General features: G+C 70.0%; 51 protein-coding genes and 3 pseudogenes. 25 read left to right on the forward strand and 29 right to left on the reverse strand.

Going from position 1 to position 56,723, the window contains the following annotated elements:
• A partial coding sequence (locus KZ829_RS35355) for a glycoside hydrolase family 26 protein (protein WP_504739926.1) occupies positions 1-500 on the forward strand: 500 nt, incomplete at its 5' end.
• A gap of 41 nt (positions 501-541) precedes the next feature.
• On the opposite strand, the gene KZ829_RS35360 is transcribed toward KZ829_RS35355, so the two are convergent.
• On the reverse strand, positions 542-1,519 hold the full coding sequence (locus KZ829_RS35360) for a hypothetical protein (RefSeq protein ID WP_220148189.1): 978 nt from the start codon (positions 1,517-1,519) through the stop codon (positions 542-544).
• 171 nt (positions 1,520-1,690) lie between these two features.
• Here KZ829_RS35360 and KZ829_RS35365 point away from each other — a divergent pair, with 171 nt between their 5' ends.
• The 4 genes and pseudogenes from KZ829_RS35365 (at position 1,691) to KZ829_RS35375 (ending at position 6,957) form a co-directional block, all read left to right on the forward strand.
• Entirely contained in the window at positions 1,691-4,336 is a 2,646-nt protein-coding gene (locus KZ829_RS35365; protein WP_220148190.1) for a PEP/pyruvate-binding domain-containing protein, read from the forward strand.
• Positions 4,337-4,551: 215 nt separating this feature from the next.
• Positions 4,552-5,256: pseudogene (locus KZ829_RS45045) on the forward strand (PA domain-containing protein); the annotation flags it as partial.
• 27 nt (positions 5,257-5,283) lie between these two features.
• Positions 5,284-5,979 (forward strand): annotated as a pseudogene (locus tag KZ829_RS45050) (M28 family metallopeptidase); the annotation flags it as partial.
• 210 nt (positions 5,980-6,189) lie between these two features.
• Positions 6,190-6,957, forward strand: a complete 768-nt coding sequence (locus KZ829_RS35375; protein WP_220148192.1) for a DUF5984 family protein — start codon at positions 6,190-6,192, stop codon at positions 6,955-6,957.
• Between the two features lie 26 nt (positions 6,958-6,983).
• Here the strand turns inward: KZ829_RS35375 and KZ829_RS35380 are convergent, their stop codons facing one another.
• From KZ829_RS35380 to KZ829_RS35390, 3 genes are all read right to left on the reverse strand, one after another.
• Positions 6,984-7,175 carry a hypothetical protein gene (locus tag KZ829_RS35380; RefSeq protein WP_246636820.1) on the reverse strand — a complete coding sequence of 64 codons (192 nt, stop codon included), beginning with the start codon at positions 7,173-7,175 and terminating at the stop codon, positions 6,984-6,986.
• Positions 7,176-7,607: 432 nt separating this feature from the next.
• Positions 7,608-8,279 carry a molybdopterin-dependent oxidoreductase gene (locus KZ829_RS35385; protein WP_220148193.1) on the reverse strand — a complete coding sequence of 224 codons (672 nt, stop codon included), beginning with the start codon at positions 8,277-8,279 and terminating at the stop codon, positions 7,608-7,610.
• Positions 8,280-8,391: 112 nt separating this feature from the next.
• Positions 8,392-8,775, reverse strand: coding sequence for a hypothetical protein (locus KZ829_RS35390; RefSeq protein WP_220148194.1), 384 nt, complete (start codon positions 8,773-8,775; stop codon positions 8,392-8,394).
• Between the two features lie 259 nt (positions 8,776-9,034).
• Here KZ829_RS35390 and KZ829_RS35395 point away from each other — a divergent pair, with 259 nt between their 5' ends.
• Positions 9,035-9,628, forward strand: a complete 594-nt coding sequence (locus KZ829_RS35395) for a DUF4291 domain-containing protein (protein WP_246636821.1) — start codon at positions 9,035-9,037, stop codon at positions 9,626-9,628.
• Positions 9,629-9,772: 144 nt separating this feature from the next.
• On the opposite strand, the gene KZ829_RS35400 is transcribed toward KZ829_RS35395, so the two are convergent.
• The 3 genes from KZ829_RS35400 to KZ829_RS35410 form a co-directional block, all read right to left on the reverse strand.
• Positions 9,773-10,171, reverse strand: a complete 399-nt coding sequence (locus KZ829_RS35400; protein ID WP_372453969.1) for an SMI1/KNR4 family protein — start codon at positions 10,169-10,171, stop codon at positions 9,773-9,775.
• Positions 10,172-10,327: 156 nt separating this feature from the next.
• On the reverse strand, positions 10,328-10,714 hold the full coding sequence (locus KZ829_RS35405; RefSeq protein WP_220148196.1) for a hypothetical protein: 387 nt from the start codon (positions 10,712-10,714) through the stop codon (positions 10,328-10,330).
• 541 nt (positions 10,715-11,255) lie between these two features.
• Positions 11,256-11,720 carry a DIP1984 family protein gene (locus KZ829_RS35410; RefSeq protein ID WP_220148197.1) on the reverse strand — a complete coding sequence of 155 codons (465 nt, stop codon included), beginning with the start codon at positions 11,718-11,720 and terminating at the stop codon, positions 11,256-11,258.
• A gap of 317 nt (positions 11,721-12,037) precedes the next feature.
• On the opposite strand from KZ829_RS35410, the gene KZ829_RS35415 reads away from it, so the two are divergent.
• Complete coding sequence (locus tag KZ829_RS35415) at positions 12,038-12,493, forward strand: Rv0361 family membrane protein (RefSeq protein ID WP_220148198.1); 456 nt, start codon at positions 12,038-12,040, stop codon at positions 12,491-12,493.
• A gap of 11 nt (positions 12,494-12,504) precedes the next feature.
• Here KZ829_RS35415 and KZ829_RS35420 read toward each other — a convergent pair whose 3' ends face one another.
• A complete protein-coding gene (locus KZ829_RS35420; protein ID WP_220148199.1) occupies positions 12,505-14,538 on the reverse strand; it encodes an AAA family ATPase in 2,034 nt (677 codons plus the stop codon).
• A gap of 116 nt (positions 14,539-14,654) precedes the next feature.
• On the opposite strand from KZ829_RS35420, the gene KZ829_RS35425 reads away from it, so the two are divergent.
• The 4 genes from KZ829_RS35425 (at position 14,655) to KZ829_RS35440 (ending at position 19,552) form a co-directional block, all read left to right on the forward strand.
• Entirely contained in the window at positions 14,655-16,067 is a 1,413-nt protein-coding gene (locus KZ829_RS35425) for an FAD-dependent oxidoreductase (RefSeq protein ID WP_220148200.1), read from the forward strand.
• A 118-nt stretch (positions 16,068-16,185) separates the two neighbouring features.
• Entirely contained in the window at positions 16,186-18,054 is a 1,869-nt protein-coding gene (locus KZ829_RS35430; protein WP_220148201.1) for a hypothetical protein, read from the forward strand.
• Between the two features lie 118 nt (positions 18,055-18,172).
• Positions 18,173-19,063 (forward strand): SPFH domain-containing protein, encoded by an 891-nt coding sequence (locus tag KZ829_RS35435; protein ID WP_220148202.1) that lies wholly within the window; start codon positions 18,173-18,175, stop codon positions 19,061-19,063.
• 219 nt (positions 19,064-19,282) lie between these two features.
• Entirely contained in the window at positions 19,283-19,552 is a 270-nt protein-coding gene (locus KZ829_RS35440) for a hypothetical protein (protein WP_220148203.1), read from the forward strand.
• A 16-nt stretch (positions 19,553-19,568) separates the two neighbouring features.
• On the opposite strand, the gene KZ829_RS35445 is transcribed toward KZ829_RS35440, so the two are convergent.
• On the reverse strand, positions 19,569-19,712 hold the full coding sequence (locus tag KZ829_RS35445; protein WP_220148204.1) for a hypothetical protein: 144 nt from the start codon (positions 19,710-19,712) through the stop codon (positions 19,569-19,571).
• A 158-nt stretch (positions 19,713-19,870) separates the two neighbouring features.
• Here KZ829_RS35445 and KZ829_RS35450 point away from each other — a divergent pair, with 158 nt between their 5' ends.
• Complete coding sequence (locus KZ829_RS35450; protein ID WP_220148205.1) at positions 19,871-23,455, forward strand: glycoside hydrolase family 3 C-terminal domain-containing protein; 3,585 nt, start codon at positions 19,871-19,873, stop codon at positions 23,453-23,455.
• 119 nt (positions 23,456-23,574) lie between these two features.
• On the opposite strand, the gene KZ829_RS35455 is transcribed toward KZ829_RS35450, so the two are convergent.
• Positions 23,575-24,798, reverse strand: a complete 1,224-nt coding sequence (locus KZ829_RS35455; protein ID WP_308285795.1) for an ROK family transcriptional regulator — start codon at positions 24,796-24,798, stop codon at positions 23,575-23,577.
• A gap of 8 nt (positions 24,799-24,806) precedes the next feature.
• On the reverse strand, positions 24,807-25,646 hold the full coding sequence (locus KZ829_RS44695) for a DUF6807 domain-containing protein (RefSeq protein ID WP_220148207.1): 840 nt from the start codon (positions 25,644-25,646) through the stop codon (positions 24,807-24,809).
• A 364-nt stretch (positions 25,647-26,010) separates the two neighbouring features.
• Here KZ829_RS44695 and KZ829_RS35465 point away from each other — a divergent pair, with 364 nt between their 5' ends.
• Positions 26,011-26,307 (forward strand): helix-turn-helix domain-containing protein, encoded by a 297-nt coding sequence (locus KZ829_RS35465; RefSeq protein ID WP_246636841.1) that lies wholly within the window; start codon positions 26,011-26,013, stop codon positions 26,305-26,307.
• Here the strand turns inward: KZ829_RS35465 and KZ829_RS35470 are convergent.
• Both KZ829_RS35470 and KZ829_RS35475 read right to left on the reverse strand, forming a co-directional pair.
• The gene (locus KZ829_RS35470; protein ID WP_246636822.1) at positions 26,244-26,894 is read right to left on the reverse strand and encodes a nucleotidyl transferase AbiEii/AbiGii toxin family protein; all 651 of its coding nucleotides are present in this window, start codon (positions 26,892-26,894) and stop codon (positions 26,244-26,246) included. The genes KZ829_RS35465 and KZ829_RS35470 overlap by 64 nt on opposite strands.
• On the reverse strand, positions 26,891-27,241 hold the full coding sequence (locus KZ829_RS35475; RefSeq protein WP_220148208.1) for a hypothetical protein: 351 nt from the start codon (positions 27,239-27,241) through the stop codon (positions 26,891-26,893). The genes KZ829_RS35470 and KZ829_RS35475 overlap by 4 nt, the downstream gene beginning before the upstream one ends.
• A 379-nt stretch (positions 27,242-27,620) precedes the next feature.
• Here KZ829_RS35475 and KZ829_RS35480 point away from each other — a divergent pair, with 379 nt between their 5' ends.
• Positions 27,621-28,634 carry a glycoside hydrolase family 26 protein gene (locus tag KZ829_RS35480; RefSeq protein ID WP_372453970.1) on the forward strand — a complete coding sequence of 338 codons (1,014 nt, stop codon included), beginning with the start codon at positions 27,621-27,623 and terminating at the stop codon, positions 28,632-28,634.
• Positions 28,635-28,696: 62 nt separating this feature from the next.
• Here KZ829_RS35480 and KZ829_RS35485 read toward each other — a convergent pair whose 3' ends face one another.
• Both KZ829_RS35485 and KZ829_RS35490 read right to left on the reverse strand, forming a co-directional pair.
• Positions 28,697-30,457 (reverse strand): sensor histidine kinase, encoded by a 1,761-nt coding sequence (locus tag KZ829_RS35485; protein ID WP_220148210.1) that lies wholly within the window; start codon positions 30,455-30,457, stop codon positions 28,697-28,699.
• Positions 30,454-31,149: a response regulator transcription factor gene (locus tag KZ829_RS35490; RefSeq protein WP_220148211.1), complete on the reverse strand. Its 696-nt coding sequence runs from the start codon at positions 31,147-31,149 to the stop codon at positions 30,454-30,456. The genes KZ829_RS35485 and KZ829_RS35490 overlap by 4 nt, the downstream gene beginning before the upstream one ends.
• 90 nt (positions 31,150-31,239) lie before the next feature.
• Between KZ829_RS35490 and KZ829_RS35495 the strand changes: the two genes are divergently transcribed.
• From KZ829_RS35495 to KZ829_RS35505, 3 genes are read left to right on the forward strand one after another with little or no spacing between them, the layout of a single operon-like run.
• Positions 31,240-32,292, forward strand: coding sequence for a peptidoglycan-binding domain-containing protein (locus KZ829_RS35495; RefSeq protein ID WP_220148212.1), 1,053 nt, complete (start codon positions 31,240-31,242; stop codon positions 32,290-32,292).
• Positions 32,289-32,954 (forward strand): ABC transporter ATP-binding protein, encoded by a 666-nt coding sequence (locus tag KZ829_RS35500; RefSeq protein ID WP_308285796.1) that lies wholly within the window; start codon positions 32,289-32,291, stop codon positions 32,952-32,954. The genes KZ829_RS35495 and KZ829_RS35500 overlap by 4 nt, the downstream gene beginning before the upstream one ends.
• Positions 32,951-34,123 (forward strand): ABC transporter permease, encoded by a 1,173-nt coding sequence (locus KZ829_RS35505; RefSeq protein WP_220148213.1) that lies wholly within the window; start codon positions 32,951-32,953, stop codon positions 34,121-34,123. Before KZ829_RS35500 ends, KZ829_RS35505 begins: the two co-directional genes overlap by 4 nt.
• Positions 34,124-34,169: 46 nt before the next feature.
• Here KZ829_RS35505 and KZ829_RS35510 read toward each other — a convergent pair whose 3' ends face one another.
• The 3 genes from KZ829_RS35510 to KZ829_RS35520 all read right to left on the reverse strand — a co-directional run bounded on the left by KZ829_RS35510 (position 34,170) and on the right by KZ829_RS35520 (position 36,332).
• A complete protein-coding gene (locus KZ829_RS35510) occupies positions 34,170-34,742 on the reverse strand; it encodes a hypothetical protein (protein WP_220148214.1) in 573 nt (190 codons plus the stop codon).
• 102 nt (positions 34,743-34,844) lie between these two features.
• On the reverse strand, positions 34,845-35,582 hold the full coding sequence (locus tag KZ829_RS35515) for a response regulator transcription factor (protein WP_220148215.1): 738 nt from the start codon (positions 35,580-35,582) through the stop codon (positions 34,845-34,847).
• Between the two features lie 243 nt (positions 35,583-35,825).
• On the reverse strand, positions 35,826-36,332 hold the full coding sequence (locus KZ829_RS35520; protein ID WP_220148216.1) for a hypothetical protein: 507 nt from the start codon (positions 36,330-36,332) through the stop codon (positions 35,826-35,828).
• A 124-nt stretch (positions 36,333-36,456) separates the two neighbouring features.
• Between KZ829_RS35520 and KZ829_RS35525 the strand changes: the two genes are divergently transcribed.
• Entirely contained in the window at positions 36,457-36,669 is a 213-nt protein-coding gene (locus KZ829_RS35525) for a helix-turn-helix transcriptional regulator (RefSeq protein WP_220148217.1), read from the forward strand.
• 13 nt (positions 36,670-36,682) lie between these two features.
• On the opposite strand, the gene KZ829_RS35530 is transcribed toward KZ829_RS35525, so the two are convergent.
• Positions 36,683-37,579 (reverse strand): alpha/beta fold hydrolase, encoded by an 897-nt coding sequence (locus KZ829_RS35530; RefSeq protein ID WP_220148218.1) that lies wholly within the window; start codon positions 37,577-37,579, stop codon positions 36,683-36,685.
• 316 nt (positions 37,580-37,895) lie between these two features.
• Between KZ829_RS35530 and KZ829_RS35535 the strand changes: the two genes are divergently transcribed.
• Both KZ829_RS35535 and KZ829_RS35540 read left to right on the forward strand, forming a co-directional pair.
• Complete coding sequence (locus tag KZ829_RS35535; protein WP_220148219.1) at positions 37,896-38,507, forward strand: hypothetical protein; 612 nt, start codon at positions 37,896-37,898, stop codon at positions 38,505-38,507.
• Between the two features lie 139 nt (positions 38,508-38,646).
• Positions 38,647-39,258, forward strand: coding sequence for an SMI1/KNR4 family protein (locus tag KZ829_RS35540; protein ID WP_220148220.1), 612 nt, complete (start codon positions 38,647-38,649; stop codon positions 39,256-39,258).
• Here the strand turns inward: KZ829_RS35540 and KZ829_RS44935 are convergent.
• From KZ829_RS44935 to KZ829_RS35570, 7 genes and pseudogenes are all read right to left on the reverse strand, one after another.
• Positions 39,168-39,449: pseudogene (locus KZ829_RS44935) on the reverse strand (hypothetical protein); the annotation flags it as partial. The gene KZ829_RS35540 and the pseudogene KZ829_RS44935 overlap by 91 nt on opposite strands.
• Positions 39,450-39,744: 295 nt before the next feature.
• Positions 39,745-40,332 carry an HDIG domain-containing metalloprotein gene (locus tag KZ829_RS35545; protein ID WP_220148221.1) on the reverse strand — a complete coding sequence of 196 codons (588 nt, stop codon included), beginning with the start codon at positions 40,330-40,332 and terminating at the stop codon, positions 39,745-39,747.
• 816 nt (positions 40,333-41,148) lie between these two features.
• Positions 41,149-41,940, reverse strand: coding sequence for an ABC transporter permease (locus tag KZ829_RS35550; RefSeq protein WP_220148222.1), 792 nt, complete (start codon positions 41,938-41,940; stop codon positions 41,149-41,151).
• Positions 41,937-42,902 (reverse strand): ATP-binding cassette domain-containing protein, encoded by a 966-nt coding sequence (locus KZ829_RS35555; protein WP_220148223.1) that lies wholly within the window; start codon positions 42,900-42,902, stop codon positions 41,937-41,939. Before KZ829_RS35555 ends, KZ829_RS35550 begins: the two co-directional genes overlap by 4 nt.
• 42 nt (positions 42,903-42,944) lie before the next feature.
• Positions 42,945-43,472, reverse strand: a complete 528-nt coding sequence (locus KZ829_RS35560) for a hypothetical protein (RefSeq protein ID WP_220148224.1) — start codon at positions 43,470-43,472, stop codon at positions 42,945-42,947.
• Positions 43,473-43,621: 149 nt separating this feature from the next.
• Complete coding sequence (locus KZ829_RS35565) at positions 43,622-45,910, reverse strand: ATP-binding protein (protein WP_220148225.1); 2,289 nt, start codon at positions 45,908-45,910, stop codon at positions 43,622-43,624.
• Between the two features lie 37 nt (positions 45,911-45,947).
• A complete protein-coding gene (locus KZ829_RS35570; protein WP_220148226.1) occupies positions 45,948-46,976 on the reverse strand; it encodes a LacI family DNA-binding transcriptional regulator in 1,029 nt (342 codons plus the stop codon).
• A 197-nt stretch (positions 46,977-47,173) separates the two neighbouring features.
• Here KZ829_RS35570 and KZ829_RS35575 point away from each other — a divergent pair, with 197 nt between their 5' ends.
• From KZ829_RS35575 to KZ829_RS35590, 4 genes are read left to right on the forward strand one after another with little or no spacing between them, the layout of a single operon-like run.
• Positions 47,174-48,073, forward strand: coding sequence for a carbohydrate ABC transporter permease (locus KZ829_RS35575; protein ID WP_220148227.1), 900 nt, complete (start codon positions 47,174-47,176; stop codon positions 48,071-48,073).
• Positions 48,070-48,891 (forward strand): carbohydrate ABC transporter permease, encoded by an 822-nt coding sequence (locus tag KZ829_RS35580; protein ID WP_220148228.1) that lies wholly within the window; start codon positions 48,070-48,072, stop codon positions 48,889-48,891. The genes KZ829_RS35575 and KZ829_RS35580 overlap by 4 nt, the downstream gene beginning before the upstream one ends.
• A 25-nt stretch (positions 48,892-48,916) precedes the next feature.
• Complete coding sequence (locus KZ829_RS35585) at positions 48,917-50,164, forward strand: ABC transporter substrate-binding protein (RefSeq protein WP_220148229.1); 1,248 nt, start codon at positions 48,917-48,919, stop codon at positions 50,162-50,164.
• Positions 50,161-53,244, forward strand: a complete 3,084-nt coding sequence (locus KZ829_RS35590) for an alpha-L-rhamnosidase (protein WP_220148230.1) — start codon at positions 50,161-50,163, stop codon at positions 53,242-53,244. The genes KZ829_RS35585 and KZ829_RS35590 overlap by 4 nt, the downstream gene beginning before the upstream one ends.
• A 91-nt stretch (positions 53,245-53,335) precedes the next feature.
• Here KZ829_RS35590 and KZ829_RS35595 read toward each other — a convergent pair whose 3' ends face one another.
• Positions 53,336-54,976 carry a glycoside hydrolase family 9 protein gene (locus tag KZ829_RS35595; RefSeq protein ID WP_220148231.1) on the reverse strand — a complete coding sequence of 547 codons (1,641 nt, stop codon included), beginning with the start codon at positions 54,974-54,976 and terminating at the stop codon, positions 53,336-53,338.
• Between the two features lie 34 nt (positions 54,977-55,010).
• Positions 55,011-55,604 carry a dihydrofolate reductase family protein gene (locus KZ829_RS35600; RefSeq protein WP_220148232.1) on the reverse strand — a complete coding sequence of 198 codons (594 nt, stop codon included), beginning with the start codon at positions 55,602-55,604 and terminating at the stop codon, positions 55,011-55,013.
• 266 nt (positions 55,605-55,870) lie between these two features.
• On the opposite strand from KZ829_RS35600, the gene KZ829_RS35605 reads away from it, so the two are divergent.
• On the forward strand, positions 55,871-56,308 hold the full coding sequence (locus tag KZ829_RS35605; protein ID WP_220148233.1) for a DUF6209 family protein: 438 nt from the start codon (positions 55,871-55,873) through the stop codon (positions 56,306-56,308).
• A 3-nt stretch (positions 56,309-56,311) separates the two neighbouring features.
• Here the strand turns inward: KZ829_RS35605 and KZ829_RS35610 are convergent, their stop codons facing one another.
• Positions 56,312-56,713 (reverse strand): nuclear transport factor 2 family protein, encoded by a 402-nt coding sequence (locus tag KZ829_RS35610; RefSeq protein WP_220148234.1) that lies wholly within the window; start codon positions 56,711-56,713, stop codon positions 56,312-56,314.
• Positions 56,714-56,723: the final 10 nt, after the last annotated feature.

Here is a 56,723-nt window from a genome sequence, read left to right on the forward strand (position 1 = left end):
AGCGGCTGGAGGCGCAGGGCGCCGACAACGTGGTGAACGTGATGGCCTACATGGGTAACGAGAAGTGGATGGCCCAGTCGTGGTGGAAGGACCTGTACCCGGGCGACGACGTGGTGGACTGGATCGGTCTGGACTCGTACGTGAGTGTGGAGAAGGGCTACTACCACTACGGCAAGTTCGCCGACCTGCTCGACCGTAAGCCCAAGGGTGGCGGCCCCGGTTTCTACGAGTGGGCGACCACGAAGCACCAGGGTAAGCCGATCATGGTTGCCGAGTGGGGCGGGTACCACCGGATCGGTAAGAAGACCGACAAGTCCGCGGTCTACAACAGTGTCATCCCGGAGTTGAAGAAGCGTCCCGCGATCAAGGCGATCGTGCACTTCGACACGAAGGCCGATGACCAGGGCAACCGGGATATCAGCATCAACAGCACCCCGGGCAGCCTCGCCGCGTTCAAGAAGCTCGCCGCCAACCCGATCTTCAACGTCAAGCTGAGCTGACAACGACACTGAGGCCGCCACCCCACCAAGGGGTGGCGGCCTCAGTGTTCGACCAGCACCGACTTCACCTCAGCGGTGATGCGGGCGTCGTACCGGCCGGTGGCGGCGGCCCACCCGGTCTCGCGCAGCGTGACGCCGGCCTTGACGTCGCGCCGGGCGGCGCCGTTGACGGTGGCCGAACCGGCACCTTTGTCCAGGCGTATCCGGATCGGGGCACCCGCCTGGGTGCGAACGACGAACTCGCCGAGCGTGCCGGTGACCGTCAGCGGGACCGTGCCATTCGGCTTGGACAGTGTCAGCGCGCCGCGCGGGACGTCGCCGGCGAGTGCGAGGCCCGCGAGACCGCCGGCCCGCGCGTCCACGTCGAGTTCCCGCACCCCGTCGGTGACCTTGAGCGTCCAGGCGACCGTGGAGTTGAGCACCACCTCCGCGCCCGCCGTGACGACCGCGCCGGGCGCCAGGGCGAGCAGCGAGCCGTCGGCCGATTCGGTCAGCTGAGGTGCGACGTTCGGGTCGAGCGCGGCGACGGTGAACAGCGACTCACCCAGCGCCGCGGTGCGGATGCGCAGGCTGGTAGCCGCGCCGGTGATCTCCAGCCGCCGCTGCTTGACCGCGCCGAGCGGGGCGGTCAGCGGCACCGGCGCCGGGATCGCATCGGACGGGGCGGGCTGCGCGGTCGCCGCCGCGCGCGGCGAGGGCTGCTGGTAGGCCTCGGTCTGGCCGAGAATCACCCCCACGGTCAACGACACGAGTACGGCCGTGAACCCCAGCAGCCGCCACGGCCTGCGGACCTGCTCGTAGATGAGCACGACCCGTCCCACGTCCGGTGGTGGCCGGCGGCCCCGCACGGTCGGGGCGGCCGGCGCGTCGGCGAGTGAGACCGGCCGTCCCGGAAGGGGAATGGTGGGCCGGCCGGCTGCCGGAACGCTGGACGGGGCGCCGGTGAAGACCCGCTGACGGAACTCGGGGCCGGCGGCCTCCGCAGACACGTCGCGACGACGGTCGGACTGGTCAGCCACCGGCACCTCCGCTCACCGGGACACCTGCCCCGCCGCTACGGGATACGGAAGGCGAACCCGTGTCGGATCGATGAAGATCGTCGATTTCTGAGGATACGGCGTCGCCGATTCGACGGTGGCGCCGACCGGTGTTGGCTAGGGTCGGTTTACCCCGCTCGGAGGAGGTTCGCCGTGCCCGCGGAGTCCCGGTTCGTGCTCGACTTCGCCGACATCGACGCCGGCATGCTGCCCGAGGTCGGTGGCAAGGCGGCCAATCTGGGGAAACTCGTCCGTGCCGGGTTGCCGGTGCCGCCGGGTGTCTGCGTGACGACCGATGCCTACCGGCAGGCGGCCGATGCGGCGCCCGGCCTGGCCGGGATCATCGAGGAGCTGACCGCCACCGCCCCCGACGACCTGCCGCGGTTGACCGGGCTCGCCGGGCGGGCCCGCGAGGCGCTGCTCGCGGCACCCCTGCCGGCCGAGGTCGCCGCCGCCGTCGCCGACGCGTACCGGGGCATGGACGCGGTCGCGGTGCGTTCCTCGGCCACCGCCGAGGACCTTCCGTTCGCCAGCTTCGCGGGCCAGCAGGACACCTACCTCAACGTCGTCGGCGAGACCGCGGTGCTCGACGCCGTACACCGTTGCTGGGCTTCGTTGTGGACCGACCGGGCCGTCACCTACCGCGCCGCGAACGGCATCGACCACCGCGCCGTCCGGCTCGCCGTGGTGATCCAGAAAATGGTCCAGTCGGCGGTCGCCGGTGTGCTGTTCACCGCCAATCCGGTCACCGGCCGCCGCCGGGAGGCGGTCATCGACGCCAGCCCGGGCCTGGGCGAATCGGTGGTGTCCGGCACGGTCAACCCCGACCACTTCGTGGTCGACACCGCCACCGGCAGGATCCGCGACCGCCGGCTCGGCGACAAACAGACCTTGATCAGAGGGGTACGGGGAGGAGGCGTCGAGCACGTCACCACACCCGGCGACACCGGTCGCGCCTGCCTGACCGACGCGCAGGTCCGGGCGGTCGCCGTCCTCGGAGCCCGGGTCGAGGCGAGCTACGACGGCCCGCAGGACATCGAGTGGGCCATCGACCCGGACGGCGCCCTGTGGCTGACCCAGGCCCGGCCGATCACCACCCTCTACCCGCTGCCCGCCGCCCGGGACGGCCTGCGAGCCTACCTGTGCGTCACTCTCGCCCAGGGCCTGATCCGGCCGATCACCCCGCTCGGGCTGGCCACGTTCCGGCTGTTCAGCAGCAGTGTCGCGGAGTTGTTCGGCCGCCCGCTCGCCGACCCGGTCGCCGGTGCGGCCGCGGGCGCCCAGGCCGGCCTGCGCATGTTCGTCGACCTGACCGGCGTCCTGCGGAGCCCGGCCGGCCGGATGATCGTGCCACGGCTGTTCGACGTGATGGAGGCGCGCGCCGCCGTGGTGATGCGGTCCCTGTTCGACCGGCCCGAGTTCGCGCTCACCCAGCGTTCCGTGCTGCCGTTCGTCGCCCGGCTCGCGGATGTCGCCGTCCGGCACCGGCTGCCGCTGCACGCCGTACGCGCGCTGCGAAACCCGCAGCGGGTCCGCCGTGACCTCGACGACCTGGCCGACCGCGCCCGCCGCAGCCTCGACCTGCCCGCCGGCACCACCGCCGTCACCCGGCTCGACCAGGCCGAACAGGTCCTCGTCCACGAAGGCATCAGCGCCGTCATGCCGATCGCCGCACCGGCCGCGCTCGCCGGGTTCGGCCTGCTCGCGCTCGTCGGCCGGCTGGTGCCCGATCTGGCGCCCGGCGAGTTGCAGACCGTGCTGCGCGGCCTGCCGAACAACGTCACCACCGAGATGGACCTGGCCCTGTGGCAACTGTCCGGCCGGATCCGCGCCGCCGGCGAGACCCTCGACTCCGATCCCGGCACGCTGGCCGGCCACTATCACGCAGGCACCCTGCCGCCGGTCGCGCAGCAGGGCCTGGCCGACTTCCTCGACCGGTACGGCCACCGGGCGGTCGCCGAGATCGACCTCGGTCTGCCGCGCTGGTCCGAGGATCCCCGGCACGTGCTCGGTGTGCTCCTCAACTACCAGCGTCTCGACGACCCGGCCGCCGCACCGGACGCGGTGTTCGCGGCCGCCGCCCGCGAGGCCGAGGAGATGATCGCGACCCTGACCGGCCGCGCCCGTGGCGGGCTGCGCCGCCGCGCCGTCCGGTTCGCGCTGGACCGGGCCCGGGCCCTGGCCGGGCTGCGGGAGTTCCCGAAGTACTACTTCGTCGTGGTGCTCGCCGCGGCACGCCGGCAGTACGCCGCGGTCGGCGCCGAACTGGCGGCCGCCGGCCGGATCGACACCGCCGACGACGTCTTCTTCCTCGACCTGCCGGAGATCCGCGCCGCGCTCGCCGGCCGCGACCAGCACGCCGTGGTCGACGCCCACCGCGCCGAATACGACCGGGAGATGCGCCGCCGGCAGATCCCGCGGGTGCTGCTGTCCGACGGCACCGAACCGGAACGCGAACTGCCCCGCCCGGCCGCGCCGGACGGCGCGCTCTGCGGCACCCCGGCCTCCTCCGGTACGGTCACCGGCCCGGCCCGGGTGATCCTCGACCCGGTCGGCGCCCACCTCGAACCCGGCGAGATCCTGATCGCCCCGTCCACCGATCCCGGCTGGACGCCGCTGTTCCTCACGGCCGGCGGCCTGGTCATGGAGATGGGCGGCGCCAACTCGCACGGCGCGGTGGTGGCCCGTGAATACGGCATCCCGGCCGTCGTCGGTGTCCCCGACGCCACCACCCTTCTGCACACCGGCCAGCAGGTCACCATCGACGGCGCCACCGGCCTGATCACCAGCGCAGACTGACGACCCACCTCGTCGCGGGCACGTCCCGTATCGAACGAGTGTCTGCTGTGGACGACAATTGCCGGGGTTTGTCGTCCTGTTCCCCATGCGCTCCGAGTGACCACCGGAACAGGCCCGATCGGGCCATCCCTGACGTCGAGAACGCGGTTAGATTCGGGCGACGCGTGTCACGAAGATTCGTGGAGATCAATCTGATCGTCTCGTTCGGGGGAACCATGCGCATCCATTCCCGTAAGGGGGTCGTCGGCGTCGTATCGGTCGCCGCGACCCTGGCCCTACTCGTCGCCCAGCAGGCGCCGGCCGCCGCCACCCCACCCGATGCCCTGTTCGCCAAGATCCTGGTCAAACAGGTCACCGGAGCACACGCCAAGCAACACCTCGACGCCCTGCAGAGAATCGCCGACGCCAACGGCGGCAACCGTGCGGCCGGGACGCCCGGCTACACCGCCTCCCGCGACTACGTCGCCAACAAGCTGCGCAAAGCCGGCTACAAGGTCACGCTCGACCCGATCAACTTCGTCGAGGCATGGACGGAGAACAGCCCGCCCACGCTGAACCTGACCGCTCCGAACAGCAAGACCTACGTCCCCAACGAGGACTTCCACACCTTCCAGCCCTCGCCCGCCGGCGATGTGACCGCACAGGTCCAGGGTGTCGACCTCACCTTGCCGCCGACCCCGGCACCGACCTCGACCAGCGGATGCGAGACCGCCGACTTCAACGGCTTCGTGGCCGGCCGGATCGCGCTCATCCAGCGTGGCACGTGCGCGTTCGCCACCAAGATCCGCAACGCCGGGTTCGCCGGCGCCTCCGGGATCATCGTCTTCAACGAGGGACAGCCCGGGCGTACCGACGCCTTCCCGCTCGACATCGGGGAGTGGCGGGCCGGGATCCCGATGGTCTTCGCCGACTTCGCCGTCGGCAACGAACTCGCCGCCAATCCCGGGACCACCGTCCAGCTCAAGGTCGACTCCACCCTGACGCTGGGCACCAACCACAACGTGATCGCCGAGACCCGGACCGGCAACCCGAAGAACGTCGTGATGGTCGGCGCCCACCTCGACAGCGTGGAAGTCGGCCCCGGCATCAACGACAACGGCTCGGGCACCGCCGCGATCCTCGAGACCGCCCTGCAGATGAAGCACTTCCCGGTCAAGAACAAGGTCCGCTTCGCGTTCTGGGCGGCCGAGGAGATCGGGCTGCTGGGCTCCGACCAGTACGTCGAGGGCCTGTCCACCGCCGAACGGGACCGGATCAAGCTGTACCTCAACTTCGACATGGTGGCCTCACCCAACTACGCCTACAAGCTGTACGACGGCGACAACTCCGACGCGGTCGGCTCGCCGGCCGGACCGCCCGGCTCCGCGCAGATCGAGAAACAGCTGGAGGCCTTCTTCGACTCCCGCGGACTCGGCCACGTCGGCACCGACTTCGACGGCCGCTCCGACTACGGCCCGTTCATCGCGGTGGGCATTCCCGCGGGCGGCATCTTCACCGGCGCCGAAGGCATCAAGACGCCGGAGGAAGCGGCCCTGTTCGGCGGCACCGCCGGCGTCGCCTACGACATCTGCTACCACCAGGCCTGCGACACCACCGCCAACGTCAACCTGACCGCGCTCGACGTCAACGCCGACGCCATCGCCGACTCGACGGCCAGATTCGCTTTCAACACCACCGCCATCCCCTGAGCCGACCCTCCGGTGGTGAAGCGGTACTTCACCACCGGAGGCCCCAGCCGGATTCTCGATAAAGGCCTCCGTGATCTCCGAGAGCTCGGGACGCCGGCGATCGAGGCGATCTGCGCGATCTCGGTGCTGTTGATACGGTCTGCGTGACTCCGGGAAGGTGATTTGTTGTTGAAGTTCCAGTTCGAGTGCCGGCCCGTCGCCGAGGTTTCTCCGTGGGGTAGCAGCCAGCCGACACTGCACTGGTTCGGGCTGAGCGAAGGCTGGTTCTGGTTCGACAGCGAGGATCGGGAGGTCCTGCGCTACCGCGAGGAGGCGGTCCGCCGTTGGGATCTCAAGCGGCCGTACCCGGACTACTACATCGCCCGGATGTGGGAAGACCTGATACTGCTGCGCTGGGTGCTTGAGGAGCCGGTGCCCGAAGACCTCGTGCCGTTCGTCGATGGGACGTTCCCGAGCCGCGAGTTTCCGGACGACGACGTTTTCGGCGCTGATGTCGACGTTGCTTTCAATCTGCAGAGTGACTTCAACATCTATCTGGGCTATCTGACGGAGTCGCCAGCCTTGAAATGTTGGCGGCACAGCGTCGAGGGCGGCGACGTGGTGACGCTCAGCCAGCAGCTCACGACGCAGGAACGAAACACGTTCGACGGGCCGCCCCGGCTGGATGTCAGATTGCCGGCGGCGGAGTTCTTCGCGGCGATCGAGGACTTCGACCGGCGATTCATCGCCGCGATGGAAGAGCGTGTGGTGGAGCTGGAACGAAGCGGACCACCCACCGGCGTCGCTCTCGACCTGAACCAGTTGCGGCGAGAGCACCTGCAGCGCAGCCGCTGGCTGGAGCAGCGCCTGTCCGTGCCACGGAAGGTCGACTGGGCCGCGGTCCGGACCGGAGTCGCTGAGATCTCTACGTGGCCGTTTGCCGTCGAAGTGTGATCCGAACCAACCGTCGGCAGGAGATATCAGCTGGTGATGCGGCCTTCGGCGGTGTCGACCACGAAGCACGCGCAATCCAGGATCTCCAGAAGCGCGGCCCGGGCCCGCCGGATCGCCTCGTCGTCGATGTCGAGGTACAGCCGGCAGTCGCGTGGGAAGCTCAGGCCCGTCGCGGCCCGGGGGCCGAATTCAAGGCACAGCTCGCGGCCGATTACCACGCGCCTTCGCGCACTCACCACCACGGTCGCGGTGAGTGACTCCCGCCGGGTTCCCGTGGCGCGACCGGCGTGACGGCCGGGAGCAGCATCCCCGGATGCTTGGCGACCGCCACCGCGACCACCCACCTGGAGCGAGCGGCAGCACATGCGGGGGTGTCCAACCGATCTGCGCCCGGCGGGGGCGGCACAGGCGGGAGTGGGCAGCGAGAGGGGCCGAGCGGGCGGAACGGCCATGATAGGAACGGGACGAGGACACGCGTACAAGAAGAAGAAGCTGGAAGCGAAACGCGGACCTCGACCGGCGGCCCGCCGCTGACCGACGATCTGGTCCGATGCCTGAATCCTGAGCTACGTTTCGCCGATCTGACGGACGACCTGGCCGAGATCGGCTGTCCGATGACTGACGGTTGGCCATGGATCTGATCCCAACCGCTAACCGGTACGACGTCGGCTCAGCGACCGCTCAGCCAGGTACGCGGTCGGGGCGATCATCAGCCGGTACGGCAGCCTCACCAGCGGACTCGGCAGTCGCGGATGCCGTTCTTCGAAGGCGACGCGAGCTCGGAGGTGTTCTTTCGACAGGAGCCGGGGCTGTTCGGCGCGGAACTCTATGGCGACGAGGTGCTTGACGCTCTTGTAGCCGTACTGGCTGGGGGACACGAGCCGCAGCGGCGCACCGTGTCTGTCGTCGAGGGCAACGCCGTTGAGACGGGTCGCCAGTAGTACGTCGTCGGCGACGGCGTCTTCCCAGGTGAGGACGGCCTTGTGGCGATCGCCCGCACGGGCGACCAGGTACGGCGCGGGCGTGTTGGACATCCCCACCGAGGCGAGGACCTCCCGCAGCGGAACGCCTGTCCATACCAGCCCTGTCACCGACCACGTCGTGACGCAGTGGAAGTCGGCCGTATGGTCACGCGGTCCGAGCGCCCGCAGGTCAGCGGCGGTCAGAACGGCGACCAACTCGCCTTCGTTCTTGATCTCCAGTCTGGGTTCGGTCGGCATGGTGGGCGGAGGAAGGTGGGGCAGGTCGCTGAATCGGGGCATCTCCGCCATGAGGCGTTGCCCCGGCGGCAGTCCAGCGGCGCGCCGCGGCCAGTAGCGCATCGTGCGATTCCCCCTTCACCTGACGGTGCCGGCCTGATCGGTCGCGTACTTCCCGCTGGATTCCCCTGGCAGCCGCGAGTAAGCAGTCGAGGTCAACACCTCGACAAGAGCGCTATGCGACGCGTTTGTCCTCCACGTGTACGACGTTCAGTTCGCGACCGTCGCGGTCCCGCTTGGTGCGGCCGTGGAGGCCCACCTCAAGATCGGTGCCGTTCGTGATCTCGTCGGGGCCGACGTACGTCAGCACGTCGTTGTGATGCCCGTAGACCACCCACCCGAGGCCGGGCTCCAGGGTGAGGGTGCCGAAGTCGCCGGCAGCCGAGCCGGCAAAGACGGGTCCGTACTCACGCAGAATGTCCACCGCCTGCTGGGCCAGATCATCGGCCGGGCCGGGCGCGGGCAGCACGACGCACGTGGCGTGCGCGAACACCACCCACGATTTGCCGTCACCTCGAATGATCCGCCGCCACACCTCGGCCAGCTCATGCTCCGCCATGGGGAAGATCATGACGTACTCCAGCCACCGCCGCCGCCCCCTCAACACGTCGGGACACGCGTCAGCCGGAGTGGTAGTAGGCCTTCGCGATCACGCGCAGTGCGTGGGTAGGGCCGAGGTAGCGGCCGTCGGCAGGGTCCACCGAAGTGCACCTGGCCCACGGGCACGCCAGGGCGAAATCAATTGGCCGGACAGCGCCCGGGGTGGCAGAGTTCCGCATCGATCAGATCTAGCCGGACGACAAGGTGGGCCGATGCCGTTGCTGCGCCAGATCCGCGCCGATTTCGATGCCGGCACGATCGTGATGTACCAGGCGTTCGGGCCGGCGATCGCGGATGCGGCGCTGGCCGCCGGGCGATTCGTGGCGCCGTTCTCGTTCACCCGGATGACCTGGATCAAACCGTCCCTGCTGTGGTTGATGCACCGCAGCAACTGGGCTCGCAAGTCCGCCCAGGAACGTATTCTGGCCGTCCGGATTACCCGCGCCGGCTGGGAGCAGGCGCTGTCGCAGGCGGTCCTCACCGCGCCGGTGCCGGCCATCCACGGCAGCGCGGCCGCCTGGAACACGGCGTTCGACGCCGCGAGCGTGCACGTGCAGTGGGATCCGGAACGCTCGGCACGGGGAGCGGCGCTCAACCACTACAGCATCCAGGTCGGCGTCGGCCGTGCGCTGATCCGCGCGTACGCCGAGCAGTGGATCGTCGGCCTCGCCGACCTCACGCCCACCGTGCACAAGATCGATGCGCTGATCCGGGCCGGTCAGGCCGCCAAGGCCCAACGACTGCTTCCCCCGGAACGCCCTTACCCACTCGACGCCGCAACCGCCCGCCGCATCCAGGCGGACGCGGCATAGGGACGCGACCGGCGGTTATTCATGTGTTTCTATGGTGCGTGCGATCGGTTCGTCGAGGGGAATCGCCTGATGTCACGCGTGCTCGGGCCGATCCGTATGTCTGGGACCGTAACGACTCGGTGATCAACCAGAGTGACCTGAGGCTCATGGCCGAGGGCGGTGCGGGCGCGGACACACTCGTCGGCCGACGGGCGCGTCGGCGATGCTGTCCACGTTGACCTCGGGGTGAGGTGGTGACGGGCGCTCGTCGTCAAGAGTCGCGATGGCGCGGCGAAGCAGGTTGATGACCGAGGCGGTGACGTATTCGACCGCAGTCCACACGTCTCGCCCGTGCGTGACCACCTGACCGGAGCGGCCCAGCGGCCCTGGATCGAGGTCGACGGCCGCGAAGTTCATGCCGTGGTCGCGGGCGAAGGTCACCCCGCCGTTGCTCGACGACACCCGGCGTACGTGGCCGGCCGGTACGCAGTCGAAGATCATCGCGTCGTCGAACAGGCCGTCGTGATAGCCGGGATGGTTCTTGCGGTTCCACTCGACGAGCACGTCGAGGGGTACGAGGACGAACGGGTCGAGTAGTCCCGACTCGGCGCGGTCGCCATGGATCAGCCGGTGGAGGGCTCGGGGGTCCTCCGGCAGCCGTACCCCGAGGCGCTGTTCCCCGGCGGCCGATGGGATGCGCGCAAGCGTGCTCGCGCTGACCTATCCCCGTGGACGGCGAATGCGATCGACGCGGTCTTCGACCGCGTCAGGCTTGTGCATGCCCACGCGTGCTCGTCGTCGCAGCTTGGATGCGACAACGTCGCCCAATGGCGCGTCGGGACACTTACGCCACCGCTTGGTTACCCACATCGACTTCTTGGCCGATAGCCGTTCTTCGACCCGCTCCGCGACCCGCTCGGCCAATAGCCCGGTTGCTCCGGCGAGGAGTTGATGCTCGCGATGCCGGTCGGCGCGGTTGGGGGTTCGCTTGTTGCGTCGGATGTTCCTACGAGAACTCTTGTCGTTCTCGCCGTAGCTGTTTCGCCGGTCTTTGGCGTAGCTCAGCGCCTTCTTCTCCTGCGGACTTCTACCCGTCGCCACGTCCACCCATCCGGTCGATCCTGAGCCAATCCTCCAGGGCTGGCACCTGCCGGTCAACCGAGATCGGCACCCCGCTTCCCGCTCCCGAGACCGACAAGCGGCCAGTAGGGATGTCGGCCCGAGCGTCATGGATCCTTGGCCGATGGGTATTCAGGTCGAGCTGCGTGTGGCCGACAAACGGGCGCGACGGCTGCCAGATCCAGCCGGCGGGTTCTTTGACGCTGCCGGCGACTGAGCGCGCCGTACGTCGAGCGCGCGACTTGCGGTGTCCGAAGCGTTCCACGAGGGAGCGCCAATCGCTGTTTATGCTGGTAGTTCGCTTCAACGGGACGCGGAGTTCCCCATTCCCGCCCTCGCCGTCGTGGATCTGCACCCGGTAGTGTGCCGTGCCCGGTGCGCCGTCACTTGTGCTCCGTGCTGGGCATGCGATGTATGCCGGGGAGTCGAACCCCAGCGCCTGCCCTCGGCGCGCCAAGAAAGGAGCCGATTTGCCCGCCGGCTCTCGGGTCTGTGCACGCCTCCACGTCGGCTACCTGCTCCGCGTCTCTCAATCGAGCAGGTCGGCCTCCCAGTTGGTCCGCTGGATCAGCGTGTCGACCTCACGTAGCTGCCGGGCGAGGTCGTCCGCCTGGCGTCGCAGGTCGGCCACCGGCAGCGCCGGGATCATCTTCAGTTCGGAGCGCAGCTGCCGGAACCCCCGCTGGCCTTCGCCGGCCGCGGCGTCAGCCGCCGAGGTGACGATGCCGTGTCGCAGGCGCAGGACGTCGCGGCGGGCGAGCGCGTCGGTGAGGCTGCCGCCCTCGACCGGGGTGGCGGCGTTGGTCCGGTTGATCCGCCGGATCAGCGACTCGAGCTCGTCGAGCACCGCGCCGGCCTCGGCCAGCAGCGACGTGGCGTCCTCGGCCGGCGTCTCACCTTCCTGGTAACGCGCGCTGCCGGTGACCCGGGAACGGAGCTGTTCAGCGCGACGCGACGCATCTGCGCGCAGCGCGAGAGCCTCGGCAAGTTTCATGGGCACCAGTATGGCAATCCAAGATCGACACCGCGCGCCAATTTCTTGCCCGGCGTTGCGTGGGCTCAGCGTGTAGGGGTCAGGTCCCGGATGGTGTCTCTGTTCCCAGGTTGCCGTGGACCGCGGGATCCGGCGACAACAGTTCGCAGGAGCGTGGCGGCACTCGGGACGGCCGCCGCTGCCTATGGCGTGATCGGGTACTGCCGTATCTACGCGTCGAGAAGCAAGGCAGCAATGATGAAATTGGCGGGTTTCACCTTGACGAGACCTTGAGACCGGCCCGTCGAGCTTGTATCGAGCCGCTAGCCTTAATCGTCATGGTGATGCCCATGCGCCAACCCGTTCCACCCCCGCCGCGCCGCACGCTTCGGACGGTGGTGATCGTTGTCAGCATTGTGATGGTGCTGTGTACATGTGTGGCAGCCGGGGGTTACTTCTTCATCCGCGGGATACAGCAGGCAACCGGACCGGCCAGTCAGGCCGCCGAGGAATTCGTCGCTGATCTGGAATCGGGTAATGCCGACGCCGCTTATGGTCGGCTCTGTGCCAGTACGACGAGCAATTTCACGCGCGAGGCATTTGTTCAAGGGCTCAGCGGGCAGTCCGCCATTCGTAGCCACGAGATCATCGGCGTGAACGTTTCGAACGTGAACGGCCGGGTATCGGCAACCGTTACCGCGAATCTCACCCTCGATAGCGGCTTTGTCGACCGGCACACGTTCACGCTTGTCCAGGAGGATGGGCAGTGGAAGGTGTGTGGGCAGCCGTTCTGACGAGAGGCGGGCTACGAGCGGGTGTCCAGGCGGACGTCGCCGATCTCGACCGTCCAGAGCAGGTCGGTGAGGTGGTCGAGTGCCTTCGCCAGGTAGCGCCGATAGGTGCTCAGCGGCAGCCCGAGGATCTGCGCGGCGGCCTCCTGGCTGGGCGCCGCCCGCAGGTACGTCCGGTCCAGCACCGCCCGCAGCCGATCACCGCGGGGCTCCGCGCCCAGCCGAGTGATCCCGTCCTCGATCACGGCCCGCAACCGGTCGACGTCCGGCCCGGTAGCGGTGGCGGCGAGCGCGGTGCCGAGCAACGGACTGCCGGCGAGACGGTCGGGCCGGTGCAGCGCCTGCAACGCGGCCCGCACCGCGGCGGCGAACCGCACACGGTCCAACGGCGGCGGCCGCAGCAGCGCGGCGGGCGGCGGCCCGGTCGCTCCGGTGCGCCCGCGCTCATGCATCAGGTCGAACCAGGTGTCGACCGGGATGCGCCGCCAGTCGATGCCGTAGACGACATGCCGTCGGCCGCCGGAGTCCACCTCGACCAGCCGGGCGAACGCCATGTAGTCGAAGAACGGCCCCCAGTGCTCAGGGTCGACGGTGACGATGAACGACCAGGCCAGCGGGTGGGTCAACCATTCGACGATGCTGGAGACCGGACCGGCCAGCAGCGCGTACCGATCACGTTGATGCTCGTCGGCGCCGGACAGGAAGCGGGAGATGTCGACGAGTTCGCCGGGGCGGGCCGGTGCCTCCCGTGCCACGTGGGCGAGCACCGCCCGTACCACCGGATCCCGTTCCTCCAGCCCGGAACCGGTGGGGCACAGCAGGTTGAGGGCCAGCCCGGCGACGCGACCGGCGCTTCGTACCACGCTGAGCTGTTGGGGTTGGACCGTGAGCCACGCCCGGGCGAGGTCGGCGCTGGCCGGCCCCTCGAATCGTTCGATGACGGCGCACACCTGGTCGTGTTCGTCCGGCCGGGCGGTGACGACCCTGGTCGAGCCCTGCGCCCGCAGCCCGGCCAGCGTGCCGGCGAGGGGACTGCTGCGCAACATGAAGAACAGTTGCTGGGCGTGTACCTGCCGATCCGGGCCGGTGGCGGCGCGCAGCCGGGACACCGCCTCGATGTAGACCGTCCAGCGGGTCCGGCGGAACGGTTCCGGGGCGCGCCGCTCGAACTCGGCATGCAGCACGTCGCGGACCAGGTCGTGGATCGACAGCCCGTGCGGGCCGCTGGTGATGAACGGCTGGGCCGCCAGCCATCGCCACACCGCGGGCGCGTCGGCGCCGACCAGGCGGCGCAGCAGATCCTCGGTGGTCAGCCAGGCCACCGCGCACGTGGCCAGGCTGGTCAGATACGCCTCACCGGGCACCTCGCGCAGGAACGACTCCAGCAACGCGGAGATCAGATCCGGCGCGTCCGCGAGGCTGCCGGGCACCCTCCCGGCAGCCGCCAGATCGGCCAGCAACGCCATGGTCAGCGGATGGCCGCGCGCGAGCGTCAGCAGATGCGGGCGCAGGTCCGGCGCCACTCCGGCGTGGGCGAGCAGGTCGCCACCCTCGGCGTGGCCGAGCGGGCGAAGATGGTGCACCGCGGTCAGGTCACCCCAGCCGGGATCGGTACGCCAGGGCGCGCTCGGCGGATCACGCCCGGCCAGCACCACGACGGCGTCCGCGCTCAGGGTGGGCAGCAGCGTGTCGCGCAGCCAGCCGTCGACCGGGCTCAGCTGCTCGTATCCGTCGACCAGCAGCACCGCGCCGGCCGGAAGATCATCGCGATCACCGAGGGCGAGCCGGATCGCGGCCGCGACACCCGGCGGCGCCGCGTCGATGTCACGACCATCGATGTGTACGGGGATGCGCCCGGCCACCCGCACCCGGGCGGCGAACTCGTGCAGCAGGGTGGTCTTGCCGATGCCGCCCTCGCCGTGCACGAACAGCACCCGGCACGTGCCGCGCCCGTGCAGGGCGTCGTCGAAGCAGGCGAGTTCCCGCTCCCGGCCGACGAAACGCCGCCGCCGCGCCGCCTCCAGCAGGTCACCGAGGTTCCCCGACATGCCCCCACTGTTCCCCCGCCGCACCGTTTTGGACAGTGTTTGACGCCGTTCTGACGTGGACGGTGAGCGCCGATCCGGCCGACCCTCGGTACATCACTGCGACACGGAGGTGCCCGATGTCCCGGATCATCGTTCTCGGTGCCGGCCTGTGCGGCCTGTCCACCGCCCTGCTGCTGGCCCGCGACGGCCACCAGGTCACCGTTCTGGAACGGGACCCGGCCGAGCCGCCGCCCGACGGGGAATGGGCACACTGGCAGCGGTCCGGCGTCAACCAGTTCCGGCTGCCCCACATCCTGCTGCCACGCTGGCGCGACCTGATGGACCGCGAACTACCCGATGTCCTCGCCCGTCTCGAAGCCGTCGGCGGGCTGCGGATCAACCTTCTCGACCTGCTGCCGGCGTCGCAGCGCGGCCCCTGGCAGGCCGGCGACGAGCGCTTCACGACCGTCACGGCGCGCCGCCCCGTACTGGAAGGGGTTCTGGCCTCGATCGCCCCCGGCGCCGCCGGCATCGAGATCCGGCGCGGGGTCACCGTCACCGGTCTGCTCACCGATGACCAAACCGCGGATGTACGGATCCCGCGCGTGTCCGGTGTGCTCGCCGAGGGCGGGCGCACCTTCCGCGCCGACCTGGTGGTGGACTGCTGCGGACGGCGCTCGCCGTTGAGCGCGTGGCTGTCCGCGGCCGGCGCCCGGCATCCGGCCGAGGAACGCGCCGACTGCGGTTTCGTCTACTTCAGCCGTGACTTCCGGACCCGCACCGGATCCCTGCCGCAGGGCCGCACCGGGGTCCTGCAACGCCACCAGTCGATGTCGATCCTGACCGTGCCCGCCGACAACGGCACCTGGAGCATCGTCCTGATCGCGAGCAGCCGCGACCGGGCCATGCGGGCCTTGCGCGACCCCGCCCGGTGGGACGCCGCGCTCGCCCTCTACCCGCTGGCCGCGCACTGGCGCGACGGCGAACCCGGCCCCGGCGTGGACGTCATGGCGGGGATCGAGGACCGGCACCGGGACCTGCTCGTCGACGGAAACCCGGTGGCCACCGGCATTCTCGCCGTCGGCGACTCGTGGGCCTGCACCAATCCGTCGCTCGGGCGCGGCGCCAGCATCGGCCTGCTGCACGCCGTCGGCCTGCGCGACGTGCTCCGTGACACCGGCACCGCCGACCACGACAAACTCGCACGCCGCTTCCACGAGTGGACGGCGACGGTCGTCGAGCCGATGTACCGGGCCACGCTGTGGTTCGACCGGCACCGGCTGGCCGAACTCGACGCCGACATCGCGGGCACGCAGTACCGGACCGACGATCCCGGCTGGGCCTTCAGCCTGGCCGTCCTCGCCGCGGCCGCCGCCGACCCGGAGGTCGCCCGCGCCCATCAGTCCCTCGGGTCGCTGCTGGCCACCCCGGACGAGATCGTCGCCCGCCCCGGCCTGGCCGAGAAGATCATGCGGCTGGGTGGCGGCGCCCCGCACTACCCGCTGCCGGGCCCCACCCGCCCGGAACTGCTGGCCGCGATCAGCGCCTGACCTCGGTGGGAGAATCCGTCGCGGAAGGAGGTGGGCTCGTGCCACCCAGACTTGAGGAGACGCGCGAGGAGGCGTAGACAGGGACTGTCCTCAATGGGCTGTCGATGGGGGTGTCCCGATGTGGCGCCGACTTCTGCTCGTGGCTCTCGCCGTGCTCGCCGGGGCGGTGCCGTCCAGTGCCGCCGTCGCCGCCGATCAGCGGGTGGGTGAAGGGCTGCTGCCGTTTCCCAGCGACCGGTTCACGGTCGCCGACCGGAGCAGCCCGACCGGGCGGCGGGTGCACTTCCCGGCCGGGTCGCTGCCGGCGAACGTGGCCGGCACCCACATCGACCCGGCCGAGTGGAACCGGCAGGACGGGTTCAGCCCGGGCACGCCGATCCTGGTCCACGTGCCGGGTCTCGATCCGGTGGCCAGCGGCATCGCGCCGGTCACCGACATCGGGCGGTCACTGCGGCCGGACTCGCCGATCGTGCTGCTGAACACGCGGACCGGGCAGCGGACGCCGTACTGGGCGGAACTCGACGCGCACGCCGCCGACGACCCGGCACGGCAGTTGCTCATCATCCGGCCGGCGGTGACGCTGAGCGAGGCGACCCGGTACGTGGTCGTGCTGCGGGGGCTGCGTGACCGTACCGGTGCATGGATTCCCGCTCCTGACCGGGCGGTGTCACAGCGCCTGGGACACCATCTCTACCTCGCGTGGGACTTCACCGTCGCGAGCAGGGCCGGGCTCACCGGGCGGGTTCTGCGGATGCGCGACGACGCGTTCGCCGCGCTCGGGCGGGCCGCGCCGGCGTTCACGATCGGGCAGGTCACCGACTACACCGCCGAGCAGGACGCGCGGATCGCCCGTCAGGTGCGCGGCACGGTCACGGTGCCGAGTTATCTGACCGGCGCCGGCGGTCCCGGATCCCGGCTGAACTACCCGCTGGGCGGGGAGCTGCCGTCCGCGTCGGGCACGACGTACGCCGCCGATTTCGTGTGCAACATCCCCCGCGGGGCGAGCGCGCGGAAGCCGGCTCACCTGTCGCTCTACGGTCACGGGCTGCTCGGCGCGCCCACCGAGATCAACGCCGGAAACGTCAAACAGATGGCGTACGACCACGGCTTCCTGTTCTGCGCGACGAGCTGGATCGGACTGTCGTCGGCGGACATCCCGTTCGTGGCCGGCGTCTGGAGCGACCTCAGCGGCTTCCCCTCCGTACCCGATCGGTTGCAGCAAAGCTTTGTGAATTTCCTCTTCCTCGGACGGGCGATGGTGGCGAACGGCGGGTTCGCCGCGAATCCCGCCTTCCAGGACGGGCAGGGCCGCAGCCTGCTCGACCGGCGCGGTGGCCTGCACTACGACGGCAACAGCCAGGGCGGCATCAACGGGGGAGCACTGACCGCGATCGCCCAGGACTGGACGCGCGCGGTCCTCGGCGTGCCCGGCATGAACTACAGCACGATGTTGCAGCGCAGCACCGCCTTCGCGCCGTTCCAGCGGCTGATGGACCGGTCCTACCCGGACAAGGCCGATCAGCAGGTCATCTTCGGGCTGCTGCAGATGCTGTGGGATCGCGGGGAGGCCAATGGGTACGCCCAGCACCTCACCTCCCGGCCGCTGCCGGGCACACCCGTGCACCAGGTGCTGATGCACGTCGCGTTCGGGGACCATCAGGTCTCCCCGGCGGCCGCGCAGGTGCAGGCCCGGACCATCGGGGCCCGACTGCACCGGCCCGCGCTGGCCCCGGGCTGGTCCGACGAGGTGGTGCCGTTCTGGGGCATCGGCGCGATCCGGTCCTACCCGTACCGCGGCTCGGCGCTCGTGGTGTGGAACAGCGGCCAGGCCTACGCGCCGCCGCCGACCAACCTCGCACCCAGCGACCCGCGGTACGGGCCGGACCCGCACGAGTTCCCGCGCGCCCAGCCGGGCGCCCAGTCGCAGAAGGCCACGTTCCTGCTCACCGGCAGGGTGATCGACGTCTGCGACGGGCCCTGCCCCTGACAACGCCCCACCGATCACGCGTCGCCGACCTGCCCGACGGTGGCAGGCTCCGAGCTCATCGCCCGGTGTTGATTGACCTCTTTACGCTGTGTGCCGGAAACGTGACGAGGGAGGCGGCATGCGCCGGATGGTCTCGATGGTGGTCCTGGCGGTCCTGTTCACCGCGGGCTGCACCACGGTGAGCACGGAATCCGACCAGGTGGCGCTGCACTACGACGCCGGCGCCTTCTCCTCCACCACCTACCAGGAGTGCGTCACGCAGAACAACCGCGCCTGGGACGGGCTCGGCGAGAAGTACTACACCTACCCGGCCGGGCAGCGGAACTTCGACTTCACCGGCAGCGAGGACTCGGAGAGCGCCCCCTTCACCGTGGTCTCCAAGGACAACCAGGAGATGACGGTCTCCGGCGGGCTCACCTTCCATCTGGACACCGGCTGCGATTCGGAGGGTGGCATGCTGCGCCAGTTCCATGAGGACATCGGGTTGAAGTTCCATCCGGTGATCGACGGCGACGGCAGGACCACCGCGTCCTGGCTGGAGATGCTGCGGTTCTACATCGGCCACCCGCTCAGCCGGGCGCTGGCCGCGGAGGCCCAGAAGTACGACTGGCTGGCGCTGTACAACGATCCCGAGACCCGGACCCGGTTCGAGTCCGCGATCAACGCCAACCTCGGCGCCGCGGTGATGTCGACGACCGGCGGCAAGGCCTACTTCCTCGACTTCAACCTGACGCTGCAGAAGCCGCAACCGCGGAAGGAACTGGTCGACGGCCTGGCCGCCGCGCAGGTGGCGATCACCCAGCGGCAGGCGGTCATCGAGCAGAACGCCACCGTCGAGGAGAAGCTCAAGCAGATCCGCAAGCTCGTCGAGGTGCTCGGCCCGGATGGCTACGTGCTCTACGAGGTGATGCAGCAGTGCCTGATCGGCGAGGCGCGGGCCGGCTGCCCGACCTTCCTTCCGCTGCCCGAGGGCGGCAACGTGAACCTTCCGGCGCCCGCGAAGACCTGACTCGATGAGCCTGCCGGAAGATCACGTCTTGTCCGATCAAGCGAAGTATGCTGCTGATCGGGCGATATCGGTAGCGCCATCGACGATGGTGGCCCACGGTGACGGAAGGGAAGCAGGCGGTTCTCGTGGAGCGGTCCGATGGCAAACGAACCCGGTTCACGGCGCCGCCCTGATCCGGCTGCCCATCGCCCACTGTCGAGAACGCCCACCCCGTACAGGGTGGTGATCGCGCTCGTCGTCTCCGGGGTCGTGGTGATCGCCCTGTTCGCGCGCCAGTCTGGGGATCGAAACTCTCCGGCGCGCCGCACAGGGCCGGTACTGCGTGGTCACCCTGTCGGTGCGCAACATCGCCGACGAGCCGAAATACTTCCTCGGCGGTTCAACGAGCAGGCCGACCGTTATCCCGGCTTCGCGGGGTACGCGGAGAAGACGGCCGGGATCTGTACGATCCCCGTCCTCGAACTCACCCGGCTGCGGCCTGACGTGTGAGTGGCCGGCGATCGGGTCAGCGGGGCCGGTCCGTGAAGCGTTTCCGCCGTTGCTGTACCTGCCTGGGGTCGGCGCCGTAGGCGGCGAACGGCCGGTCCGGGGCGCCGGTGTCGCCTTCGACTGCGTGGATCTCCTGGCCGGCCCGCCTGGACGGCTCCATGGATCGACGTCCCTCGAACGTCAAGGTCGAGCGAGAGATTACGTAAAGTGCTAAAACAAATAGCCTGACCAGCGATGGAGAGTTAGTTACACCGATTGACTTAAATGGTCGCATCGTCTTAACCTCGCCAGCGACGCCGCCCTGAGGAGGACACAAGAATGGCGCGCCCGAGGACCCGAGCCGTTGTGCTGATCGCGGGATTACTGGCTGCCGGGGCCATCCCGACCGCACCGGCCCGGGCAGCCGAACCGGTCACCCCGATCTATCTCGACACCCACTACACCTTCGCCGAAAGGGCCGCCGACCTGGTCTCGCGGATGACCCTCGCCGAGAAGGTGGCCCAACTGCACACCAACAGCGCGCCGCCGATCGCGCGCCTGGGCGTGCAGCAGTACACGTACTGGAACGAGGCCCAGCACGGCGTCAACCGGCTCGGCGGCAACGCCAGGCGCGGCAGCGTCGGCGGCGGGGTGCACGCCACGAGCTTCCCCACCAACCTGGCCACGTCGATGTCCTGGGATCCGGAGCTGATCTACCAGGAGACCACGGCCATCGCCGACGAGGCCCGCGGCCTGCTCGACAAGTCGCTGTGGGGCGTCGGCCAGAACAACATCGGGCCGGACCGCAACGCCTACGGCAACCTGAGCTACTGGGCGCCGACGGTCAACATGGCCCGCGATCCGCGCTGGGGCCGCAACGACGAGGGCTTCGGCGAGGATCCGGTGCTGGTGGCGAAGCTCGCGGGGGCGTACGTCAACGGCTTCCAGGGTCAGAGCCGCGCCGGGGAACCGCTGACGCCGTACCTGAAGACCGCGGCCACCGCCAAGCACTTCGCCCTGAACAACGTCGAGGCCAACCGGGAATCCGGCAGCTCGAACACAACCGAAGCCAATATCCGCAACTACTACACGCCGCAGTTCCGCAGCCTCATCCAGGACGCTCACGTCTCCGGCCTGATGACTGCGTACAACCGGGTCAACGGCACGCCCGCGCCCGCCGACACCTACATGACCAACGTGCTGGCCGAACGCACCTTCGGGTTCGGCGGCTACTCCACCTCCGACTGCGGCGCCATCACCGACGTCTGGGCCGCCAACCGCCACAACTGGGCGCCACCGGGCTGGACCACCGCCACCAGCGGCGGCCGGACCACCTGGACGAACACGGCGACCGGGCGACAGCTCTCCGGCGCGGCAGGCGCACAGGCCTGGGCACTGCGGGCCGGCACGCAACTCAACTGCAGGGGCGACGAATTCACCCTCGCCAACATCCAGGAAGCCCTCGACGCGGGCGTGCTGAGCGTGGGCGTGCTCGACGACGCGCTCGTCCGGGTCTTCACCACCCGGATGGCCACCGGCGAGTTCGACCCCGCCGACCGGGTGAGCTACACCGCGATCACCAAGGATCAGATCGAGAGCCCCGCCCACCAGCGGCTCGCCGAGCAGGTGGCAGCCAACTCGCTGGTGCTGCTGAAGAACGATCAGGTGAACGGCGCCCCCGTGCTGCCGGCCGACCCGGCCAACCTGTACCGGGTGATCGTCGTCGGCGACCTGGCCGACACCGTCACCCTGGGCGGCTACTCCGGCGACCCCACCGTCCGGGTCAGCCCGGTGCAGGGCATCCGGAACGCGCTGCCCGGCGCCACCGTCACCTTCGACGCCTGCGCCACGTCGACCACCGCCACCACCGCGGCCGCCTGCGACCCGCGGACACTGGCCGATCTGCCGTCGGCCGACCTGGTCGTAGTGTTCGTCGGCACCGACCAGAACGTGGCTACCGAAGGCAAGGACCGGGCGACCCTGGCCCTGCCCGGCAACTACCAGTCACTCATCGACCAGATCGGAGCGGCCGGCAACCCGCGATCGGTGCTGGCCGTGCAGGCGAGCGGGCCGGTGGCGATCGAACAGGCGCAGCAGAGGTTCCCGGCGGTCGTCTTCGGGGCCTACAACGGCCAGAGCCAGGGCACCGCGCTGGCCGGCGTCCTCCTCGGCGCGCACAACCCCAGCGGGCGGCTGAGCTTCACCTGGCACAAGGACGACTCGCAGCTACCCGACATCCAGAACTACGGCCTCACCCCGGCGCAGACCGGCGGGCTCGGCCGTACCTACCAGTACTTCACCGGCACACCCAGCTACCCGTTCGGTTACGGGCTCAGCTACACCACGTTCACCTACGGGAAGGTGCGCGCCGACCGGGAGAGCACCACTCCGGACGGCTGGATCACCCTTCACACCGACGTGACCAACACCGGTACGCGGGCCGGCGCCACCGTCGCCCAGGTGTACGCCACCACACCCGCCGTCGCCGGGCTCGACCTGCCCGCCATGCGGCTCGTCGGCTTCCAGAAGACCCGGGTTCTGCAGCCGGGGGAGCGCCAGGCGATCGCCGTCCGGATCCAGGCGAGCGCCCTGGCCTTCTACGACGAGAAGCATCGCCGGCAGGTCGTCTACAACGGGCGCTACCGGTTCCAGGTCGCCACCGACGCGGCGAACGTGGTCGGGTCCGACGACGTGCGGATCCACGGCCGTATCACGCCGCGGGTCTCGTACGTGACCGTGCGGCCCGACCGGGTACAGCTCACCCCCGGTGACACCGTGGATCTCGCCGGCCGGAACCCGTGGATCGCCGACGACACCGCCCAGGCCGGTCAGCACGTGCGCGCCGACCGGGTCGTCGAGGCCGTCCACAACGACGAGTCGTTCGTCGACCTCAGGCGGGCGAAGGTGACCTACCGCAGCAGCAACCCGCGCGTCGCCACCGTCAGCCGGACCGGCCGGATCACCGCGATCTCGGCCGGCGTGACCACCATCGCGGTCACCCTCGACGGCGTCACCGGCACCACACCGATCGTGGTCAAGCAGCCGTTCACCCTCGATGTCCCGCCGCTGGTCACGGCCGGGAGCACGATCACCGCCGCGGTCACGCTGCCCAACCCCGGCCCGGTGCCGCTGACCGGTGTCACCCTGACTCTCGACACGCCGGACGGCTGGACGGCGACCCCGGACGGCCCGACCACCTTCGCCTCGATCGCCCCCGGCGCGACGGTACGGTCCTCGTGGACGCTCACGCCACCGGAACAGCCGGGAACGTTCGACGTGACGGCCGGCGTCACCTTCCGCAGCGTCAACGGGCCGGCGACCACGTCCGCCACCCGGACCGTCTCGCTGCCGTTCCCGTCACTGGCCGCGGCCTACGGCAACGTGGGGATCAGCGACGACACGCGACCGGCGGCAGGTGACCTCGACGGCGGCGGCTACTCCTACTCCGCGCAGGCGCTCGCCGCGGCGACACCGGCCATCACTGCCGGCGGCACCGTCGACCATGACGGCCTCACCTTCACGTGGCCGGCAGCCGCCGCGGGCAGCGCCGACAACGTGGTCGCCGGCGGGCAGACCATCGCCCTGCAGGGCTCGGGCACCAGACTCGGCCTGATCGGGACCGGTGTCAGCGGCACACCCTCCGGCCCGGCCACCGTCACCTACACCGACGGCACCACACAGACCTTCACCCTCACGTTCACCGACTGGTACGCCAACAGGCCGGCGGAGGGCGGCTCCATCGTCACGTCCCTGCCCTACCACAACACGGCGTCCAACCCGCGGGTCCGCAAGGTCAGCCTCTACTACACGTCGACCGCCCTCGACTCCGCCAAGACAGTCCGGTACCTCACGCTGCCCACCATCAGCCAGGGCGTGACCGCCGCCCAGGCCAGCATGCACATCTTCGCCACAGCGATCGGCTGAGGCGCCCACGCCGGTTCCCGGAGGCATCGCGCCCGCCCCCGGGAACCGGCGCCATGCCGTCTTCGATCAGCCGAGGTACGCAACGGCTCGTCCGAGTCTCGCAGATCCAGGGCCTGGAATCAGCGTGACCGAACGCGGGCCAGCCAACCGTTGGGGTCTTCGCGTACCCGGTTGACGGCGCTGAGCGCGGCGCCGATCACCGCGGCGTCCGGGCCCAGCGGGGCGGGGCGGACCTCGATCGGTGCCCAATTCGCGCTGAGGACGCGGCGGCGCAGTTCCCGGTCGATGCCGTCGACGAGCCAGGACGCCAGCAGCGAGTAGCTGCCGCCGAGGAGGACGGTGTCGACCGTCACCAGGTTGACCAGGCCGGCGATGGCGATGCCGAGAGCGACGGCGGCGTCATCGAGAGTGTCGAGGATTCGCGGGTCACCGACCGAGACCAGTGTGTCGATAGCAACGGCCGGAGAGCTACCGTCCTCGCGGCCGCGTCCCGTCGCCGCGGCGAGGATCGCCGTCAGCCCGGCGTAACACTGCAGGCACCCGGCTGCCCCGCAAGCGCATGACGGGCCGTCGCTGCGGACCATGACGTGCCCGAGTTCGCCGGCCCAGCCGCTGAGTTGCGCACCGTCGAGGAACAGGCCGGCGCCGATGTCGAACTCACCGCTGACGCAGACGAAATTGCGCATCGTCTGGCCGGCCGCGTGCCACTCGCCGAGCGCGGCGAGCCGGGCGTCGTTGCCGACCAGGACCGGCAGAACGGCCGATCCGGGGGAGATGGCGGCGGAGAGGGCGGCGCCGGCGTCCACGTCTCGCCATCCGAGCATGGGCGCGAATCGTACGATCGAATCGTCCTGTACGGGCCCGGGCGCCGCCATGGTGGCGCCGACGACGGTGAGGTTCTCCGCGGCGGCGGCCTGGACGGCGCGGTCCGCCATCGCGGCCAGGCTCGGCAGCACGGTGGCCGGTTCGGTCCCGGTGTGCGGGACGAAGTCGAGGTGCCGGACTGCGCCGGTGAGGTCGACGACGCATGCGGACAGGACGTCGGCCCGGATGTCCAGGCCGAGGCCGGCGGGTCCGGTGCGGGCCAGGCTCAGTCCGACCCGGGGCCGGCCGCTGGATCCGGAGCGGGCGGGACCGGCCTCGACGATCAGTCCGGCGGTGAGCAGGTCGTCGACGATCCGCGAGATGGTCGGCCGGGTCAGCCCGGTGGCCGTGGCCAGTTCGCTGCGCGAGATCGGCGTGTCGTGTGCCGCGACGATCTGCCGGAACGTCAGGACCAGGTTGTGGGCGCGGAGGTCGTCCTGTCGGATGGGGATGTCCAAATGGGGCGCGACCCGATGCACCGGCCCGATCATGAGGCCAGGTCGTCGGCGTACGCGGCGGCCTGCCCGCTGGGCAGGTCACCGTCGGCGATAACGGTGACGATGCGGCGGTGCAGGACGGATCCTGGCTCCAGCCGCAGGGGTTGTTCCCAGGCGAGCGACGACCCGATGCCCAGGTAGTCGCGGGTGCGCACGAACCAGCGGTCGGCCCGGGTGGCCGCGTCGGCGCCGAGAAAGACCAGGGTCCAGCCGGGTCCGGCGACGGAGAGCCATCGGGCGGCCCGGCCGTGGACGGCGTCGGTGCCGGTTCCGGTTTCGGCGGTGATCCGGCAGTCGCCGAACGGAGCCCGCCAGAAGAAGCCGCCGAACCCGGCGCCGATCCGGCCGTGTGCGGCCGGGCTTCGGATCGGCAGTTCCTGGCCGGCGACGTTGGTGAGGGTGAACCCGAACTCAAGGGCCCAGACGTCCGGGCCGAGCAACCGGGCAGAGATCTCGCGTCGTTCCGACAGCAGTGGAGCGCCGTCGATGGTGTTCCAGCGCAGGGTGTGGCTGAGCCGCGTGGGTGTGCGCCGCAGCCAGCGCGCGTGTTCCTGGCTGCCCTGGTTGTCCAACCAGGCCGGTCCGTGCCCCGGGATGAAGGTGCGCCCGCCCCAGAAGTTGTGCTTGTCCACTTCGGCGACCGCGACGCTGACGCCGAGGTGGTGCCGGTGTGACGCCGGCATCAGCTCCGTCACGGTGGTGCCGCCCAGCGTGCGGATGGGATGCAGATAGGGCCGGGGTGCCAGTGACGTCGGCAGGGGTGGGCGCCACGCGTACTCGGCGACGGCATGGTCGCCGAGACGCAGAACTTCGACGGCGTCACTTGTCACGGTTGCAGGATAGTGCCAGGCCGCTGCGGTGTGACGGCGGTTGCTTCGACGACGGTGGGCCCGGCCCGTCACTGAAAGTTTCAGATCGGATCCTCCGCGCGTGAAAGCCAGCACGGCACCCGCCTGCCTGGCGGGGGAACGGCGAAGACATCGCCTGCCGCCACCCAGCAGTGGGGCTTCACCCTCGTCGCCGGAGGCGGCGGCACCTGGCCCGACAAGGCGGACGGCTTCGCCTCCACCAACGGCGGGACCACCAGCGGCGCCGGCGGCACCACGGTCACCGTCATCACCTACGCCGACCTGCTGAAATACGCGACCGCCACGGCCGCCTACCGGGTGTATCCGGACGCGGCCCAGCACCGCGCTGGCAAGAGCGTTCGGATGCGCCCGGGTGGTGTTCAACGACGGGCTCAGGCTGCGCCGGCAGGCCCGCGAGGCGGGCGAGAGGTACATCTCCGACAGCGACCTCTCGAAGCGGGTCATCACCGAGGCCAAGCAGACCGGCCAGCGGGCCTGGCTGGGTGAGGTGTCCGCGGTGGTGTTGCAGCAGGCCTTCGCCGATCTGAACACCGGGTGGCGGGGTGGGCGGCGATCGGGTCAGCGGGGCCAGTCCGTGAAGCGTTTCCGCAGCTGCCGTACCTGCTCGGGGTCGACGCCGTAGGCGGCGAACGCCCGGTCGGGGGTCTCGTCCAGGCGGCGCCCGGCCGCGGCGACATCCTCGTCGAACAGGCCCGGATCCGCCGTCCGTGCCAGGTCCAGAAGTGTGCCGGGGGAGTGGTCCGCCAGGAACGCCGCCACATCGACGAAGTCGCGGACCTCGGCCCGGTTGACCAGGGCGGCGACCTTCCACGCGATCAGATCGTCGACGGCCATCACCCGCCCGATGTCCAGCAGCACCGGCTCCCGGGTGCGCGACAGGTGCCCGAGACTCAACCGGACCATGCCGCCGTCCGGCCGGTACGCGACCAGCTCTGTCATCAGATAGTCCAGGCCGTCGACGACGTCGGAGGACGTGTGCACCTGGTCGACGCCGATCCCCGCCTCGGCCAGCGCCGCCGCTACCGCCGCGGTGGCGGCGGCCACGCTGCAGTGTTCCTCGCCGAACACGTCGACATCCTCGGTGGGCCGGGACACGATGCCGTGCAGGATCAGCGCGAGGCCGCCGCCGAGGGCGAACCCGAACCGGTCGGCGACCGCCAGGGCGATCCGTGCCACCTGGAGGTGGAACGCGTCGACGGGGTCGGTCAAACGACGGCCACAGCGGCAAGAACCGGATGAGCGGCTTCCCACGCCTGCCGTAGACCGCGGGGCAGGTACAGGCGCGGCCACAGGGCCACCAGGAGTTCCCCGTTCAGCCAGGTCTGCAACTCGTCGTGCCGGACCGCTTCGCGGAGCACGATCTCGTACATCCGCCTGCGGTCGAAACCGTCATCCAAGTCGAATCGTCCCGCGGGCGGGGGCGCCCACACCAGCCGGAACGGCAGGTGGATGATCCCGTTCACCGGGCCCCGCAGCGTGCCCAGATCGGTGGCGACGAGCGCACGGCGGCCCGGCCGGCTCTGCCAGCCCGCTGACGCCGTCGCACGGTTACCCACGCCGCCCAGGGTACGTGGTCCCGGGCGCCCTCGAACAGCGACGATGCGCGGAAGGCACGGCGTCCCGGCCAATCGGGTGGCCTCTCACGAAGCCGGGACGCCCGGGCGGCGTCGTTAGTGCCGCGTGGCGTCTGCAGGTGCGTGAGGCCGTTCAGCGTTCGCGCCAGTTCGGGGCCGGGTTTGGTAAACCCGGCGTTCTCGTGGTCGATCCTCCGTGGCGAGTCGTTCGCCCCGGGGTCTGTTTGGCCGCAACCGGGTGGCACCGGTTCGGGCACTTGGCACGCAACTGCCGCCCTGGAATCTCTTTCCCATGCCCGGCCGACAACGTGCCGGACAAACGGGGGAGATTATTTTGCGACGCGCCAAGCTGCCGATGATTGTGACAGCCTTGACCGCCGTATTCGCGGGTAGCACCGCTGTCGTGGCGCCGACCGCCGCTGTCGCGGCGCCGGTCAAGAAGTGTGTCACCGACGCCAACCTCGTTCCGACGTGCGGCGTGTTGTGGGGTGGTGCGGCTGGTGGGTTCACCAGCAAGCCCCGTGATCTGGAGCACAGGAACTGGGAGAAGATGTCGGGGCGGACCGCGACGATCTTCCACACGTATCACAAGGGTGACGAAGTCTTCCCGACGAAGTCGGAGATCGCGATGACCCAGGATCCGGCGAACCCGCGGGTGCTGCTGTTGAACTGGAAGATCGCGTACGGCTCCAGTTGGGCGAAGGTTGCCAAGGGTGAGCAGGACGCCCGGATCGACGCGTTCGCGAAGCGGATCAAGGCGTATGACAAGGACGTGTTCCTGGTGCTGAACCATGAGCCGGAGAACGACGTGAAGGCGAAGAAGGGTTCGGGCTGGGAGGCCAAGGACTTCAAGGCCATGTACCGGCACACGATTCAGCGGCTGGAGGCGCAGGGCGCCGACAACGTGGTGAACGTGATGGCCTACATGGGTAACGAGAAGTGGATGGCCCAGTCGTGGTGGAAGGACCTGTACCCGGGCGACGACGTGGTGGACTGGATCGGCCTGGACTCCTACGTGAGCGTGGAGAAGGGCTACTACCACTACGGCAAGTTCGCTGACCTGCTGGACCGTAAGCCCAAGGGTGGCGGCACCGGTTTCTACGAGTGGGCGACCACGAAGCACAAGGGCAAGCCGATCATGGTCGCCGAGTGGGGCGGGTATCACCGGATCGGTAAGAAGACCGACAAGTCCGCGGTCTACAACAGTGTCATCCCGGAGTTGAAGAAGCGTCCCGCGATCAAGGCGATCGTGCACTTCGACACCAAGGCCGATGACCAGGGCAACCGGGACATCAGCATCAACAGCACCCCGGGCAGCCTCGCCGCCTTCAAGAAGCTCGCCGCCAACCCGATCTTCAACGTCAAGCTGAGCTGACCGGACACACACCGAGCCGCCACCCCACCAGGGGTGGCGGCCTCAGTGCTTCTGACTCGCGTTCAAGGCAGGCGCACGGTGAAGACGGATCCGCGCCCGAGGGTGCTGGCGGCCGAGATGGTTCCGCCGTGTGCCTCGACGAGCTGGCGGGAGATGGCCAGGCCCAGGCCGGTTCCGCCGGTCGCCCGGCCGCGGGACTCGTCGGCCCGCCAGAAACGGTCGAAGACCTTCGGCAGGTTCTCCTCGCTGATGCCGGCGCCGGTGTCGCGTACCTCGATGGTGTGATCGTGGGCGGAGACCGTGACCACGCCGCCCGGTGGGGTATGGCGCAGCGCGTTCGACACCAGGTTGCCGATCACCTGACGTAACCGGACCGGATCGGCGGACACGATCGGGTCGCCGGAGACGTCCGCCTCCAGGCGTACCCCCGCGGTTTGTGCCGTGCCCCGATGGACGTCGGTGACCTGGTCGACGAGGTCTCGCACGGGGAGCGGCTCGGGGTGCACCCGGAGGGTGCCCGCATCGACGGCGGCGAGATCGGCGAGGTCCTCGATGAGGTGTTGCAGCAGCATCGCCTCCTCGTGCAGCAACGCCACCAGCTGGTCGTCGGTGGGCGCGAGGTCGTCCTGTGCGGCTTCCAGCCAGCTGCGGATGTTGGTGAGCGGCGTGCGCAGTTCGTGCGCGACGTCGCTGACCATGGCGCGCCGTTGCCGTGCCGAGGCGTTCAGTGCCCGGGCCAGGTGGGCGATCTCGTCACGGCCGGTGACGACCGCGGGTTCCGGTCCGCCCGCCGTCTCGGCCAGGGCGCGCAATGGTCGGACCAGCCGGCGTCCGGCCAGAACGGTGACCACGATGGTGGCGAGAAGGACCGCGCCGGTGACGGTGACGATCCGGATGGTGTTCTCGCGGGTGAGGGTGAAGGTGGTCCGGTCGGCGCCGGTGTCCGGGTCGGTGACGAACAGTAACGCCGGTGGGGCGACGTACGGCTGGAGCTGGGTGCGGCGGGACTTCTCCAGGCACGAGCCGGCGCGGGCGCTCGTCGCGGGATCGGCGATCTGCTCGGCCGGGATCGCCGCGACCCTGCGGTCGGCGGCCTGCTTGGCGGACAGCACGTACGCCCGGAACTGCGGCGTCACCACCACGGTTGTGCCGTCGCGCCGGCCGAGACACCCGGCCGTCATGGTGCCGAGCGTGCGCAGTGCCCTCTGTTCGGTGGCGGTCGGGTTCTCGTCCCGGCCTGCCCCGCACCTGATCATGGCGCCCTCGGTGTCGGTGCTGGTCAGCTCGATGGTGGGCCGGCCGCTCGGGGTGTCGACGATGCGGCCGCTGACGCCGAGTTCGGTCAGGCAGTTCAGGGTCTTGCGGGCGCCGCTGCGCAGGGCGGCGCGTTCGGCGGCCGGCAGCAGGTAGGGGCCGACCGCCCGGGCGTCGATGCGGTCGGTGCCGCCGGTGAGCCCGAGGTCCAGGCCGAGCGGGTCGACGACGGCCGAGGGCCGGGCGGTCCGCAGCGACGGGCCGGGCCCGGAGTCGATGATCACCTGCCGGTCCTCGGTCATCAGCGTGATCCGCCGGCCGAGTTCCGCGGCTCGTAGCCGGATCGGTTCCGGAGCGCCCGACCAGTCCGGATGCCCGGCCGCGTAGGCGACGAGCATGTCGTAGACGCCCTTGTCGTCGGTGAGCGAGCGGCCCTGCTCCTGGGTGATCGCGCGGGTCGCGGTGCGGGTGGCCAGCCAGGCGGTGGCCGCGATCGCGGCGACGGCGATCAGCACCGAGGTGGCCAGCAGGCGGGTCACCAGGCTGTGCCGCCAGGGCACCCGGTTCATGCCGGCCCGGGGGAGAAGCGGTAGCCGACGCCGTAGACGGCGAGCAGTTGAACCGGCCGCTGCGGATCAGTCTCGATCTTGCGGCGCAGATTCATCACGTGTACGTCGATGGTGCGTTCGGTCGAGCTGCGGTCAACGCCGCGGGTGTGGTGCAGCAGTTGGGCGCGGCTGAACACCCGGTCGGGTTGTTCGGACATGGCGGCGAGGATCGCGAACTCGCCCCGGGTGCACACGATCGGCTCACCGTCGACGGTCACCCGGTGCCGTACCGGGTCCAGGGCCACCCGGCCGACCGTGCGCGTCTCGGACGTGGGCGTGGGCGTGGGCCGGGTCGACCGGCGCAGCAGCGTCCTGACCCGGGCGGTCAACTCGCGGGGGCTGTACGGCTTGGCCAGGTAGTCGTCGGCGCCCAGCTCCAGGCCGAGCAGCAGGTCGTCCTCGCTGGTACGGGCGGTCAGCATCAGCACCAGCACGTCCGACTCGGCGCGCAGTGTGCGGCACACGTGCAGGCCGTCGAGCCGCGGCATCATCACGTCCAGCACCAGCAGGTCCGGCCGTAGCCGGCGCGCCTGGTCGAGCGCGGTCCGGCCGTCGTGCGCCACGGTCACCTCGTGGCCGTCGGCGGCCAGATAGCGGCGGACCACCTCGGCATGACGAGGATCGTCATCGGCGATCAGAACGTGTGCACACATGGCGGCGACTATAGGTGCCGGTGCAAGCCGCGCCGCGCTGCTCGGCGAGACCTGACAGCTTTCTAAAGATCGTCACCGAGGCTGCCCGGCATGTCTGCGAACAATGACACCCGGCCGTGGCGGTGGCTGGCCGCCGGGGCCGCCGTTCTGGCGGCCGCCGCCGTCGTCCTGGTCACCCGGCCGCGCGACCCCGGCACACCGGCGACGGCGGTCACCGAGGCGGTCGCCACCACCACGTTGCAGCGGCGCGATCTGAGCACGTCGAAGAGCATTTCCGGAACCATCGGGTACGGGCCGGCGCGCGCCGTGACCGGCCACAAGCAGGCGACCGTCACGTGGCTTCCGGCACCCGGCGCCACCGTGAAGCGGGGGAGACAGTTGTACCGGGCCGACGACCTCCCGGTTCCGCTGTTCTACGGCGGCATGCCCCTGTACCGGACGATCACCGGCAAGGGGCTCGCCGGCCGGGACGTGCGGATCATCGCGGACAACCTCGGGGCCCTCGGTTACGCGATCGGTGTGCAGCGGGCCGTCCTCACCCCACAGCTCATCACGGCGATCAAGAGATGGCAGCGGGACCAGGGCCTGCCGGAGACCGGTGCGATCGCGGTCGGTGACGTGGAGGTGCTCGCCGGGGCGGTTCGGGTCGAGTCGGTCGCCGTGCAACCGGGCGCCCCGGCCGACGGCCCGCTCCTGTCGGTGACCGCCACCCGCAAGGTGATCACCGTGGCCGCCGACGTGTCCGAGGCCGCCTCGATCGAGCGCGGCGCCGCGGTCACGGTGGTGCTGCCCGACGAGCGTACGGTCGCGGGCCGGGTCCTGTCCGTCGGCCGTGTGCTGGCGGCGGCCGACGGCGCGGTCGGCGACGCCACCCCGAAACTGGCGATCACCGTGACGCTGAACAAGCCGAAGACCATCGCGAAGATCGACTCTGCTGAGGTGCGGGTCGACTTCGCCGGGAAGGTCCGCGAGAACGTGCTCGCCGCCCCGGTCGAGGCGCTCGTCGCGCTGGCCGAGGGCGGTTACGCCGTACAGACCACGACCGGCCTGGTCGCCGTCACCACCGGGATGTTCGCCCAGGGCTGGGTCGAGATCACCGGCGACGGCCTCGCCGAGGGCACCAGCGTGGTGGTGGCGTCGTGACCGGCCCGGTGCTGTCGATCCGCGGCGCCGGCATGGTCTACCCCGGCGGTGTGACCGCGCTGGCCGGCGTCGACCTCGACATCCACGCCGGGGAGTTCGTCGCCATCGTCGGCCCGTCCGGTTCCGGCAAGTCGACCCTGCTCAACATCATGGGCACGCTGGACCGGCCCACCTCCGGCACGGTCCGGATCGCCGGACAGGACATCGCCGCACTGCCCGACCGGCGGCTGTCGGCGCTGCGGGCCCGCGAGATCGGCTTCGTGTTCCAGCGGTTCCACCTGGCCGACGGCCTGAGCGCCACCGACAACGTCGCCACCGGCCTGCTCTACGCCGGTGTCGCCCGCCGCCGCCGTGCGGAACTGGCCCGGCAGGCCCTGGAGCGGGTCGGCCTCGCCCACCGCGCCGGGCACCGCCCGCATCAGCTGTCCGGCGGTGAACGCCAGCGGGTCGCGATCGCCCGCGCCCTGGTCAACGGGCCGTCGGTGGTGCTGGCCGACGAGCCGACTGGGGCCCTGGACACCGCCAACGGCCAGGCCGTGCTCGCCCTGCTGCACCGGCTCAACGCCGAGGGCGCCACGATCGCGCTGATCACCCACGACCGGGAGATCGCCGCCGCGCTGCCGCGGCGCGTCGAGATCCGCGACGGGCGGCTCGTCGCATGATCGACCTTCTCTCCCTCGGGGTGGTCGGGTTGCGTACCCGGCCGGTCCGGGCGGTGCTGTCCGGACTCGGCATCGCGATCGGCATCGCCACGATGATCGTGGTGACCGGCATCCCGGCCTCCAGCCAGGCCGCCCTGGTTCGTGAACTGTCGGCGCTCGGCACCGACACCCTCCAGGCGATGCCCGTCCCGGATCAGGATCCGCCGGCCCGATTGCCGGAGACGGCGGTGGCGATGGTCCAGCGCATCGGCCCGGTCCGGGCCGCGAGCGCGGTCGGCAACACCCACACTCTGGTACGGCGTAACGACCGCACCGACCGCGGCAACGGCAACGGCCTGACCGTCCTGGCCACCCGCCTCGACCTGCTGCCGGTGCTCGGCGCCCGGATCGCGTCGGGCCAATGGCTGAACCCGGCCACCGCCGAGTTCCCCACCGTGGTCCTCGGCTCGGTCGCCGCCACCCGGCTCGGCATCACCACCCTGGCCCCGGGCGGGTCCGCACCGCAGGTGATGATCGACGACCGCTGGTTCACCGTGGTCGGTGTGCTCGCCCCGATCCCGCTGTCGCCCGACATCGACCGGTCGGTGCTCGTCGGCTGGGAGGCGGCCCGCGCCGAGCTGCGCTTCGACGGCCGTCCCACGGTCGTCTACCTGCGCGCCGAGGAGAGCCGGCTGGAGACGGTACGGTCGGTGCTGGCCGAGTCGATCAACCCGGAGCGGCCCGGCCAGGTCCTGGTGACCCGCCCGTCCGACGCGCTCGCCGCCAAACGGGCCACCGAGAGCAGCTTCTCCGTGCTGTTCCTGGCGCTCGCCGCCGTCGCCCTGGTCATCGGCGGCATCGGCGTCGCCAACACGATGGTCGTCTCCGTTCTGGAACGCCGCTCCGAGATCGGCCTGCGACGGGCGCTGGGCGCCACCCGCGGTCAGATCCGGGGCCAGTTCCTCACCGAGTCGATCGTGCTGTCGGCCGCCGGCGGCCTGGCGGGAACCGTGCTCGGCCTGCTCGCCACGATCGGGTACGCCCGCTGGCAGGACTGGCCGCTGGTGGTGCCGGCCGAGTCGGCGGCGCTCGGCGTGGGCGGCGCCGTCGTCATCGGCGTCCTCGCCGGTGTCTATCCGTGCGTGCGGGCCGCCCGCCTGCCCCCGGCGCAGGCCCTGACCAGCGCATGACGGAAGGCGGCGGCCGGGGATCCCGGCCGCCGCCTTCCCGTGGGTGCTACGACGAGGCCGCGACCTCACGTTCGCAGGCGGACATGTGCTCCATGCCGAGCCGGATCGACAGTGCGTCGTTGTTCTCTCCGCCCAGCGCGATCGAGATGCCGTCCTCGGCCACCTCGACGAGCTTGACGCCCTTGCCCTTCAGGCACTTCACCACGCCGACCGCGAAGTCCCGGGCCTCCGGGTTGGCCGGGTCCTTCTCCCACGGCGGCAGCGGCAGATACTGCGGCTCACAGATCCGGTTCGCCCGTACCGCCCCGTCGTCGCCCGACTCGGCCACCGCCGCCGCGTCGGCCGCTTTCTTCCTCGACTCCCGCGCGTCGAAACCCTGCTCCCGCATGCACCTGTTGTACGGCTCGAGCAGCGCCTCGTACTCCTCGGCCGTCATGCCGAGCTTCTCCCGGGGGCGTTCCGGCCGGGACACGGCCGCCGACGGCCCGCCCGCCGGCGCCGCGCTGCGCAACGTGGCGACCTTCGTACCGCTGTCCTCCGTGGACGTGTCGCCGGGCGATCCACAGGCCGACAGCACGAACACCGTGACCGCGGCACCCACCAGCACACACCGACGCATGGAAATCCTCCTGTCCGGGGTGGGGTCCGTCCCCACCGCGCCGGACAGCCTGACGACCAATGATCAGAAACCGGTCAGGTTCGCCGCCGAATCCCGGCCACCTCAACCGACGAGAGCACGGAGACGGGCGTCCCAGGAGTCCTCGTCAACCGAGCGAGCGCCGGCGGCGCCGGTGTCCGCCGTTGGTGCGGCGAACTTGTATCCGACCTGGCGGACGGTGCCGATCATCCGTTCGCAGCGAGGTCCGAGTTTGGCCCGTAGGCGGCGTACGTGTACGTCCACCGTGCGGGTTCCGCCGAAGTAGTCGTAGCCCCAGACATCGCGCAGCAACTGATCACGGCTGAACACCCGGCCGGGTTGCTGAGCAAGAAACCTGAGCAGCTCGAACTCCTTGTACGTCAGGGCGAGCGGTTCGCCACGCAGCCGGGCTGTGTAGCTGTGGGGATCGATGGTCAGGTCACCGACGGTGATCGACTCGTCCCCGGTCGATGCCTCCAGCCCGCGCCGCTTCACCGCCATGGTCAGCCGGGCCGCGACCTCCGCCGGGCCGGCGGTCGTCAGCACGAAGTCGTCGATGGACCAGTCGGCCGCGACAGCGGCCAGTTCCGCTTCACGAAGCAGGGCGATCAGCGGTGCGCTCAGGCCGTTCGCGCGAATGGCGCGACAGGTTGCGCGGGCCTGGTTGAGGTGCCCGGAGGCATCGACCAGGACCACGGCCACGTGCGGATCCCTGATCGCTTCGGTCCCGTCAAGGCGCGGCGAGACCTCGACGGAGTACGGCAGCAGGTCCAGCGCCGGCAATACATCGAGACGTTTGTCGGTCAGCAGGAGAAGTTTCATCGACATCCCTTCCAGCACCGCGAGAATCGAACGCCATCCGAGAGCTCGGAGGCCGGCGGTACGACCGGCCAGGTGTCGGCACGACCTTCCGCGAGGCCGGAGCCGCCGGGCGGTGTGGGGCCGTGCAGGTCTGCACGCTAGTTGCGGACTGTTACCAACGGATATCGCGCCGGTACATCCCTGTTGGCCGGTTGTTCGGAACGCCGCGACCTGTGTCACATCGGGTCGAAGGCGGGTTTCGACTCAGCAGGGGGACCGGAGGTACTCGGGGTCCTGGTCGGCCGCTGTGATCGCGAATGTCGCCGACGCCGGGGACGTGGCGGGGCTCGGTGGCGGGTCGAAGGCGATGGTGAACACCACCCTTGTGCCCGCGACGTCTTTGACCAGGCACGATATGCCGCGCAGGAAGGCGAGTGGCGGAGCGACCTCGGGGGCGATCGCGGTGGAGGCGTTTCGCCAGCCGTCCCTCATGAGCTCGTCCCAGTAGAAGGCGCGGATCTCGCCTTCCGTCAACGTGCTGCGGTAGGTCTGAGCGGCGTGGGAGGCGACCGGATCGCCGGAGTCGTCCTGCCCGCAGCCGGAGAACGTGCCGGTGGCCTCGGTGGAGGCGGGATGCGCGTCCAGGATCGGAAGTTGCGCCAGCACGGCCACCCGCTCTTCTTCGTGTTCGGTACACCGTACATGTCCCGGTTCGTGCCGGTCCTCGGCGCAGCCGCCGAGCAGGCAGGCGACGAGTGCGATGGCCGTCATGGGCCTGAACCGGGTGAACATGCCGGGCAGTATGTCCCACCCGATACAGCTCGGTCGGGTGGGACTTGCTTGTCGTGAAGCCGGTGGTCCCGATGCATCTTGTCATTCGGCTATAGTCCGCTGTATGCCAGCGAAGCCGATCAGCCTCATGGGTGCACACGAGATCCGTGTGCGCCTTGGCGGTGTCAGCCGCCAACGCGCCTATCAGATCACCACTCGGGCGGACTTCCCGAAGCCGGTCGCGGACCTGGCTCAGGGCAAGATCTGGCTGACCGAGGACGTCGAGACGTGGATGAAAGCCCACCGGCCCGCCGCGGACGACGCCGACGAGATGTAGAGGGCCGCCGCGCTCATGCGTCGAGGAACCCGGTGACCGCCTGTCGCAGGGTTTCGACGTTGCCGATGAGGACGTGTCCGCCGTGGTCCAGTTCGAGGGTGCGGGCGTCGCGTAGCCGGGCGCTGAACCGTTCGACGTCGTCGTGGGGCGCCAGCAGGGCGTGTGCGGCGTTGATGATGAGTGCCGGGGCGGTGATCCCGGAGACGGGGATGCGGTCGGCGAGGGCGTGCTCTGCCACCGTGGCCCGGTCGTGAACGGTGCCGGCCCGGCGGGGAGCCAGTGGGAACATCGTCGCGTTGATCGCGTTCAGCTCGTCGAGGTCGTCCTTGGCGAGCCGTGCGGGGGGTGCTCCCGCGGCCAGTTTCACCACGGCGGGGATCTTCGTGGTGAGCCACAGCAGGAACTGTGCCCGGGCCAGGACGCGTACCGCCGGGACGGGAGGCAGTGGCGCCCGTCCCGCCAGCGGCAGCAGGGGTGATTCGAGGACCAGGCGCCGCACGCGCCGGGGATGGTCGGCGGCCAGTTGGAGCGCGGTGACCGTGCCGGCGGACAGGCCGACCACGTCCGCCTGTTCGACACCGAGGTGGTCCAGCAGTTCGGTGAGGGCGGCTGCCTGGTCGCTGACGGAGGCGCCGTCGGGGAGCTGGGAGCCGGGGTAGCCGAACCGGGACGGGCTGATCACGTCGTACCCGTCGGTGTGGTTCCGGGTCAGGCGCCGCTGTGCCCAGTCGGCGCCCTGGTCCCAGCCGCCGCCGCTGCCGTGCAGGACGAGAACGGCCTGGCCGGTTCCGAACCTGGCGAAGCTGACCGTCCCGTGGGTGGACCGGAAGTCGGCCACCGGCACCGGCGGGTTCGCCAGGCGACGTCGTGCCGCGACCATGTCGTCGTGATACCGCTTCCACCAGCCCATCCGGGGATCGTCGCACCGCACCGCCGGGTATGTCGATCAAGGTCTTCTCGGCCGGGGCGAACGCGCTTCTGCGAATATGAGGTAAATGCACGATAAGCCCGGCTGGCTGCCGGAGGGGACTCGGACTCCGGCTTCGGCGCGCCGTGCGCGGGAGCGATGTGCGGCGCCGAGTGGACCGGCCGGCCGAGCAGCTCCTCCTCCCGCCATCCGAGCATCTCCGAGGCGGCCCGGCTGATCGCGTGCCGGAAATCGGCGTTGGCGAATGGAGCGCCGTCCCCTATCCTGACTCGTCAAGATCACTTCATTAGGGGGCGACGTGGTCGTGGAGGCCGGGGAGCGCCCGCCGTTGGCGGTGCGGCTGGCGCGGGTCGCGTTGCTGGTCGCCGCCGTCCTGGCGGTACCCCTGTTGATCATCTCCATCGTCGCCCGACGCCATCTCGACGCCGCCGACGACGCCTACCTACAGGCGATGGCGGCCCTCGGAGTGGACGAGGCGGACGCACCGGCGGAGGTCCGCGCACGGCTGAACTACGACATGCTGACCGCCGGCGTGGTTCTGCTGACGACCGGCTGGCTCGCACGGTCGCTCTCCTCCCGGCAGCGCTGGGCGCAGGTCGGCGTGTGGCTGGTGGCAGTGGCCGGATGGGCGAGCCTGGGTTGCGGACTGGCCGTAGCGCCGGAACTGGTGACCTGGGGCAGCGGCCTCGACGAGCAGGTGGACCATCTGCTGGAGGACCTGCTCGTATCCTGGTACCCGGTCACGCACAGCACGTTGGTGGCGGGCGTGCTCGTCGCGCTGGCCATGGCGACCGTGCTGCTGCTGCGGACCGAGGCCCAGGAGTTCTACCGCAAGGTCAACCGGGCCGACGTCGTGGACTGGGCCGACTTCACACACGACCGGACAGACGAGCGCAGGCCGGACCGCTGAGTCGTGACGCCGCGTCGGCAATCGCTGCGGCGAACACGATGGGCGGTCAGCGGGCCGACCGCGTCCATCGGTGTGTCCTGATCCAGCACCCAGACCTTGCCGGATCGCAGCCGGATGGCCCGGTCCATAGACTGGCCGCGTGGGGACCGTGACAGAAGCCTGGGCCCGGATAGAGGGCTGGCTGCACCAGTACACCCCGGGGAGTGGAGCCCTGCTCGCCGGGCCGTCGACGCCTGACCTGATCGTCACGGCAGAGACTCAGGCAGGCGTTGCGTTCCCAGCAGAACTCGTTGAGTCCCTACTCCGCCATGACGGCCTGACCGAGTGGGCGAATATTCTTCCGGAAGCTACACCCCTCGGGCTCAAAGACATCGTCGAGCAATATGAGATACGCATGGATATCGGGCCCGACGTCGACGGTTTCGCGGTGCACAGCCCGAACACTGAGCCCTGGTGGCACGAACTCTGGATACCGTTCGGCGACACGGGCTGCGCCTTGCAGGTCATCGATCTGAGGCCCGGCCCTCATCACGCTCAGCTGGGCATGGCGCCCACTGGCAACCCCGCCGACTTCTCGAATGCATGGCCGTCCTTGAGCGCCTACCTGACAGCGGTCGCGGACGCTCTCGAGCAAGGCGGCGTTGTCGGCGAATGGCATCCCTATGTCACCGAGGACCAAACTCTCTGGTGGGACCTGGCGGGAATGACGGAAGTCAACGGCGAGCCCCTTCGGCCGGCGCCCTTCCAGTAGGCCTTTCGCAACTTCTCATTTGCCGCCGATCGTGCGCGGCGCTTAAAGGGCCGCCGTACCCCTGGATCGCGCAGAGCGTCGTTGACGTCGGCGAGCCGGTCCTCGTCGCGGCCGGCCAGGAATCCACGCCGGTCGAGGGCATGCTCCCCGAGTTCGGGCCGCAACCCCCATCCGGCCGGCGTCTCCACGACCTGCTCGGCCCACTCCGCGCTGGGAAACCGGCCGGCGACACAACGCGGACCCGATCACCTGGTCGCGGCCTCGTCCCTCGCACCCGCCGGAGACTGTCCGCCGCGGCCTCGTCGCTACCACCCCACCCGCCGGCCACAGCCGAGCCCTCCGTGGCGGGCGAATCTCGTCACGCGACGATCACTACTGCCGTTCGGGGCTGGAACGACCCGGCGGGTGACGGCGGCCAGGACCCGGCCAGGCCGCTGCCGGCGGATTCTGTCTCGCCACCGCTCGATGGGCTGCGGCGCGGCTCGGTCACGCTGCCGAAGGCAGATGGTCGACCATGGCGAGTCGATGCTGGACGCGTACGACCGCGGCGCGCGACAGCGGTGTACGGAGCTGGCGTGCGGCCGCGTTGGGGGAGTCGGGTCCGTGCCGGTGGAGCATGTCGGCGAGGCGTTGTTCGAAGTTGACAACCCTGCCGTTCGGGCTGACCGTCTGGTCCGCGTAGGTCAGCGCGTCGGATACTCGCGACTGCTCGCGCGAGAATCGGGTGATCTTTTCGGACAGCCCGCGGGTCTGGGCCGCGTACAGCGCCGCGGAATGGTGGGCGACCAGCGCGACGATGCGTGACGGCCACCCTGTTGTCTCCAGATGGCAAGCGCCGTCGATCGGGTGGAAGCCGGTGTCGTACAGGGTGGCGGCATATCCGATGTCGTGCAGCCAGGCCGCCGCCACCAGAATCTCGCCCTCGCTGCGCGGCCCGACCGTGGCGGCCGCCATTTCGGCCCGTCGCGCCACCCCGATCGTGTGCCGCCAGCGTTCCGGTAGATCCACCAGCAGCCTCTGCGCGAGGTCACGGGCACGGTGGACATCTCCGACGGAACGAAGAGCGTCGGTCATGAGACTCCTCCGTGGTCATTGTGGCGTTCAGGCGGGAGTGGAACGGGTTCGCCGCCGGCGACAGCGGACAGGTGTGCCGCTCTTCTCGGATTCCGGCGGTGATGACCGAGACGGTCGGGCTCACGGGCGATGGCGCGTCTCGCCCGTCTTACGCCGGGCGAGACGCCGCAGCGTTACTTCTTCTTGCTCTTCTTCTTGTCTTTTTTGCTCTTCTTGTCCTTCTTGGCCATGTCGCCCCCTCTCGGTCGATCCGCGGCAAAGCTACCTAGTGTGACAGCTCCATTTGCCGTGGGTCACAGTGCCGGAAGGGCGTGACGTGAAGGTGAACGAAAGGGAAACGCCGTTCTGTTCAGGTTGCCGCCGGCCGGCTCTGGGCCTGGTCGCGGCACCACTGAGCAGCATCGATGTCTGTGACCGAAAATGCACAGTGCCTTTGAGATGTCCCTCACACCAACGGCAGGCGTCCGGAATCCGTCCTGGAGTCTCGCTGCCCACGCCTCCAAGCGGCTTGTCGAGCCCGGGCGGCGACAGAGCCCAGTCAGGCACGGACCCAATCGGTGCCGCCGTCGGCGCTCAACACCGCGAGCAGCAGGGGGAACGTACGCATCGGAGGATCCTTTCCCGACGGGTGATCGCGTTCGTGCCTGGTGTGATGCGAGTTCTTCGGTTGTGGTTCTTGGCCACGGAGAATTTCTCGGAATGACTCCCGCCGTATGCCACCGGCACCAAGGTCGTCGGAGGGTAAGGGCGACGCCGAACAGGGCGGCGTACACCGACGTGGTGTCGGTGTACGCCGCCTGAACAGGACAGTCGCGGCTACTTCGAGTCGCGGTCGAAAGTCGACGCCGACCAGAAATAGCCGAGGACCGCGAGCCCGGCACACCAGGCGACGGCGAGCCAGCCGTTGTGGCCGATCTCGCTGCCGAGCAGCAGGCCGCGGAGAGTCTCGATGGCGGGCGTGAACGGCTGGTACTCGGCGATCGGCTGGAACCAGCCGGGCATCGACTCGACCGGGACGAACGCGCTGGACAGCAGCGGCAGCAGGATCAGCGGCATCGCGTTGTTGCTGGCGGCCTCGGCGTTCGGGCTGACCAGGCCCATGCCGACCGCGATCCAGGTGAGCGCCAGGGCGAAGAGCACGAGCAGCCCGAACGCCGCGAACCAGTCCAGCACCGTGGCGTCGGTGGAGCGGAAACCGATGGCCACGGCGACGGCGCCGACGAGGACCACGCTCAGGACCGACTGGAGCACGCTGCCGGCGACGTGCCCGACCAGCACCGAACCGCGGTGGATCGCCATCGTACGGAAGCGGGCGATGATGCCCTCGGTCATGTCGTTGGCGACGGAGACCGCGGTTCCGATCACGGTGCTGCCGACGGTCATCAGCAGCAGGCCCGGGACGAGATAGGCGATGTACTTGGAACGGTCCGGACCTCCCTCGCCGATTCCCGCGCTCAGCGCGTCCCCGAAGATGTAGACGAAGAGCAGCAACAGCATGATCGGGGTGAGCAGCAGGTTGAGGGTCATCGACGGGTAGCGCCGGGCGTGCAGGAGATTGCGGCGCAGCATCGTGGACGAGTCGCGCGCGGCGAGGGCGAGGGTGCTCATCGGACGGTCTCCTTGGGCTTGTCGGTGACGCCGGCCGTGCCGCCGGTCAGGGCGAAGAACACGTCGTCGAGGTCGGGGATGTGCACGGTGAGGGCGTCGGCGTGCACCCGGGCGGCGTCCAGCCGGCCGAGGATCACGTGCAGCTCGCGCTGGGTGCCGTCGCTGGGGATCCGCAGGGTCAGCGCCTCGTCGTCGCGTACGGTCTCGCGCAGGGCGCCGGTGGCCCGGGCGTACGCCGCGGGGTCGTCGAAACGCAGCCGTACGTGCCCGCCGGGGATGAGCCGCTTCAGCTCCTCGGCCGTGCCCTCGGCGGCGATCCGGCCGTCGGTGAGCACGGCGATGCGGTCGGCGAGTTCGTCGGCCTCCTCCAGGTACTGGGTGGTCAGGAGGACGGTGACGCCGTCGGCGACGAGGTCGCGGATGATCTGCCACATGTTGTGGCGGCTGCGCGGGTCGAGGCCGGTTGTCGGTTCGTCGAGGAAGATGATTCGCGGCCTGCCGACCAGGGTCATCGCCAGGTCCAGGCGCCGTTTCATGCCGCCGGAGTAGGTGGAGGCGGGCTTCTTCGCGGCGTCCACCAGGTCGAAGCGTTCCAGCAGTTCGGCGGCGGTGCGCCGGCCCGCGCGGTCGGAGAGGTGGTGCAGGTCGGCCATGAGCAGCATGTTCTCCTCGCCGGTGATCAGCCCGTCGACGGCGGAGAACTGGCCGGTGACGCCGATCGTGCGGCGTACCGCCTGCGGGTCGGCGGCGAGGTCGTGACCTCCGACGTGGATGGCGCCGGAGCCGGGGCCGGCGGAGACGAGGGTGGACAGGATCTGGACCGTGGTGGTCTTGCCGGCGCCGTTCGGGCCGAGCAGGGAGAAGATCGTTCCTTCCGGTACGGCCAGGTCTACGCCGTCGAGGACGACTTTGTCGCCGTAGGACTTGCGCAGCCCGTGAGCCGCGATGGCCAGGTTCGTCATGGGATGTGCTCCTGCTTTCTCGGGGGTGAATGAGACGGATGGTCATCGGGGCCACGGGAACGGCCCGGCCCTGATCGGGGGGACGGCCGGGCAGCCGAGCCGGTCGGCGATCACGTCCAGCACCTGCCGCAGATCGCGGGACATGCGGGCGTGCAGGCCGATCTCGGCGATCCCGTCCGCGTACCCGGCGTGACCGGGGATCACCTGGTGGACGCGATGGGTCACCCGGGTGCCGGCGGGGCAGACCTCGGCGGTGTGCACGCCGGCGTACCAGCTTCGTACCGCCACTCTGGACCGGGCCCGATCCACCTGGATCTCCACCGGCTCCACCGGCCCGGCGAGCTCGGCGCGGTAGGCGCCGGGGCCGGGCCGGGCCACGACCGTCATCGCGCCCTGCCGGGCCGCCGACGCCCTGGCCAGGACCAGCAGGTTGTCATCGCCGACCCGGCCCTCGGCGACGGCCAGCAGAAGCGCGGCGACCGCGGTGACGGGCGCGGCGAGCGTTCCTCGTACCTCCCACCGGGCGGGCAGCGCGTCCAGCTCGGCGAGCAGAGAAGGCGTCGTTTGCATGGCGAGAAGCCTCGGCGCGAGGGCCGGTCCGGGACAACGCATGCCGTGCATCATGGGACGCGGTGAACCCCATCGACACCGCTCTGAACTGCGGTTTCACTGAGAAGGACGGTCGTTGCCCGGGTGTCCCGGGACGGGACGGGACAGGCTCAGGAAGCCCGGGTCAGACCCGCACGCGCCGCGGTCACGAGATAGGTGAGCCCGTGCGTTGTGGCGATCTCCAGCGCCGCCCGGAAGTGGCGCGCCGCGGCGTCCCGGTCGCCGGTGTCCAGACAGGCCTGCGCGTACGGGAGAAGGCTGCGCGCCATCCGATGCGGTTCGCCGGCCTGTTCGAGAAGCCGCATGGCCTCGTCCTGCCTGGCCGTTGCCTCGTCGAGGCGCCCGAGGTGACGCAGGGCGACGGCGGTGTCGGTGAGGCTGGCCGCCTCGAAGATGGGATGACGTGTCGACCGGTCGATCGCGACGGCCTGCTCGGCGAAACTCAGGGCCGCCTGGACGTCGCCCATGCCGAGCGCCGCCCGGCCCAGCACCTCCAGGCACATGCGTTCGGTCTGCCGGTCCTGCCCGGGCATGGACGCGGCCAGCTCCGAGACGACCTCTCGTGCCTCGGCGTGCTGTCCCAGCCGTACCAGAGCCTGTCCGAGGCCGGTGCACACGCGCACCCGGACCGCCTCGACGGGCGGTTGCAGCGCGGTCGCCCGGCGCAGCAGCTCGACGGCGCCTCCGGCGTCGGCGGTGTACATGCGGATCTCCGCCAGTTGCAGGAGGGCGAAGGCCTCGCTGACGGTGTCGCCTTGCGCGGCCATCAGCTCGCGGGCCGCCTCGAGCTCCGGCGTGGCCTCACCCAGCCGGCCGGCGCGCATCAGTACGGCGCCCAGCAGGTACCGGTGGGCGGCGAGCACGCGGAGCTCGCCGAGCCGTTCGGCGGCCGGCAGGCTGAGCAGGAGGCCGCGATGGAGCTCTGCCGCGCCGCCGCGCCGCCCGTAGGAGATCGTGGCCAGCTGTCCGAGCCCGACGGCCGGTGTGTCGAGACGTAACTGCACCGCGAGGGCGAGCGTCGCGGTGAGGTTGAGCCACTCGGTGTCCATCCAGTCGACGGCGGTCTCGTAGTCGCCGAGGCCGGGCAGGGCGGGTGGTTGCTGTGACACGGTGACCGGCAGTGGGATGAGCACCTCGACCTGTTCCTTCACGGCCAGCAGGCCGCTCAGGTAGTAGTCGGCCAGGCGGGCGATCGCCGGTGCCGGGTCGGCGGCGGCGCCGTCGGCGTGGACGGCGGTCTGCCGGAGCAGGTCGTGCATCCGGTAGCGGCCCGCCGCCGGCTCCTGGACCAGGTGGACGTCGACCAGGTCCTCCAGCAGGGAACGGGCGTTGGTCAGCGGGATCCCGGCGAGGGCGGCCGCGCCGTACGCGTCGATGTCCTCGCCCGGCACCAGCCCCAGCAGCCCGAACATCCGCCGTTGGGCGGGGTCGAGCTGTCGCAGGGACATCGCGAACACCTCCGACACCGCCGGTTCGCCCTCGCGGAGCCGTTCCACCAGGGTGTCGAGCGTCCACGCCGGCCGGTGCCGCAGCCGGGCGGCGGCGACCCGGATGGCGAGCGGGAGGTTCCCGCATCGGCGCATCACCTCCCCGACGTCACCGGCTCGGATCCCGCCCGCGGACTCCACGAACAGTTGCGCCGCCTCGCCGGCCGGCAGGACATCGAGCGAGATCGGCTGGACGCCGTCCAGCTCCACCATCCGCCGGCGGCTGGTGATCACGGCGAAGCTCGGCCCGGCGCCGGGCAGCAGGTCGCGTACGTGCTCCGCGTCGACGGCGTTGTCCAGCAGTACGATCGCGCGCCGTGCCGCCAGCTCCGACCGCCACAGCGCGGCCCGCTCGGCGACGCCGTCGGGAATCCCGCCCGGCGGCAGGCCGAGCGCGGCCAGCAGCACACGCAGTGCCTCGGTGGGTTCGACCCGGTCCCGGCCCGGCGTGAATCCGTGCAGGTCCAGGTAGAGCCGGCCGCCGGGGAAGTCGGCGGTCAGCAGATGTGCGGCATGGATGGCCAGCGCGGACTTGCCCACCCCGCCCATGCCGTCGATCGCCACCACCGACGCGTTGCGTGCGGTGGAGAGCAAGACCTCCAGTTCGGCCCGGCGCCCGGTGAAGGCGGTGATGTCGTGGGGCAGATCATTGCGAACGGCCGTCGGCGCGGCCGTGGTCGTGCTCGTCGGGGGCTGTTCCTTGGCCCGCTCCCACACCTCACGCAACGGCCTCGGGTCGCGGCCGGCCGCCCTGCACAGCGCCACCACCGTGGACCAGGGTGGAACGGCCTGTCCGGAGAAGTAGCGCGACAGCGAGGAACTGCTGACGTGGATGTCGCGTTCCAGCTCGCGCAGGCTCCTGCCGGTCAGGTCACGCAGTTGTCGCAGCCACCCCGCCAACTCGTCGCGCACCCTTGCCAGCCTTCCTCCGACGCCGCGCTGATCATATTCAGGTGGCCGCGGTGGTGCGCCGGACGACCAGGGTGGGAGAGAGTTTCATCTGGGCGGTGCGGCGGTCGCGCCGGCCGATGCGGTCGACCAGCAGGCGTGCGGCGTTCGCGCCCATCTGGCGGCCGTCCTGGTCGACGCTGGTCAGTGAGATCGGCCCGAAGGCGGCCAGGGCGCTGTTGTCGTAGCCGGCGACCGAGATGTCGCCGGGGACGGTCAGGCCGGCTTCGGCGATCGCCTCCAGCGCGCCGAGGGCGACGACGTCGGCGCCAGCGAAGATGGCGGTGGGCCGCACCGGGCGGGCGAGCAGTTGTTGCGCGCCGAGGTAGCCGCCGGCCTGGGTGTAGCTGGTCGACGCGACGTCGATCTCGGCTTCCAGGCCGTGGGCGATCATGGCCTGCCGGTAGCCGTCGGCGCGCTGGGCGTTGGGCATCTCGGCGAGGCGGACCCGGTCGGTCTCGTGGTGTTCGATGTGGGCGATGCGGCGGTGGCCGAGGCTGACGAGGTGGTCGACGACCAGGGCGGCACCGGCGATGTCGTCGTCGGTGACGCTGTCGTAGGCGGGGGAGGAGCCGTGCCGGCCGACGACCACGGTGGGGACGCTGCGGGCGACCTCGGTGAGGCGCTTCTTGGCCGACACGGGGGCGATCAGGACGAGGCCGTCCATGCTGCGGTCGATCATCGCGTCGATGACCTTGGCCTCGGCTTTCTCGCCGTTGCAGCCGGGTGCGAGCAGGACCTGGTAGTCGCTGTCGCCGAGCTGGGTGGTGATGCCGTCGAGGATGTCGGCGAAGAAGAGGTTGCGCAGCTCGGGCAGCATCACGCCGATGGTGTACGTCTGCCCGCGCAGGCCGCGTGCGGCGGCGGACGGCCGGTAGCCGAGTTCGGCGATGGCCTGCTGCACCTTCGCCCGCATCGCGGGGCTGGCGCCGTACGCGTTGCGCAGCACCTTGGAGACGGCGGTGGTGGACACCTGGGCGTGGCGCGCGACGTCGACGATGGTGACGCGCCGGGGCGCGGGCTTGTCCACCAGCTCTCCTTCATGGTCAGGGTGCAGTAGAGCGTACTGGTACATGCGTACTCCCCACGACGTGAAACGTTACCCATCATAGGGATGATCACGGCGTCGGCATTGGTGACCGTGAACCCCTTGACGCTGTGGGCACACGCTCGTAAGGTCGGCGAAACATTTGGAAAACGTTACCCACGTCACTCCGGCGGCTGCCCATGAAACGATTCAGCCCTCCACAGGGGCGACGCCCCGCGGCACCACCCTGGTGGTTCACCGTCCCGGCGCTGCTGCTGTTCGCCTTCGTGGTGCTCGTCCCGAGCGCCCGCGGCGTCCACTACGCCTTCACCGACTGGGACGGCCTCGACCCGGACCTCGCGTTCATCGGCCTCGACAACTTCACCGCGATGGCCGACGACCCGGACGCCCTGCAGGCCATCTGGCACACCCTGCTGATCGCGGTCGCGATCACCGTCCTCCAGAACGGCTTGGGCCTGCTGCTCGCCCTCGGCGTCAACACCGCGATCAAGAGCCGCAACCTCCTGCGGGTCCTGCTGTTCGCCCCGGCCGTCGTCGCCCAGATCGTCACCGCCTACCTGTGGCGCAACCTGCTCGGCCCCGACGGCGCGGTCAACAGCCTGCTCGCCGGCCTCGGCCTGGACTCCTGGCAGCGGAACTGGCTGGGCGACCCGGACCTGGCGCTGTGGATGATCGTGCTGGTCGTGGTCTGGCAGTACGCCGGCTACTCGATGGTCATCTTCATCGCCGGTCTCCAGTCGATCCCCAAGGAGATCCACGAGGCGGCCGCGATCGACGGCACCGGCCCGGTCCGCCGCTTCTGGTCGGTGACCCGGCCACTGCTCGCGCCCGCCATCACGATCAACGTGATGCTGTCGGTCATCGGCGGGCTCAAACTGTTCGACCAGGTCTACGGCATGACCGGCGGTGGGCCCGGGCACGCCACCGACACCATCTCCACGCTGATCTACAAGGACGCGTTCACCCTCGGCGAGTTCGGCTACAGCATCGCCCTCGCCGTGGTGCTCACCGTCATCGTCGCGGCCATCTCCGCCAGCCAGTACACCGTCCTGAACCGCAACGAGAAGGCGGCGTCATGATCCGCTACACCCGCCGTACCCTCGCTCTGGAAATGCTGATGATCGCGGTGGCGGTCGTCTTCGCCTTCCCCGTCTACGTGCTGGTCAACCTGGCCTTCCGGGCGCCCAGCGACACCTCCTCGCCGATCGCGCTCACCCGGAGCCCGACATTGGGCAACTTCACCCAGGCCTGGCAGGAGGGCGGCCTCGGCGGCGCCCTGCTCAACAGCGTGCTGGTCACGACGGTCAGCGTCCTGATCGTGCTGGCCGTGTCGTCACTGGCGGCCTATCCGCTGGCCCGGTCCACCGCGCACTGGTCGCGCGGCGCCTTCCTGCTGATCATGCTCGGGCTGATCCTGCCGTTCCAGCTCGCCGCGCTTCCGCTCTACCAGACCATCCGCGACCTGGGCCTGCTCGGCTCGGTGTGGTCGCTGGTGCTGTTCCACTCCGGCCTGCAGGTCCCGTTCACCACGTTCCTCTACACCGGCTTCCTCCGGGCGCTGCCCCGCGACTTCGAGGAGGCCGCCACCATCGACGGCTGCGGCCCGCTGACCGCCTTCCGCTACGTCATCCTGCCGATGCTCAAACCGATCACCGTCACCGCGCTGGTGCTCAACGCGGTCAGCGTGTGGAACGACTTCTTCACCCCACTGCTCTACCTCTCCGGCAGCGACCAGCAGACCATGCCCGTCGCGGTCGCCGGCTTCGTCGGCCAGTTCGTCTCCGACTGGAACCTCATCTTCGCCGCCCTGCTGATCAGCATCGTGCCGGTCCTCGCCGTCTACCTGGCCCTGCAACGCAGCATCATCAACGGTTTCGCCGGAGGACTCAAAGCATGAGCCCCTACCCCTCCAGGAGAAGATCATGAGAAAAGTCCTCGCCGCGATCGCGGCAGCGTCCCTGCTCGCCGCCTGCTCCAGCGGCACCGACTCCGGCGGCTCCGGCGACAACCAGACCCTGACCATCGCCTCGGTCGACCAGGGCTCCGTCGAGAAGGTCGTCGACGCGTTCAAGGCCGCCAACCCCGGCGTCACCGTCAACCTCACCACCAGCGGCGCCGACCAGTACCAGCAGCAGATCCGCACCCAGCTGTCCTCCGGCACCGCCCCCGACGTGATGACCGTCTGGCCCGGCAACGGCAACCCCGGCGCCACCTACATCCTCGCCAAGCCCGGCTACCTGCTCGACCTGTCCGACCAGCCGTGGGCCGCGAAACTGCCGGACGCGTTCCAGAAGGTCGCCCAGTACGAGGGCAAGACCTACAACGCGGTCTTCGGGCTCAACGGCATCGGCGCCGTCTACAACGACCAGGCCATGACCAAGGCCGGGCTGACCGCGCCCGGCACCTGGACCGAACTGCTCGCCTTCTGCAAGGCGGCCGCGGGCAAGGGCACCCCCGCCTTCGCCCTCGGCATCCAGGACAACTGGGTCACCCAGATCGCCCTCTACGCGCTGGTCGCCACCACCGTCTACAGCGGCGACCGGGACTTCGACACCAGGATGGCCGCCGGGCAGGCCACCTTCGCCGGCTCGCCGTGGACCACCGCGATGGCCAAGTACCAGGAGATGGACGCGGCCGGCTGCTTCCAGAAGGACCCGCTGGGCACCGGCTACGAGGCCAGCCAGACCCTCGCCGCCACCGGGAAGACCCTCGGCATCATCCAGGGAAACTGGATCATCGGGCTGCTCAAGCAGAAGAACCCGTCCGGCACGTTCACCATGAAGGCGCTGCCGGCCACCGACGACACGGCGTCGTTCATCATGCCCGCCGCGGCCGGCGCCGGCTACGGCGTCAACGCCAAGGCCGAGAACAAGGAGCTGGCCCTCAAGTTCATCACGTTCGTGATGAGCCCCGCGGGCATGAAGACGTTCAACGAGGCACAGGGCAGCCTGCCGACACTGCCGGGCGCCGGAACCACCGTCGACCCCGGGCTCGCCGAACTCACCACCTTCGTCGAGGGCGACCGGACCGTGCCGTTCATGGACCAGCTCTGGCCCAACGCGAAGGTGCAGCAGACCATGCTCAGCGGCCTCCAGGAGGTCTTCAGTGACCAGACCGGCGCGGACCAGGTCCTCAAGGACATGGACGCCGACTACAAGGCCGGCGCATGAAACGGCGTACCGCACTCGGACTGTCCCTCGCCGTACCCTCCGCGCCGTTGCTGATCGGTAGCCCCGCGTCCGCCGGCGGCCCCGGCGTGCGGGTGGTCGGACTGCGCGTCGACGGCCGCGACGACCAGCCGCTCGGCCTCGACAGCCCGAATCCGGTGCTCAGCTGGCGGTTCGCCGAGACGTCGTCGGCGGCCGCGGACCGGCAGACCGCCTACCAGATCCGCGTCCACGGCCCCGGACTGCTCTGGGACTCCGGCAAGATCAGCTCGGCGGTCCAGTCCGGTGTCGGATACGACGGCCCGCCGCTGCGGTCACGGCAGCGGCTGAGCTGGCAGGTCCGGGCCTGGGACGCCGACCGGCACGCCACCGGCTGGAGCCGGGCGTCGACCTGGGAGACCGGCCTGCTGCGCCAGGAGGACTGGGGCGACGCCCGCTGGATCGAATATCCCGGGCGTGCCGAGACCCAGCCGATGCCGATCTTCGCCCGGCAGTTCACCGCCGACCCGCGCCGCAGAATCGTCCGGGCGCGGCTCTACCTGTCCGGCGTCGGCATGCACCTGGCCACCGTCAACGGCCGGGCCCTGTCCGACGAGGTCCTCGCGCCCGGCTACTCCAACTACCAGCTCTCCAGCGAGTACCGGGTCTACGACATCACCGATCAACTGCACAAAGGCGCCAACACCATGGGGGTACGGCTGGGCAGCGGCCCCGCCTACGTCCGGCGCAGCGTCACCAACCCGGCGGTCGGGCGGACCGCGCCGTACTCGTGGTGGCAGAGCCAGCTCAAGGGCAACGGAACGCTCGCCGGTGGTACCGAGGCCGGCGCCACCACGGTCACGGTGAGCAGCGTGGCCGGCTATCACGTCGGTGGCACGGTCAACGTCGACACCGGCGACGGCGGCGACAACCTCGAATCCCGGGTCATCACGGCGATCGGTGCGGACAGCATCGCCATCACACCCGCCCTGTCGAAGCCGCACCCCGCCGGCGCCACGGTCACCGGATCCGGCAACAACATCGCGGCCAGCGATGCCAGCGCCGGAGCGGCCGTCACCCCGCGCTTCATCGCCCGGCTCGAGATCACGTACGCCCATGGCCCGGAAACGGTGATCGTCTCGGACCGCGAGTGGCGCACCGCGCTGGGCCCGCTGATCACCGACGCCTGGTACTCCGGATCCGACTTCGACGCCCGCCGCGAGCAGCCCGGCTGGGACCTGCCCAGGTCCGACCTGTCGGGCACCGCCCGACGGCGTGACGGCACACCCACCGGGTGGATCGCCGCCGGGATCGCGCCGCCACCGAACCTCGCCACCAGGCTCGTCGCGCGCACCGCGCCGCCGATCACGGTCGCCGATTCGTTCACGCCCGTCTCGGTGACGAACCCGGTCCCCGGCACATGGGTGTTCGACTTCGGTCAGAACATCGTCGGGCTCCCGCTGCTGCGTCTCCCCGAAGGCCTACCGGCGGGCACCACGGTCCGGATCCAACCGGCCGAGTCCCTCGCGGCCGACGGCACGGTCGACCAGGCGTCGCTGCGAGGCGGCGGCGGCAGCCGGGGTGTGGACCTGTTCAACACCTACACCACGGCCGGGCTGCGCGGCGGCGAGACGTGGCGGCCGGACTTCAACTACTTCGGCATGCAATGGGTGCAGGTCACCGGCCTGCCTCTCGACCACGTGCCGACCGAGGAGACGATCACCGGACTGCGGGTGCAGGCCGAGACCCCGATCGCCGGTGCGGTGACCACGTCGAACGCGCGGGTCAACCGGATCCACAGGATGGCCTGGTACTCGTTCGCCGGCAACATCATGAGCGTCTTCACCGACTGCCCGGGACGGGAGAAACTGTCCTACCCGGCCGACTACACGATGCCGATGGGCTCGATCCACCGCAACTTCGACCTCTCCGCCTACCTGCGCACCCACGAGCGGCACCTGGCCGAAGGACAATCACTCGCGGACACCCCGATGCGCGGCAACGTGGCCCTCAAGACGCCGGTCTACGACTGGGGCTACACCGGACGGTTCGGCGACGAGATCAACTGGGGTGACGCGATCATCCTGGTGCCCGGATTCCTGCGGCAGCTCTACGGCGACGTTTCGACCGCCGATCGGTACTACCCGCAGATGGTGGCGTTCGCCGACTACATCGCCCGGCAGAAGGCGGTCGGCCACCTCGTCGACGCTGCCCTTGCCGACTGGGTGTCGGCCGAACCGGTCTCCGGGAAGATCACCGGCACCTGGGGCTACTACATGATGGCCAAGGATCTCGCCGCACTGGCGGCCGACCTCGGCAAATCGGCCGACGCCGCGAGATATGCGACGCTGGCCGCCGACATCAGGACGGCGTTCAACAACGCCTTCTGGGACCCGGCGCGGCGGCTCTACGCGGACAACGGCGCTGTCTCCCAGTCGGCGCAGGCCCTCGCACTCGACGCCGGTCTCGTGCCCGAGGCCGAACGGCAGGCCGTCCTCGACGGCCTGGTGGCGATGATCTACGCGTTCCATCCGAACGGTGACGGCCCGCACTTCAGCGGCGGCACCATCGGCATGGCGCCGACCGTGCGGGCGCTGTCCACGGGTGGCCGCGACGACGTGCTCTGGGATCTGATCCACGAGGACGAGCAGCCCGGCTACGGCTACTTCATGGAGTCGACCGTCGCGAACCCGGGCGGTATGACCACCATGGGGGAGCGGTGGAACCGCGGCGACTCCAAGAACCACATGATCCTCGCCCAGATCGAGGAGTGGTTCCACGCCGGCCTGGCCGGTATTCGGGCCGCCGACGGCACTGTCGCCTACCGGGACCTGGTCATCCAGCCCAAGGTGGTCGGTGACCTGACGTTCGTGAAGGGGCACTACACCACGCCGCAGGGCACCCTCCGCTCGGAGTGGAAACGGGACGGTGACCGGCTGCGGTTGACCGTCACCGTGCCGCCGAACACCACCGCTCAGGTCTGGGTGCCCACCCTCGGCGGCCGTGTCGCCGGAACACCGCGCCGCGCGACGTTCCTGCGCGACGAGGACGGCTACGCCGTCTACCGGGTGCCGTCCGGCACCTACTCCTTCGGCACCAGGTGATCGACCGGCCCGGCCTCAGCCCCCTGGAGGCCGGGCCTTCCCCGCGACGTACTGGTCGGCGACATGGGGTGATCCGGCCCGTCCGGCGTCGTCAGCCGAGTTCGGCGGCGAAGGCGGCGATCCAGGCCAGGGGCGCGTTCCAGTTGATCGTCAGTTCGTTCGTCGACCAGGAGTGGATGTCGTCGATGTAGCAGAACTGGCCCACCCGGCCGGTCAGCCGGGCCTGTGCCACCTCGTCCTGCAACCCAGAATTCGGGCCGCCGGCGAGGGTTCCGTTCGGCGGGTGCGGCAGGGTGGGGTCGAGCTGGTGGGCGTACCAGCGGCTGTGCTGATTCTTCGCGAAGTCGGTGCCGTAGCCCGTCACGTAGGACAGGTTCAGCGCGTTGCGGCCGAGGATGTAGTCCAGGCCCTCCAGGACGCCGTCCCGGTAACGGGTCTCGCCGGTCAGGTCGTGGGCCACGGCCAGCACCATCAGGTTGTTGAGCACCATGCTGTTGGAGCCCCAGTCCCACCGGTTTCCCGGTGGGGCGTAGGCGATCGCGTACGGGTGGGCCTGCTGGAGGGTGAGGTACCTGTCGGCGCCGGCCAGGACCGAGGCGCGTACGCCGGTGAGGCCGGGCAGTTCGCTGGGGGTCAGGGCCAGGGCGAGGCGGGCGGCGGCCGCGGTGGCCGCCCAGTCGAAGGCGTACGGCCCGAAGACGTCCTCGGTGTGCAGCGGGGAGGACAGCACCGCGTCGGCGTACCGGTGTTCGCCGGTGGTCAGGAACAGCTCGGCAGCCGCCCAGTAGAACTCGTCGCGTACGTCGTCGTCGTTGTAGGGGCCGCCGCCGACGGTGTCCTCGACCGGCGCGTACCGGATCGGATTGGTTTCGGCCGCCGTGTAGGCGGTGCGCGCGGCAGCCAGCAGGCGTTCCGCGTAGCCGGCGTCGTACTTGCGGAAGATCCGTGCCCCCTGAGCCGCGACGGCGGCCAGATTCAGTGTGGCGGCGGTGGATACCGGGCGCAGTTCGCGTGGTTGGGGGTTGAGGTGCGGCAGGGTCGGCAGGCCGGTCCATTCGCGGTCGTGCATCTTGTGGTGGACGAGGCCGCTGGGCGCCTGCATGCGGAGCAGGAAGTCCAGCTCCCAGCGCACCTCGTTGAGCAGGTCGGGAATGCCGTTGCCGCTTTCCGGCAGGTCGAGGGTGAGTTCGTCGAGGCCGCCGCGGTGCTCGAAGGCGTGCAGCAGCTGCCACACCGTGATGCCGCCGTTGACCACGTACTTGCCCTGGTCGCCGGCGTCGTACCAGCCGCCGCGCACGTCCAGGCGGTAGTCGCCGGCGTCCGGGGCGCAGGGGACGTCGCGGTCGCCGAGGTGCCCGGCCGGGCGGCCGTAGCCGGGTCGCAGGTCGTCGCGGATCTCGATGCCGCTGCGCTGGCAGTAGAAGAATTTCAGCGCGTCGGCGCGCAGCGTGTCGTAGAGGCCCGGGGCGATGGTGAACGGCCGGCTGGTCGCGCCGTCGGCGGTCAGGGTGAAGCCGGCGCCGGTCTGCCGGTGCTCTCCGAAGTCGATGGTGTGCACGTTCTGCTGGGAGGAGATGTCGATGCCGCGCGGGTCGGTGGTTCCGTTCGCGACGATCCGGCCCGCGCTGTCGGCGAGTTCCCAGGGCAGTGGGCCGGTGGCGTCGGTGACCAGCGTTGCCCGCTTCGGCCCGGACGGAAGGTGACCCACCTGGTTGACCGCGACGCTCGACATGTCTGGGAACGCTCCCAGCCCTGTGGGCCCGCTGTCAACGCTTGACCGTGTAGTGCAGGTGGAGAACGCGGTCGCCCTGGACGACGGTGTCGGGATCGTCGAGGAGAACGGTGCCGATGTGGCTGCCGAAGAAGCGCACCCCCTCACCGAAGACCACCGGTACGACGTCCATCGCCACCTCGTCGACGAGGCCCGCCGAGAACGCCTGCCCGCCGACGTCACCCGCCGTCACACACGCCAGGCCGTCCCCGGCGAGCTTCTTCGCGAGTTCGATACCGGCCTCGACGGAGGGTGCCGTGTGGAACGGGGCGTCCGGGAACCTGGCGAGCCACTCCTCGGGAAGTGGCCGATGGGTGACGACGACGAGATGCTCTCCGGCTGCCGGCACTCCTGCCCAGCCGTCGGTGATGTCGAACAGGTGCCGGCCGATCACCGTACATCTGACGTCGTCCCAGAACGGCTGCACGTAGGCCGCGGAGGCGGGGCTGACGTTGAACGACCACTTGTCGTTCGGGTGGATGGTCACGTCACCGTTGCGGTACCAGTCGAACAGCGGCCCGACCGAGCCGTCGGGGTGGGCGATGTATCCGTCCACCGAGACCACGGCCTGCATGACGACTCGTGCCATCGCGATCACTCCTCGATTGTGGTCTTGAAAATTCTTGCATCCGCCCTGGGCCGCTGGTCGGCAGTGACGAGGCGCACGTTGTTCATGAATATACCTTTTTGAACGCGCGTGACCTCCATCGAATCGCTTCCGTTCATCACCTCAAGACCGTCGATGGCTACCGAAGGTAATGATCGGCATTGACTGTTCCTGCAAGAACTTGCAGGCTCTGTTCCGGTGCTGCGGTGAGCGCGGCACACTCCACAGCGATCTGCGAAGGAAAAGCGATGCATACCCGGATCCTCGCGCTCAGCCTGGTGATCCTGCCCGTCCTGGCGACGCCGGCCGAAGCCGCGACCATCGCCGGCGCCACCCCCGCGCTGCACTTCGTGGCCGACGGGACCGAGTGGACCGAGGGAACCCTGGAAGCCGGCCGGCCCGTCCTGGTCGACTACGACCTGGCGAGGCTCTCCCGGTGCCGCAGCCAGTACGCCGGCGGCGACGCCTGGAGCATCGGTGTCCACTACCGCGTCGACGGTGGCCCGATCCAGAGGCAGGCGGTCACCCGCCTCGACGAGAACCGGCACAACGTCAAGGCGCAGGCCAGCATCGACCTGCCGCTCGACGGCAAGGACCTGGAGCTGTGGTTCCAGTCCGGCGACCGGGCCGGCTGCACCGAGTACGACTCACAGTTCGGCGCCAACTACCACTACACCGTTTCGTAAGGGCTATCCGCCGAAGACGGCGGCCGGATCGCCGGTGTACCAGACGTTCTCGATGACCATCCGCCGCACGACCCATCGTTGCCGGTCCCGTACGAGGTCGACGTCGTACCGGTTCTTGAGCAGCGCGTGTACGGAGTGGTCGGCGGTCAGAAGGTGCTGGGCCTCGACGAGCGCCGTCAACGAGGCGCTGTCGTCGCCGACACGTATCCGCGGGTTCGTGACGACGTGCGTGGTGTCCACGCGGCCGGCGAAGTTGGTGAGGATGGTGTCGACGATGGTGTCGCGGCCGACCATCACCGGGATGTCCGCGCCCCACCGCCTCGCGGCGGGCCGGAAGTCCAGTTCTGCGGACTCGGCGAACGCGGAGGCGAAGACGGCGAGGGTCCGGGCCTTCGTGGCCGCCACGGACCTGCGG

This window comes from Actinoplanes hulinensis, from assembly GCF_019429605.1.
In the GTDB taxonomy this organism is placed as follows: domain Bacteria; phylum Actinomycetota; class Actinomycetes; order Mycobacteriales; family Micromonosporaceae; genus Actinoplanes; species Actinoplanes campanulatus.

Bases quoted from the DNA above. Each gene is read 5' to 3' on its own strand.
- KZ829_RS35385 (WP_220148193.1), bottom strand. From the start codon at position 8,279: ATGCGCTACTGGCCGCGGCGCGCCGCTGGACTGCCGCCGGGGCAACGC.
- KZ829_RS35390 (WP_220148194.1), bottom strand. From the start codon at position 8,775: ATGGCGGAGCATGAGCTGGCCGAGGTGTGGCGGCGGATCATTCGAGGT.
- KZ829_RS35410 (WP_220148197.1), bottom strand. From the start codon at position 11,720: ATGAAACTTGCCGAGGCTCTCGCGCTGCGCGCAGATGCGTCGCGTCGC.
- KZ829_RS35415 (WP_220148198.1), top strand. From the start codon at position 12,038: ATGGTGATGCCCATGCGCCAACCCGTTCCACCCCCGCCGCGCCGCACG.
- KZ829_RS35420 (WP_220148199.1), bottom strand. From the start codon at position 14,538: ATGTCGGGGAACCTCGGTGACCTGCTGGAGGCGGCGCGGCGGCGGCGT.
- KZ829_RS35425 (WP_220148200.1), top strand. From the start codon at position 14,655: ATGTCCCGGATCATCGTTCTCGGTGCCGGCCTGTGCGGCCTGTCCACC.
- KZ829_RS35430 (WP_220148201.1), top strand. From the start codon at position 16,186: ATGTGGCGCCGACTTCTGCTCGTGGCTCTCGCCGTGCTCGCCGGGGCG.
- KZ829_RS35435 (WP_220148202.1), top strand. From the start codon at position 18,173: ATGCGCCGGATGGTCTCGATGGTGGTCCTGGCGGTCCTGTTCACCGCG.
- KZ829_RS35445 (WP_220148204.1), bottom strand. From the start codon at position 19,712: ATGGAGCCGTCCAGGCGGGCCGGCCAGGAGATCCACGCAGTCGAAGGC.
- KZ829_RS35450 (WP_220148205.1), top strand. From the start codon at position 19,871: ATGGCGCGCCCGAGGACCCGAGCCGTTGTGCTGATCGCGGGATTACTG.
- KZ829_RS35485 (WP_220148210.1), bottom strand. From the start codon at position 30,457: ATGAACCGGGTGCCCTGGCGGCACAGCCTGGTGACCCGCCTGCTGGCC.
- KZ829_RS35490 (WP_220148211.1), bottom strand. From the start codon at position 31,149: ATGTGTGCACACGTTCTGATCGCCGATGACGATCCTCGTCATGCCGAG.
- KZ829_RS35495 (WP_220148212.1), top strand. From the start codon at position 31,240: ATGTCTGCGAACAATGACACCCGGCCGTGGCGGTGGCTGGCCGCCGGG.
- KZ829_RS35505 (WP_220148213.1), top strand. From the start codon at position 32,951: ATGATCGACCTTCTCTCCCTCGGGGTGGTCGGGTTGCGTACCCGGCCG.
- KZ829_RS35510 (WP_220148214.1), bottom strand. From the start codon at position 34,742: ATGCGTCGGTGTGTGCTGGTGGGTGCCGCGGTCACGGTGTTCGTGCTG.
- KZ829_RS35515 (WP_220148215.1), bottom strand. From the start codon at position 35,582: ATGAAACTTCTCCTGCTGACCGACAAACGTCTCGATGTATTGCCGGCG.
- KZ829_RS35520 (WP_220148216.1), bottom strand. From the start codon at position 36,332: ATGACGGCCATCGCACTCGTCGCCTGCCTGCTCGGCGGCTGCGCCGAG.
- KZ829_RS35525 (WP_220148217.1), top strand. From the start codon at position 36,457: ATGCCAGCGAAGCCGATCAGCCTCATGGGTGCACACGAGATCCGTGTG.
- KZ829_RS35530 (WP_220148218.1), bottom strand. From the start codon at position 37,579: ATGGGCTGGTGGAAGCGGTATCACGACGACATGGTCGCGGCACGACGT.
- KZ829_RS35545 (WP_220148221.1), bottom strand. From the start codon at position 40,332: ATGACCGACGCTCTTCGTTCCGTCGGAGATGTCCACCGTGCCCGTGAC.
- KZ829_RS35550 (WP_220148222.1), bottom strand. From the start codon at position 41,940: ATGAGCACCCTCGCCCTCGCCGCGCGCGACTCGTCCACGATGCTGCGC.
- KZ829_RS35555 (WP_220148223.1), bottom strand. From the start codon at position 42,902: ATGACGAACCTGGCCATCGCGGCTCACGGGCTGCGCAAGTCCTACGGC.
- KZ829_RS35560 (WP_220148224.1), bottom strand. From the start codon at position 43,472: ATGCAAACGACGCCTTCTCTGCTCGCCGAGCTGGACGCGCTGCCCGCC.
- KZ829_RS35575 (WP_220148227.1), top strand. From the start codon at position 47,174: ATGAAACGATTCAGCCCTCCACAGGGGCGACGCCCCGCGGCACCACCC.
- KZ829_RS35580 (WP_220148228.1), top strand. From the start codon at position 48,070: ATGATCCGCTACACCCGCCGTACCCTCGCTCTGGAAATGCTGATGATC.
- KZ829_RS35585 (WP_220148229.1), top strand. From the start codon at position 48,917: ATGAGAAAAGTCCTCGCCGCGATCGCGGCAGCGTCCCTGCTCGCCGCC.
- KZ829_RS35590 (WP_220148230.1), top strand. From the start codon at position 50,161: ATGAAACGGCGTACCGCACTCGGACTGTCCCTCGCCGTACCCTCCGCG.
- KZ829_RS35595 (WP_220148231.1), bottom strand. From the start codon at position 54,976: ATGTCGAGCGTCGCGGTCAACCAGGTGGGTCACCTTCCGTCCGGGCCG.
- KZ829_RS35600 (WP_220148232.1), bottom strand. From the start codon at position 55,604: ATGGCACGAGTCGTCATGCAGGCCGTGGTCTCGGTGGACGGATACATC.
- KZ829_RS35605 (WP_220148233.1), top strand. From the start codon at position 55,871: ATGCATACCCGGATCCTCGCGCTCAGCCTGGTGATCCTGCCCGTCCTG.